Source organism: Haemophilus parainfluenzae (assembly GCF_003252755.1).
Lineage (GTDB): Bacteria > Pseudomonadota > Gammaproteobacteria > Enterobacterales > Pasteurellaceae > Haemophilus_D > Haemophilus_D parainfluenzae_N.
In genome coordinates this window covers 1-57,671 of sequence record NZ_QEPT01000004.1, presented here as the reverse complement: position 1 = coordinate 57,671, position 57,671 = coordinate 1, and the positions used below count along the sequence as shown (strand labels likewise).

The window sequence follows — 57,671 nt, the reverse complement described above, 5'->3', positions numbered from 1 at the left end:
GATGAAACCATTAATTTATTAGATTTTGAGCAGTTGGAAGAAGCAGTGAAAGCCATTCAGCAGGCGAATCGTGTTTTCTTATTTGGTGTGGGAACATCCGGTATTACCGCGGAAGATGCCAAAAATAAACTGATGCGTATCGGTGTGCAAGTGGATGCGACAGGTAACAACCATTTTATGTATATGCAGGCATCTTTATTGACGAAAAAAGATGTGGCAATTGGTTTGAGTCATTCTGGTTATTCTCAAGAAACCACTCATACCATGAAAATCGCCAAAGAAAATGGCGCCAAAACCATTGCGATTACACACAGCTTGCGTTCACCCATCACAGAATATGCCGATCTGGTTTTAGTGAATGGCAATAAGCAAGGTAAGTTACAAGGCGACTCTATCGGCACGAAGATTGCTCAATTATTCGTATTAGATTTGATTTATGCTTTATTGGTACAGGCATCACAGGAAAGTGCGGTCAAAATAAAGCAAAAAACATTAAATGTCATTTTAGAACAACGTATTAAATAGGAGAGAAAAATGCGTAACTTAAAAGGTATTTTTAGTGCGTTATTAGTATCATTCAATGAGGATGGATCTATCAATGAAAAAGGCTTGCGTGAAATCATTCGCTATAACATTGATAAGATGAAAATTGATGGTTTATATGTAGGCGGTTCAACAGGTGAAAACTTCATGCTTTCTACGGAAGAGAAAAAACAAATTTTCCGTATCGCGAAAGATGAAGCAAAAGACCAAGTTGCGCTAATCGCACAAGTGGGTAGTGTGAACTTACATGAAGCAGTGGAATTAGGTAAATATGCAACGGAATTAGGCTATGACAGTCTTTCTGCAGTAACCCCGTTCTATTATAAATTCAGCTTCCCTGAAATCAAACATTACTATGACACTATCATTGCTGAAACAGGCAATAACATGATTGTGTACTCAATTCCGTTCTTAACAGGCGTGAATATGGGCATTGAGCAATTCGGCGAACTTTATAAAAACCCGAAAGTGCTAGGTGTGAAATTTACCGCAGGGGATTTCTATCTATTAGAACGCTTGAAAAAAGCTTATCCAAATCACCTCATTTGGGCTGGTTTTGATGAAATGATGGTACCTGCAGTATCTCTCGGTGTAGATGGTGCGATCGGTAGTACATTCAACGTAAACGGTGTGCGTGCAAGACAAATCTTTGAATTAACCAAACAAGGTAAATTGGCTGATGCACTTCAAGTTCAACACGTGACCAATGACCTTATCGAAGGCATTTTAGCGAATGGCTTATATCTCACTATCAAAGAGTTATTGAAACTAGAGGGTGTGGATGCAGGTTATTGCCGTGAGCCAATGACAGCGAAAGCAACACCAGAGCAATTAGCAAAAGCGAAAGAGTTAAAAGCAAAATATTTATAAATTAATGGAAAAGTGACCGCACTTACTTCTTTCCTCCCTCTATAGCGGGGAGGAAAGGGTGTCAGTGAGGTACGGATAAGGAAGGTTATTATGCGTCTCATTCCTCTGAATAATGAACAACAAGTCAGCCGTTGGGCGGCGCGTCATATTGCTGATCGAATTAATCATTTTAAACCTACAGCAGAACGTCCTTTTGTATTAGGTTTACCAACAGGTGGTACGCCACTTAAGACCTATCAAGAATTGATTAAATTAAATCAAGCGGGAGAAGTGAGTTTTAAACATGTGGTGACCTTCAATATGGATGAATATGTGGGCTTACCAAAAGAACATCCAGAAAGCTATCACAGTTTTATGCATAATAATTTCTTCAACCATATTGATATTCAACCGCAAAATATCAATATTTTAAATGGTAATACCAATGACCATGATGAAGAATGCCGTCGTTATGAAGAAAAAATTAAATCTTATGGCAAAATTCATTTATTTATGGGCGGAGTAGGTGTTGACGGACATATTGCCTTTAATGAACCTGCGTCTTCTTTAAGTTCGCGTACCCGTATTAAAACTTTAACGCCAGATACTATTATCGCGAATTCTCGTTTCTTTAATAATGACGTAAATCAAGTACCAAAATATGCCTTAACAATCGGTGTAGGGACATTACTTGATGCAGAAGAAGTGATGATTTTAGCAACGGGTCATAATAAAGCCTTAGCCGTACAAGCAGCCGTAGAGGGCAGTATTAATCACCTTTGGACAGTGAGTGCTTTACAGCTTCATCGTCATTTCGTTTTGGTATGTGATGAGCCTGCATTGCAAGAATTGAAAGTCAAAACAGTGAAATATTTTACTGAATTGGAAGGACGCGCGATTCATAGTGTATTATAAGTGCGGTTAATTTTAATTGGATTTTAGGAAGGTATGATGAAGTATGCATTAATTAACAGCGTAATCTACACGAAAAATGAAGTGTTAAGAGATTATGCAGTGGTTATTGAAGGGGAATATATTCAATCCGTTATTCCACAAAGCGAATTAGAAAGCGGGATTAAAACCATTGATTTAAAAGGTCATAATCTCACTGCAGGTTTTATTGATTTACAATTAAATGGCTGTGGCGGCGTGATGTTTAACGATCAAACAAGCGTGGAAACATTAGAAATTATGCAAGCCACGAACTTAAAATCAGGCTGTACCAGTTTCTTGCCAACATTTATTACTGCACCAGATGAAGATATCAAACGCGCAGTAAATATTATGCGTGAGTATTTGAATAAGCATAAAAATCAAGCGCTTGGCTTACATATCGAAGGGCCTTATTTGAGCTTAGAGAAAAAAGGGGTGCACCGCCCGGAATATATCCGTGAAGCGACGCCGGAGATGAAAGATTTCTTATGTGATAATGCGGATGTCATCACCAAACTTACCATTGCCGCTGAAAACCCAACGGTGCAATATATTCCTGATTTTGTGAAAGCAGGCATTATTGTGTCTATTGGCCATTCTAATGCGACTTATGAAGTGGCGAAAGCAGCCTTTCATAAAGGGGCAACCTTTGCAACTCACTTACACAATGCGATGTCGCCGATCAGCTCAGGACGTGCGATGGGTGTAGTTGGCGCAGTGTTAGACTCCGATGTTTACACGGGCATTATTGTAGATGGCGTGCATGTGAATTTTGGTAACGTTCGTTTAGATAAAAAAGCGAAAGGTGACAAACTTTGCATTGTGACCGATTCTCTTGCAGCTGCAGGTGCACCGCCAGAATTGGAAACCTTCACTTTTGTAGGAAAACCGATTTATGTGAAAGAAGGTCGTTGCTACGATGCGAATGGTACGATTGCAGGTGCATCAATTACCATGATGGAGTCCATCAAAAATGCTGTGGAATATGTAGAAATTCCATTAGCAGAAGCGATTCGCATGAGTAACCTTTACCCTGCGAGAGCGATTGGCGTAGATGATCGTTTAGGCTCAGTTGAAGCGGGTAAAGTGGCTAACTTGGCGGTATTTACAAAAGATTATGATGTGATTGGTACCGTATTAAACGGCGAATGGAAACCAAACTAAAGTGCGGTCAAAAATAGTATTGTTTTAAACGTAATCCGATCCTTAAACAGATCGGATTATTTTTTATGGTTGCAATTCGGTGATCTTACCGGTATCCACTTGGAATAATTTCCCTTTACCAACCTGCATTTCTTTGAGTTGGCCTTGAGTGATGGCAGTAACAAAGACTTGAGAACCGCTTTGTTGCAAGCGTTCCGCAAGCAGGGCGCGTTTATGTTGATCCAACTCTGAGGCAAAGTCATCAATCAGAAAGATGCAATGACGTTGTTTTTGAATCATTAAATGTTCACCTTGCGCTAAACGTAGCGCACACATCAATAATTTCAATTGACCACGAGAGAGTACATCTTCAACCGGTAATCCATTGGCTTTAAAACGGAAGTCCGCTTTTTGTGGGCCAGAAACCGTATAACCAATGGCTTTATCTCGCTCAAAGTTTTGCACCAGTAATTCACCATATTCTGTCTCTTTCTCCCAGCCTTGATGAAAGCTAACAGTAATCTCTAATTCGGGTAAAAATAACTGGCAGGTTTTTTCGATCTCAGGACGTAAAGCCTCTGCGTATTCAGCTCGCCAATCACTCACTTGGTGGGCTAATTTAGCTAATTCAATATCCCATATTTTTATTGCAGAATAAGGCTGATTTTGACTTAATGCGGCATTTCGTTGTTTTAATAAGCGGTTTAATGCGACCCAAGAGGAATGAAAACTGTTATGGTGGTGGAATAAGCCCCAATCTAAAAATGCGCGTCGAAAACTTGGCCCACCATTTAGTAGGGTCAGCCCTTCAGGCGTAATTAATTGCATCGGTAAAAGGTGAGCGAGATCGGCAATTTTATTGCCGTCTTCACCGTTTATTTTTGCAATGGTATTACCTTGACGAAGTTTTTGTAAGCCAACAGACCATTGATGCTGACTTTCTTGAATTTGGCCAAAAAGCGTGAAATGAGGTTCGTCGTAAGAAATAATGCGATTTGCGACCGCACTTTTGAACGAGCGTCCATGCCCGAGATAAAAAATGGCTTCTAATAAGCTCGTTTTTCCGCTACCGTTATTGCCAACTAAAAAGTTAAAGCCGTGATCAAATTCAAGATCCACGGCATTTAGATTTCTAAATTTTTCAACAATTAAGCGGGAAATGGCCATTATTCTTAGAGGCGCATTGGCATAATGACGTATTCTGCGCTTGCATCTTCACTGTTTTCAATTAAGCAGCTTGATGATGCATCTGTGAGGCGAATGCGTACTTGTTGGCATTTTAAGGCATTCAATACATCTAAAATGTAAGTCACATTAAAGCCCACTTCCATTTCTTCACCTTGATAATTCACATCCACGATTTCTTCTGCCACTTCGTGTTCTGGGTTCGATGCGGTAATTTTAAGTTGGTTTTCACTTAAGTTTAAACGCACGCTACGTACACGTTCATTTGAAAGGATAGAAGCACGTACAAAGGCTTGTTTTAAGGTTTCCCAGTTACCTTCTACGATACGAGTTGCATTACGTGGTAATACACGACGGTAATCCGGGAAGCGACCATCAATGAGTTTTGAGGTAAACACAATGTGGTTTAAGTGAATGCGAAGATTATTCGTGCCGATTTGCAAACGAGCAAGTTCGTCACTGCTTTCTAATAAGCGATTCAGTTCTAATACACCTTTGCGAGGGAGAATAACTGAATGGGTTTGCAGATCTTGATCTAATTCGATCGTACAAACAGCAAGACGGTGACCGTCAGTTGCAACAGTACGTAATAAATTACCTTCCGTTTCAAATTTCATGCCGTTTAAGAAATAGCGGGCATCCTGGTTTGCCATTGAAAATTGGGTTGCTTCAATTAAGCGACGTAAGGTGCTTTGCGGTAAGGCAAAATCCACTTCAGATTGCCAATCTGTTAGATTTGGATATTCTTCAGCGGGCAGAGTAGTGAGATTAAACTTACTGCGACCAGACTCCACAATGGCGCGATCTTCTTCAAAGGTAACTGTAATTTCAAATTCATCTGATAATGTACGGCAAATATCTAAGAATTTTTTAGCCGGAATAGTGAACGCGCCATCAGCCGTTGAAGAAGAAAGTTGAGTATAGCTAGAAAGCTCAACTTCAAGGTCTGTACCTGTAATAGTCAAACGGTTATCTTCAATTTGTAATAACACGTTATTTAATACGGGAATATTCGGACGATTGCTTAATACGCCACAAACTTGCTGTAAGGGTTTTAATAGATTTTCTCTTGAAATGCTAAATTGCATCATTGGCTCCTTATGCAGATAATGTGCGAATTAAATTCGCCCAATCTTCTTGAATACTGCTGTCTTTTTCACGGAATTTTGGCACTTCACGACAAGCATTTAAGACTGTCGTATGGTCGCGTTCGAAGGCTCGGCCAATTTCCGGTAAGCTTTTATTGGTTAATTCTTTTGCTAACGCCATCGCAACTTGGCGTGGACGAGTGACGGATCTTGCTCTGCTTTTTGATTTTAAATCAGCCACTTTAATTCGATAGTATTCTGCCACGACTTTTTGAATGTTTTCAATGGTTACCAAACGTTCTTGTAAGGCAAGAATATCTTTTAATGTGTCACGCACAAAATCAATATCAATGTGACCACCTTTGAAGTCTTGCATCGCTTTTACACGGTTTAATGCACCTTCTAATTCACGAACATTGGTGCGTAAGCGTTGGGCAATAAAGAATGCCACTTCTTCTGGCAGCTCCATATTATGTTCTTCTGCTTTTTTCAGCAAAATTGCAACACGGGTTTCTAAATCAGGTGGTTCAATCGCAGTGGTTAAACCCCAGCCGAAACGAGATTTTAGGCGTTCTTCAATTTTCTCAATTTCTTTTGGATAGCGGTCAGAGGTCAAAATAATTTGACGGCCAGTTTCAAATAAACTATTGAAAATATGGAAAAATTCTTCTTGTGTTTTTTCTTTCTCTGCGAAGAATTGAATATCATCCACTAATAATGCATCTAGAGAACGATAGAATTTCTTGAATTGATCCATTTTATTATCACGCATTGCTTTTACCATGTGCTGCATAAAGTTATTAGCATGGATATAAAGCACGCGCGCATTCGGTTTATTCGCTAAAATGCCATTACCGATTGCGTGTAATAAGTGGGTTTTACCTAAACCTGTACCCCCATATAAAAAGAATGGGTTTGCTGTTGGTTCACCAGGTGCAAGGGCAAGTTTTTGACCCACAGCACGAGCAAGCTGGTTTGATTTACCTTCAACAAAGTTTTCAAATAAATGTTTACGATTTAGATGTGATTCAAATTTAGAGGATGCATCAGATTCTTGCTGAAAACTCACCGCACTTTCTTGATGATTATTCGTTTGAATTGGGGCTTCAACTGCTTTTGGCGCTGGTTTTACCCCTTCTTTTACGATAATTTGTAAATTTGGATTTTTAGCAAGTGCTTGGCAAATTTGATGAATTTGAGCTAGGTAATGATTTTCCACCCAGCTTTTTACAAACATATTGGACGCATATAACACCACTTGATCTTGCGAGATTACATCCGCTTGTAGTGGGCGTAACCACGTACTGAGATCCATCGGAGAAACCTGATCTTGTAGTTGTGATAAGCAATCTTGCCATAGGTTGGAAAGGCTCACGATAAATTATCCTTATGTTATATGCGTATAAAATAAAAGCCGCAAAGTGCGGTTAAAAATCGAAGAGAATTTTACAATAATTTAGGCAAAAGATCTTCTGTTGCTCATCAAAAAAAGACAAAAAGGTTGCTTGAGATTTTGCCCAAAATCCGTATAATCCCCACGATTTTAGAAGAAACGGAAGATTATTTCGGAATTTTCTCTTTTCTTATTTGACGAAAGCCCAATTTATGATTAAAATTGCGGTCTATTTTTTATAACCCTTGTTGTGTTTTGAATATCAAAACAGTAAACCATTTTGATTTAGGTAGATTACAATGAAACGTACATTTCAACCTTCTGTATTAAAACGTAGCCGTACTCACGGTTTCCGTGCTCGTATGGCAACTAAAAACGGCCGTCAAGTTTTAGCTCGTCGTCGTGCTAAAGGTCGTAAGAGTTTATCTGCATAATCACCTCTTTTAGTGATTAAGCTAAACTTCTCTCGGGAGTTACGATTGTTAACTCCCGCTCAATTCAAAAATGTCTTCGAACAACCGTTTCGAGCAAGCACCCCTGAAATTACCATTCTCGCACGCAAAAATAATCTTGAGCACCCGCGCTTAGGTTTAACTGTGGCTAAAAAACATCTTAAACGAGCGCATGATCGTAATCGTATCAAACGTTTAGTTCGTGAAAGTTTTCGTTTATCCCAACATAATTTGCCTTCTTGTGACTTTGTCTTTGTGGCGAAACGTGGCATTGGTCAGCTTGATAATCAAACGTTTTTACAAACTTTGGATAAATTATGGGCACGCCACATTCGTTTGGCACAAAAATCCTCATCGCTTTAATTAAGTTTTATCAAGTAGCGATTAGCCCTTTAATTGGGCCGCGTTGTCGTTTTGTGCCAACCTGTTCTTGCTATGGTATTGAGGCGTTAAAAACACATGGATTGTTAAAAGGTAGTTGGCTTACGCTAAAACGTGTATTAAAATGTCACCCCTTAAGCGCCGGTGGATTCGATCCTGTTCCGCCGAAAAAGATTAATAATAACGATGAGAAAAAATAATGGACTCAAGACGTAGCCTATTAGTGCTTGCACTACTCTTTATTTCTTTCCTTGTTTATCAGCAATGGCAACTTGATAAAAATCCACCGGTTCAACAACAGACCACGGAACAAACAACAACCGCCTCTTCTGATGTACCGGCAAGTTCTTCTTCATCTGCCGAAGTAGTGGCAGACTCACAAACCAAAGGTCACATTATTACATTAGAAAATGATGTATTCCGTTTGAAAGTGGATACATTAGGTGGTGATGTAATTAGTTCTGAATTATTAAAATATGATGCAGAATTAAATTCAAAAGAACCTTTCGTTTTATTAAAAGATACAAACGAGCATGTTTACATTGCACAAAGCGGCTTAATCGGTAAAAACGGGATCGATACAAAAGCAGGTCGCGCACAATATCAAGTTACGGGTGATAATTTCAAATTAGCAGAAGGTCAAAATGAACTTTCTGTACCATTAACATTTGAAAAAGATGGTGTCACTTATCGTAAAATCTTTGTATTAAAACGCGATAGCTACGATGTTGGTGTTAACTTTGAAATTGTGAACCAAAGTGGTAGCGCAATTGAAGTTGAACCTTATGGCCAATTAAAACATACATTAGTTGAAAGCAGTGGTAACGTGGCAATGCCTACTTATACTGGTGGTGCATATTCTTCTTCTGAAACAAATTACAAAAAATACAGCTTCAGCGATATGAAAGACAAAAATCTTTCTATCGATACCAAAGCAGGTTGGGTTGCTGTTTTACAACACTATTTCGTATCAGCTTGGATCCCAAATCAAGATGTAAATAACCAACTTTATAGTATTACAGACAGCAAAAATAACGTTGCGTCTATTGGTTATCGTGGTCCAGTAGTGTCTGTACCAGCAGGTGCAACAGAAACAATTACCAGCTCATTATGGACAGGTCCAAAATTACAAAACAAAATGGCTGAAGTGGCTAACCACTTAGACTTGACTGTAGATTACGGTTGGGCATGGTTTATCGCGAAACCATTATTCTGGTTATTAACTTTTATTCAAAGTATTGTATCTAACTGGGGTGTGGCAATTATTTGCGTAACCTTAGTGGTGAAAGCGATTTTATATCCGCTCACAAAAGCACAATACACTTCTATGGCGAAAATGCGTATGTTGCAACCGAAAATGCAAGAAATGCGCGAACGTTTTGGTGATGATCGCCAACGTATGAGCCAAGAAATGATGAAACTTTACAAAGAAGAAAAAGTAAATCCACTTGGCGGTTGCTTACCATTAATCCTTCAAATGCCAATCTTCATCGCATTATACTGGACGTTTATGGAAGCGGTTGAACTTCGTCATGCGCCATTCTTTGGTTGGATTCAAGATTTATCGGCACAAGACCCTTACTACATTCTCCCAATCTTAATGGGCGGGTCGATGTTCTTGTTACAAAAAATGTCACCGACACCAGTTGCAGATCCAATGCAACAAAAAGTGATGAACTTTATGCCGTTGATCTTCATGTTCTTCTTCCTCTGGTTCCCGGCAGGTCTAGTACTTTACTGGTTAGTGTCTAACTTAATCACTATCGTACAACAACAAATGATCTACCGTGGTTTAGAGAAAAAAGGGTTACATACCCGTAAAAAATAACAGATAGAAGGCATCGAAAGATGCCTTTTTTCTATCATTGATTGATATATAATCACATGGGCGTATTAATGCGCCCTCTCATTTTTTTATCGCAGATAAAAGTGCGGTCAATTTTTAGTGAGTTTTTATGAAAGAAACAATCGTTGCACAAGCGACAGCGCCAGGGCGTGGCGGTATTGGTATTTTGCGTGTATCCGGCCCGAAAGCGGTTGAAGTGGCACAAGCGGTACTGGGTAAATGTCCTAAACCAAGAATGGCAGATTATTTACCTTTTAAAGATGCCGATGGCACAGTATTAGATCAAGGCATTGCGCTTTATTTTAAATCACCAAATTCCTTTACCGGTGAAGATGTATTGGAATTACAAGGTCATGGCGGACAAGTGGTATTAGATTTGTTACTAAAACGAATTTTACAACTTGATGGTGTTCGTCTTGCGCGTCCAGGTGAATTTTCAGAACAGGCTTTTTTAAACGATAAATTAGATTTAGCTCAAGCAGAAGCTATTGCAGATTTGATTGATGCCACTTCGGAGCAAGCCGCTCGTTCGGCATTAAAATCATTACAAGGTGAATTTTCTAATAAAGTGAATCAGTTGGTGGATTCCGTCATTTATCTTCGTACTTATGTGGAAGCGTCGATTGATTTCCCCGATGAAGAAATTGACTTCTTGGCAGACGGTAAAATTGAAGCAAAATTACGAGAAATTATTAATCAACTTGATTTAGTCCGTAGCGAAGCGAAACAAGGCTCGATTTTACGTGAAGGGATGAAAGTGGTGATTGCGGGTCGTCCAAATGCGGGTAAATCCAGCTTACTGAATGCTTTAGCGGGCAGAGAAGCGGCTATTGTGACAGATATTGCGGGAACGACGCGCGATGTATTGCGTGAGCATATTCATATTGATGGCATGCCTTTACATATTATTGATACTGCAGGACTTCGTGAAGCGACAGACGAAGTTGAACGTATCGGCATCTCGCGTGCGTGGACTGAAATTGAGCAAGCCGATCGTATAATTTTGATGTTGGACAGCAGCGATCCTGATAGCCAACATATTGAAAAAGTGCGGTCAGAATTTTTATCAAAATTGCCAAATAATATGCCGGTGACCATTGTCCGCAATAAAGTAGATTTAAGCGGCGAGACAGTTGGACTAAAAGAAGAAAATGGAACAACGACCGTTTGTTTATCGGCTCAAACGCATCAAGGCGTAGATTTATTACGTGAGCATTTAAAACAGGCGATGGGTTTCCAAACAGGGATGGAAGGTGGCTTCTTAGCACGTCGTCGTCATCTTGATGCTTTAGAAAAAGCGGCCGAACATTTACAAATTGGATTAGTTCAATTAACCGAGTTTCATGCTGGTGAATTGTTAGCGGAAGAACTTCGTTTAGTACAAGCTAACCTCAGTGAAATTACGGGGCAATTTACCTCGGATGATTTACTCGGGAATATTTTCAGTTCTTTCTGTATTGGAAAATAGGTTTTAGGTTATGACTTTTCATATGTTGTGGGTCATTGCGCTTGGTCTTTCGATGGATGCGTTTGCAGTATCCATTTCCAAAGGTTTGGCAATGCGCGCTTTTCGGTGGAAACAAGCGCTTGCCATTGCATGCTGTTTTGGACTATTTCAAGGCATTATGCCGGCAATCGGCTATGTTGTCGGGCTACAATTTAGTCAGATGATTCAAAATTGGGACCATTGGATTGCCTTTGCTTTACTTGTGCTTATTGGTGTGAATATGATTCGTGAAGGGGTGAGTTCAGATGATGAACCTGCGCTCTCATTGATTAGTTTAAAACACTTACTAACACTTGGTGTGGCAACGAGCATTGATGTGTTAGCCGTTGGTGTCTCTTTTGCTTTTCTTTCCGTAGACATTGTGTTGGCTGTATTTATCATTGGTTTAATCACCTTTGTCATCTCTTTTATTGGTGTAAAGAGCGGTCATTTTTTAGGGAAAAAATTCAAAAGCAAAGCAGAGATTTTTGGCGGTTTAGTGTTATTAGTCATGGCTGTGAAAATCCTACACGAACATGGTGTTTTTTAAGTGCGAATTTTCGCCTTTTAGATTATAATCCTATGAACTTTGTCTTTTTTAAAAGGGTAATAATTGAATGTTAATTGAAAAAATGCATGGCATCGCCCATAGTTTTATCGGAAAAGCGATCTTTGCTTTAATTCCAGTTTCATTTTTGATTGGTGGGATGTCAGGTTATCTGTATAGCAGCAATGATAGTTTTGCGGCAAAAGTAAATGGCGAGACTATCTCTCAACAAGATTTCTTAAATCGTTATAACCAAGAGTTTGAAGCGCGAGCTCAACAAGAAGGCGAGAGCTTCCTAGCGAAAACTGACTCTGTGGAATTTGTGACTACACTTCGTCAAAATTTAATTCAACGTTTGGTGGATCAAGAATTAATCCGTCAATATGCGAAAGAATTAAAATTAGGAGTAAGTGATGAGATGATCAAACGTGCGATAGTAAGCGATCCTAACTTACAATCTAACGGTAAATTTGATAACGCGCGTTATCAACAATTATTGACTCAAAATGGTTTAACATCCGATACTTATGCGGCAATTTTACGTAATGCATTAACACTTGAACAAATGCAAAACGGTTTGGCTGACAGTGAGTTTGTCGTGCCGGCTCAAGTGAAAGATAACGCACAAGTCTTTTTCCAAAAACGTATCGCTCGTCTTGCAACTCTTCCATTAGCCGATGAAATTGCAAAACAAAAAGTAACGGACGAAGAAATTAAAGCGTATTACGATGCGAATGCGAAATCACTTGTTCAACCTGAACAAGCGAAAGTGCAATATATTCACGTCTCAGCAAATGAATTAGGTAAGTTACAACCTGTCACTGAAACACAAATTGCACAATATTATCAAGAAAATAAAGCGCAATTCATTAGCCAAAAATTAGCACATATTCAATTATCAACTGAGAAAGAAGCGGATTCCGTTTATCAAGAACTGAAAAAAGGCGCTGATTTTGCTGAGTTAGCAAAAACAAAATCCATTGATAAACTTTCTGGTGCTCAAGGCGGTGAATTAGGTTGGGTAAAAGACAACGAATTACCGAAAAACTTTGAAGATGCAGCATTATTGTTAAATGTTGGTCAATACAGCACACCGGTTAATGTGGATGGGGCTTACCATATTATTTTAGTGCAAGATCGTAAAGAACGTACTTTAGAAGAAGTGAAAGAACAAATCGCGGATACTGTGCGTAAAAACTTAGCAGAAAGCCGTTTCCAAGCAGTAGAAAAAGCCGTTCGTGAAAAAGCAGCCGAAAGCAGTGATTCATTAGCTGCGGTAGCGGATGCTGCAGGTGTGAAAGTGGAAGAAACGGATTACTTTGGTAAAAACAATGTCCCTGCGGCATTAAATTTCCCAAATGTGACTTCTGCTATTTTTGAATCTGATATTGCAAACGGTGGTGCAAATTCTGAGCCATTAACTGTAGGTGAAAATGAATTTGTAGTGGTACGTGTCGTGGATCATAAAGCTGAAGGTTTACAAAGCCTTGATGAAGCAAAATCAACGATTGAGCAATTCTTAAAACGTGAAAAAGCCGATAAAGTATTAGCTGAAAAAGCAGAGCAAGCGGTTAAAGCACTATCTACTGATTCTACAAAATTACCAGCAGGCATTAGTTTTAGTGAACCACAAACCTTTACGTTAATGGATAATAAAGATCCAATGCTTTATGAAGGTGTGTTTGCTATTGCTAAACCACAAGATGATAAAGCGGCGTATCAAGTTGCTCGGAACAGCAAAGGTGATGTGGTTGTGGTTGCCCTTGAACGTGTAGAAGAACCTACTTTAAGTGAGCAAGAATTAGCGAAATTTAGCACGCAACTTGTTCGTGCACGTCAAGGTGAATTGCAAGGACAGTTAATGCAAGCATTACGTGAAAAAGCACAAATTGAGATTAATAATACCTTTATTAATCAAGATGATTCAGAAGAAGGTGCAGCTCACTAAGCCGATTGAAATATCATTCATCATCAATTTCTGATGGAAAATAAAAGCAAAGTGCGGTAAATTTTGACCGCACTTTTTTATATAAAATAAGGAGAAGACTATGGCTCAAGAAACCATTTTCAGCAAAATTATTCGCAAAGAAATTCCTGCCAATATTGTTTATCAAGATGAATTAGTGACCGCATTCCGTGATATTTCACCACAAGCGAAAACCCATATTTTGATTATCCCAAATAAAGTGATTCCAACGGTTAATGATGTGACAGAACAAGATGAAGTCACCTTAGGTCGCTTATTTACGGTCGCGGCTAAAATCGCTAAAGAAGAAGGTATTGCCGAAGACGGTTATCGTTTAATCGTGAACTGTAATAAACACGGTGGACAAGAAGTATTCCATATCCATATGCATCTTGTTGGTGGTGAACCTTTAGGTAGAATGTTGGCGAAATAATGAAAAAGATCCTCATTACAGCAACGGTATTATTTTTAACTGCTTGTTCATCTACACCAAATATTGTGGGAACCAATAAGCCAATTTTAAATATGGCGGCAAATTTAGCACCGGCTTTAGATGTCGATTTGTCGGATAATACCGCGGCTTTAAAAAATAAAACTACGCAACAGCTCAATGTGCTTTACCATCTTTATTGGTATAACACACAAGGTGTAACGCAAGTTTGGCCAAATCAGCAAGAAAGCCAATCAGGCAATATTTTATTGCAACCGCAAGAAAAGAAAGTGTTTGAACTACCAAAACCAAGCACAGAAAGCACCAATTATCGTCTTTATTTACAATAGTTTATGTCCACATTATTAATTGACCTTGAAGGTTATGAACTCAAACAAGAAGAAGTTGAATTACTGGAACATCCTTTAGTTGCCGGTTTGATTTTATTTACCCGCAATTTTTATGATCGTCAGCAAGTTCAAGCGCTAATCAAATCCATTCGTCAACGAGTGAAAAAGCCTTTATTGATCACGGTCGATCAGGAAGGTGGTCGCGTGCAACGTTTCCGTGAAGGTTTCACTCAGCTCCCTGCGATGCAGGCTTTTGCGGCATTAGTTGAGGATTCAACTCAGCAACAGCAAATAGCAAAAGAAGCGGGCTGGCAAATGGCGGCTGAAATGGTGGCACTAGATATTGATTTGAGTTTTGCTCCGGTGTTGGATTTGGGGCATGAATGTCGTGCGATTGGCGATCGTAGTTTTGGCTGCGATGTAAAAAGTGCGGTCAATTTGGCAGCTGCTTTTATTGATGGTATGCACCAAGCAGGCATGGCAACAACAGGAAAACATTTCCCAGGACATGGTCATGTTTTAGCTGATTCTCATCTTGAAACGCCTTATGATGAGCGAGCAAAAGACGTGATTTTTAATCATGATATTTTGCCATTCCAGCAATTAATTCAACAGAGTAAGCTCGATGCGATTATGCCGGCTCATGTGATTTATGCACAATGTGATAGTCAACCAGCAAGTGGTTCGAGTTATTGGTTAAAAGAAATTTTGCGTAAACAGCTGGGCTTCCAGGGGGCAATTTTCTCTGATGATTTAGGCATGAAAGGCGCAGGCTTTATGGGTGATTTTGTGGCTCGCAGTGAAAAAGCCTTGAATGCTGGTTGTGACTTATTATTGCTTTGTAATGAGCGTGAAGGTGTCATTCAAGTGCTTGATAATCTCAAGTTAGAGGAAACAACGGAGCATTTTGCAGCACGCCAAACTCGCTTGAAATCGCTCTTTAAACAAAAATCCTTTGATTGGTCAGAACTCACAAAAACTTCGCGTTGGATTGAAAATCATCAAAAACTGACCGCACTTCAACAAGAGTGGCTTGCTTCTAAATGATTGATTGCCATCATTATCAAAAAGGCAATTGCCGTTCTTGTCAATGGCTTGAAATGCCTTATGAACAGCAACTCGCCAAGAAAGAAGAGCATCTTAAACAACAACTTGCCAAATTAGATTGTGATAATTTAATTTGGCATCCGCCTTTTTATTCCTCCGAGTCGGCCTTTCGTAATAAAGCGAAAATGGTTGTAAGTGGCGCGGTGGAACGCCCCATTCTAGGTATTTTACAAGACCCGAATGATCCACAAAGTGCGGTGGATTTATGTGATTGTCCGCTTTATCCACAACGCTTTGCTGAACTCTTTCCGATTTTAAAAGATTTCATTGGACGCGCTGGTTTAGTCCCTTATAACGTGGCTAAGCAAAAAGGTGAGCTCAAATATATTCTGCTCACAGAAAGCCAACATACAAAAAAATTGATGTTGCGTTTTGTATTGCGTTCAGAAACTAAATTGCCGTTAATTCAACGTGAATTTGCAGGTTTATTGGAAAAATTGCCACAGCTTGAAGTGGTGAGTGTGAATATCCAACCTAATCATGCTGCGATCTTAGAAGGCGAGAAAGAAATCTTTTTGACGGACCAGCACACCTTATCAGAGAGCTTTAACGGTATTCCGCTATTTATTCGCCCTCAAGGTTTCTTCCAAACGAATCCACTGGTAGCACAAGGGCTATATGCAACAGCGCAAGATTGGGTGCAAGATTTATCAATTACTAAACTCTGGGATCTCTTTTGTGGCGTTGGAGGTTTTGGACTTCATTGCGCTAAAGCTTTACAGGATAAACATCAACAAGAAGTGGAATTGACCGGGATTGAAATTTCCCCATCTGCTATTCAAGCGGCGACTCAATCCGCTCAGGTGTTAGGGCTAAACAACGTTAAATTCCAATCTTTGGATGCGGCTAATTTTGCTTTAACACAAGATGCAAATAAACCCGATTTGGTGATCGTCAACCCACCGCGTCGAGGCATCGGAAAGGAACTCGCAGAATTTCTCAATGAAATGCAACCGCACTTTATTCTTTATTCTAGTTGCAACGCGATTTCCATGGGAAAAGATTTGCAGCATCTAACCAATTATAAACTTACTCAAATTCAATTATTTGATATGTTCCCGCATACAGCGCATTATGAAGCACTGATATTGTTGAAACTCAATTCCTAATAAAAAAGCTAACATCTCTGTTAGCTTTTTTATTTAGAAATTTAACCGCATTTTTATCTTGCTATAAACTAGGGCAATTAAGAAAAATACGGCCTGTAACAAAATAATGCATGCACCAGTGGACGCATCAAAATGATAGCTAAGTAGCACGCCTAGTAGGCTTGCAGTTACAGCACTGATGATCGCGATAACAAGCATCTTATCGAAGCGATTCGTCAGGGTTAGCGCGGTGATGCCAGGCGCAATTAGCATCGCTACAACCAAAATAACCCCAACCACTTGCATCGTACTCACAATGGTAAGCGCGAGTAATGTGAGCAAGCCATAATGCAATAATTTAGGCGAGAGACCCGCAACGCGAGCATGGCTCGGATCAAAGCAATAAAGTAGAAAATCGCGACGTTTTAAGCCAAGTAAAATAAAAATGATCAAGGCGATAATAGCCGTTTGAATCAGCTCTTGTTGGCTTACACCCAATACGTTACCGAATAAGATATGTGTAAGATGTTGTGAGGTTTGGATTTTAGTGAACAGCACCAACCCAATGGCAAACATCCCCGAAAATACAATCCCCATCGCGGTATCTTCTTTGATACGGCTGTTCTCTTTTAAATAACCAACACCTAATGCACAGGCAATACCTGAGACAAACGCACCAATTACTAATGGAATACCGGCTAAAAAAGCTAAGACAATGCCAGGTAGGACAGCATGAGAAATGGCATCCCCCATCAATGACCATCCTTTCAACACCAAATAGCAAGAGAGTAGTGCACAGATCACGGCAACCACTAATGCGGTGAGTAGCGCATTTTGCATAAAGTCAAACTGAAATGGCTCAACGAAAATGGCGAACATCTCAGTCATAATCCACCACCTTACGTCGTTTTTGACTGATTAATCCGTATTTAGGCGAGAATAGAAAAGCCAATAAAAATAACAAGGTTTGCAATGTTACGATGACACCACCTGTTGCACCATCTAAATAATAGCTTAAATAGACACCGACGAAACCAGTGATTGCGCCTAATGCTACGGCAATTTTGATGAGTGTTTTGAACTTATCTGTAAGTAAATAGGCGGTTGCGCCTGGTGTGATTACCATCGCAATCACTAAAATCGCCCCGACAGTTTGCAATGCGGCAACAACACAAGCACTCAAGAGTGTAAAAAAGAGAACTTTGTAAAACAGTGGTGAAAGTCCAACTGTAATTGCTTGCGTTTCATCAAAAAAAATCAGTAACAGATCCTTCCAAAAAATAAGCAATAAGACCAAGCAAATCAACATAATAATGGCTACTTGATAAATATCTTCATCAGCAATACCAAGGATATTACCGAGAATAATATTTTGCACATTTATTGAAGTTGGATTCAAGGAAATAATCAGTAAACCTAAGGCAAAAAAGGTGCTGAAAATAAAGCCGATAACGGCATCTTCTTTGAGTTTAGAAATGGACTTGATCCATAAAATGGAAAGTGCGGCTAAAATTCCGGCAAAAAAAGCACCTAAAGCATAGGGGAGTGAAAAGGCATAAGCTATCGCCACACCCGGTACCACCGAATGAGAGAGTGCGTCGCCAATTAATGACCAGCCTTTCAACATTAAATAGGCAGAAAGAAAGGCACAAATGCCACCAACTGCGGCACTTATCCACATGGCTTTTTGCATATATTCATAGGAGAAAGGTTCCAGTAAATATTCAAGCATGACTTATTCCTTGTCAGACGGAGGCAGACGACAGGATTTAACAGCCGTTGCAGGCGGATCATTTTTGGTTTCGCCATAGAAGACAACTGGGCGTTCATCATCTGTGAGAACGGTCACCGCACGTTTATCTTCATCATTATGCAGATCTTCACCTAATAATTTGATGTGTCGTAATACACCACCAAAGACTTTTTCCAAATTATGCTGATTAAATGTATCTTCCGTTTTACCGGCTGCAATCACAGTACGGTTAATCATCACCACTTGGTCACAGAAGTCTGGTACAGAGCCTAAATTGTGGGTAGAGACTAAAATTAAATGGCCTTCAGCACGTAATTGGCGAAGGAGTTCCACAATCGCATTTTCAGTTTTAACATCCACACCCGTAAAAGGCTCATCGAGTAAGATAATCTTACTTTGCTGTGCTAATGCTCGAGCCAAAAATACGCGTTTTTTCTGTCCACCAGAAAGCTCGCCGATTTGTCGTTCAGCTAAATGCTCGATGTTTACCCGTTGCATCGCTTCGAGCACTTTTTGTTTGTCTTCAGCCTTTGGAATACGTAGAAAATTCATGTAGCCGTAGCGTCCCATCATGACAACATCATAAACGGAGACTGGAAATTGCCAATCGACTTCTTCCGCTTGCGGCACATAGGCAACCAAATTTTGTTTCAAAGCTCGATTAATTGGCAAACCACAAAGCGAAATATTGCCTTGTTGTGGTTTAATTAAGCCCATGATGCTTTTGAATAGCGTTGATTTTCCGCTCCCATTTACGCCGACAAGAGCACAGATGGTTCCCCCTTGTAATGCAAAGGTAACATCATAAATTGCAGTGTGCCCGTTGTTGTAACGCACGGTTACGTCATTAACGGAAATAGAAGCGGACAGTTCAGTCATTATTTTTCAAATCCTTTGACTATGGTGGATACAGTGACATTCAGTAAGTCAATATAAGTTGGTACAGGGCCATCAGCAGCAGAAAGGGAATCGACATAAAGTACGCCGCCGTACTTAGCACCGCTTTCTTTCGCTACCTGTTGAGCAGGTTTGGCTGACACGGTACTTTCACTAAATACCACTGGAATGTGATTTTTTTTCACTAAATCGATAAGTTTACGCACTTGTTGAGGCGTACCTTGTTGTTCAGCGTTAATTGGCCATAAATAGCCTTCTTTGAGATCGTAATCTTTCGCTAAATAACTAAAGGCGCCTTCACTAGTCACTAACCAACGTTGGTCGGCAGGAATCTGTGAGAGTTTTTCACGTAAAGGTTTATCGAGCTGTTTGATTTTTTCTGCATACGCCGCTGCATTTTTTTGATAAGTATCAGCATTTTGCGGATCGTATTTAACTAATGCATTTTTGATATTTTCGACATAAATCAACGCATTAGATGGCGACATCCAAGCGTGTGGGTTAGGGGCATCTTTATAAGGGCCTTCATAAATAGAAAGTGGCGTGACGCCTTCGGTTACCACAACGGCTGGTTTATCTTTGATATTTTGGAAGAAACGCTCAAACCAACGCTCTAAATTTAATCCGTTCCATAAAATTAAATCAGCAGATTGAGCTTTTACAATATCTTTAGGGGTCGGTTCATACTCGTGAATTTCTGCACCAGGTTTGGTGATAGATTCCACCGTCGCGGCATCGCCCGCAACATTTTGTGCGATATCCTGAATAACCGTAAATGTGGTCACCACTTTAAATTTCGCTTCGGCTTGTAAAGCTGCTAAACCTAGAGCGATAACAGATAGGCTTTTAAATAAATGCTTCATGAGATCTCCTTAAAAATAATGATGAATTAGCATTCTGCATAATAATATCATTTTTTACAAGCTTTTTAAATGAAAATAATTATCAAATCGATAGGTGATTAAAATTAAAAAGCGGAAAATTTTGTGCAAAATTGACCGCTCTTTTTGAAATGATTAACCACCAACTTGTTGAATTAGGCGATCCATACCCGCTTCATCATAGCCTTCTTCATATTGGGCTTCATCAACAGTAAAGTTGTGCATGCTACGCCCTGCGATACAACCGTATTGTTCCAATTTTCCTTTAGTAAAGTTAGTACGAAACGCAGATGAATGGTTATTTAAACTGATCACCCCAATGGTCGCGCGATTACATGGATTTTTATTCACAAAGACTAAATTATAGCCAGATTCGCGAATGTAACCGGTTTTATTAATTGCCGCATCAAACACTTCTTCACGCACTAATTTATTGGTGTTTTTAACAAAAACGCTGCGTCCGCCAGCTTGAATGAAGGCACTTGGCATATTAGAAAGATTTTTGATTTGTGCTTTATTGAGCGAGTATTTGGCTAGCTTAACTAAATCCATTGCACTTGAAATGTTGCTATCAGATAAACCTGAACTGTCTGAAAAGCGAGTAGAGCGCATGCCTAATTCTCGTGCTTTCTCATTCATTTTTTGGATAAATTGCAAACGACTCATGCCCGCAGAGCGAGAAAGTGCATGGGCAGCATAGTTATCAGAATGAACAAGCATTGCTTTTAATAATTCATTACAAGAAATTGGCGTGTATTTTGGTAATTTTGTATGTGTGCCTTTAATGTAATCATAATCATCGTCAGTAATCGATGCAGTACAATTTGCGTTTCGATTATTTTCAAGAAACACATTCGCTGTCATTAACTTGGTGACGGATGCGATAGGTTGCACATGATTAGGTGAGCTACTTTCGAGCACTCTATCATGGGTGAAATCATATACGATATAAGATTGTGCCGTTGCGACTGCGGGTACTAAACACAATACAGAAAGAACTTTTTTTAACATATCTTCAATATAGCTAACTCAGAGAATAAAACGAAGTGCACATTCTATCAGTTTTTGTAGGGGGGTGGGATGTATGAAAGAGAAAAAATTCGAAGTTTTTTTAACCGCACTTTTCCCTTTCATTTTTTTGATTTTTGCGATGCGGATCGCAAATAAGTGCGGTCAAAATTTTCGTTGTTTTTTAAATCTGCTAGCTTATCTGTCGGTAAATCTGTAAAATCTCGGCTCATTTTTAATATGCGAATTTTTTGTTGCTCAATTATGAGTAACATCATCGCCGTAATGTGTAATAACGAGGCTTTATGTTAGAACAACCCCTTTCATCCGAAACGAATACAAAAAAGATTAACTTAATGGATTTAACGCGTCAGCAGATGCGTGAGTTTTTTGCTGAATTAGGCGAGAAACCATTTCGTGCGGATCAATTAGTGAAATGGATTTATCATTTTGGCGAAGATAACTTCGACAATATGACCAATATTAATAAAAAATTACGAGAAAAATTAAAAGCGGTCTCGGAAATTAAAGCGCCAGAAGTGGCGGTTGAGCAACGCTCTGCGGATGGTACCATTAAATGGGCGATGCAGGTAGGTGAACAGCAAGTTGAAACGGTCTATATTCCTGAAGCAGATCGCGCAACACTTTGTGTCTCTTCTCAAGTAGGCTGTGCCTTAGCTTGTACTTTCTGTTCGACAGCACAGCAAGGCTTTAACCGTAATTTAACGGTGTCAGAAATTATCGGTCAGGTTTGGCGTGCATCAAAAATTATTGGTAATTTTGGTGTGACGGGTGTTCGTCCGATTACCAATGTGGTGATGATGGGCATGGGCGAGCCATTACTGAATGTGGCAAATGTTGTCCCTGCAATGGAAATTATGCTGGATGATTTCGCGTATGGGTTATCTAAACGACGCGTGACGTTATCCACTTCTGGTGTTGTGCCTGCACTCGATATGTTGCGCGATAAGATTGATGTGGCATTAGCGATTTCACTTCACGCACCTAATGATGAATTGCGTGATGAAATTATGCCAATCAATAAAAAATACAACATCAAAATGCTGATGGATTCGGTGCATAGATATTTAGAAGTATCGAATGCGAATCATGGTAAAGTGACAATTGAATATGTGTTATTAGATCACGTGAATGATGGCACAGAGCATGCGCATCAATTAGCCAAAGTATTAAAAAATACCCCGTGTAAAATCAACTTGATCCCATGGAATCCATTCCCTGAAGCGCCTTATGGTAAAAGCTCAAATAGCCGTGTCGATCGTTTCCAAAAAACCTTAATGGAATACGGTTTTACGGTAATTGTGCGCAAAACTCGTGGTGATGATATTGATGCCGCTTGTGGTCAGTTGGCGGGTGATGTCATCGACCGAACTAAACGTACAGCAATGAAGCGTAAGTTTGGTGAAGGTATTGACGTGAAAGCTGTTAACTAAGCTAAATATAGCAATACTTGTAAAGGGAAAACTGCCCGGATAAGAGTGATAAGAGAGAGGAGTGATAAGATGAAATTAATCCCAATTAACATTCTAAGTGCGGTCATTTTTCCTTTTGTTTTTTCTGCTTGTGTCTCTCAGTCTTCCGTTGATTTTAATAAACAACAAGCCGCAAAAGCTCGCGTTGAATTGGCATTAGGCTATCTTCAACAAAATGATTTTGTTCAAGCCAAACTGAATTTAGATAAAGCCCTTGAACATGATGAACGCTATTACCTTGTGCATTCTGCATTTGCACATTTTTATCAATTACAAGGCGATACAGAAAAAGCGCAGCAAGCTTATTTGCAAGCGATTAAATTAGACGATAAGCAAGGCGATGTGTATAACAACTTTGGTGCATTTCTCTGTGGGCAAGGTGAGTTTGAACAAGCTTATTCACAATTTAATGCTGCACTTGCTGCACCAAATTATTATCATCAAGCCGATACTTACGAAAACATAGCACTTTGTGCTTTTGCTGGAAAACAAACCGATGTTTATCAACAGGCATTGGATAAATTGCGTCAAGTTGATCCTTCTAGAGCGGAAAAACTCTGCTCACTCAAATAATCATTGCCAAAAGCCCCTTTCGACTTTAGAATTTAGCATTTAGTTTTTTATTGCTATTTTTTTATTTTATACCTATGAATACAACTGTTGAACAATCCGAAACAACTGAAATCTCCTTTGGGGATAAACTTCGCCAAACTCGAGAAGCATTGAATCTTTCTCTAGAAGATGCTGCAAAGGCGATTTCTTTGCGCCCAAGTATTTTGGAAAAATTAGAAAATAATGAATTTGTCCAAAAAAATGTGCCATCAACTTTTATGAAAGGGTATGTACGTAGTTATACAAAATTTTTACGTATTCCTGAGAGCGAATGGGCGCATTTGACCTTTGGTGAAGCATACAAAAATGATTTAGGTAAAAATGCACGTGCGACGCGTTCAGTTAACCAATACTCTTCTCATAGTCGCTGGGTCGGTACACTCACAACCATTATTTTACTTGCGGCTGTTGGGATGACAGGGTTATGGTGGTGGCAGAATTATCAAAAATCCAACGAAGAACGTGATAATTTAGTACAAACCTATGTTGAAAAAGAAAAGATAGCAGAGGTGCCAGTTACTCATTCAAATGAAATTCCAGTCGCGATAAATAGTCAGCCTGCGACGTCAAATAATGGAACAGCGCCTGTAGCGGAAGCAAAAAATAATGCTGTTGAACCTGTTGTTTTAAATACTCAAGAAAATCAAGCTCAATCAGTAAAAGCAGAAGTTTCAACTGTAGTAACTTCAGCACCTACCGTTGAACAAGCTAAAACACCGGTTGTGGAACAAACGTTACCTAGCACAGAACCAACAATAGAGCCAACCGTGCCCGATGCGCAAAGTGCGGTTGAAAACCCAGCTATTTCTGAAACACCAACAACAGCGAAAGGCGATCTCGTTATTGAGATTACCAAAAATTCAAGCTGGATTAGTGTGAAAGATCAGAACCGTAAAGTATTAGCGCAAAAAGAATATAAACAAGGCGAAGTCTTAACCTTTAATGGTAGCGACTATGCATTGATTATCGGTGCGCCGGGTAACGTTCGTATTACTTATAAAGGCGAAGCGTATCCACTTACCGTTGATGGCCGTGTGGCTAAATTTAAATTACCAAAACCTTAACGAAAATTTACGAAAGAATGTCAGCAGTAAAACCTACTATCAAGCGTCGTGAATCGACAAAAATTTATGTGGGCAATGTACCAATCGGTGGCGATGCACCGATTGCTGTACAATCCATGACAAATACTCGCACAACGGATGTTGAAGCGACCGTTGCACAGATTAAATCCTTGGAACGTGTTGGTGCAGATATCGTGCGTGTTTCTGTACCCACCATGGATGCAGCCGAAGCGTTTAAAATCATTAAACAGCAAGTGGATGTGCCATTAGTAGCAGATATTCATTTTGACTATCGTATTGCGTTAAAAGTGGCTGAATATGGGGTGGATTGCTTGCGTATTAATCCAGGCAATATTGGTCGTGAAGATCGTATTCGAGCTGTGGTGGATTGCGCACGTGATAAAAATATCCCGATCCGTATAGGTGTTAATGCAGGCTCATTAGAAAAAGATATCCAAGAGAAATTTGGCGAGCCAACACCAGAAGCGTTATTGGAATCAGCATTACGCCATGTTGAAATTTTAGATCGTTTAAACTTCGATCAATTCAAAGTGAGCGTAAAAGCATCTGATGTCTTCCTTGCGGTGGAAGCTTACCGTTTGCTGGCAAAAGCGATTAAACAACCATTGCATTTAGGTATTACGGAAGCGGGCGGCGCACGTGCAGGTGCGGTGAAATCTGCAATTGGTTTAGGTATGCTGTTGGCGGAAGGTATTGGTGATACCTTACGTGTCTCTTTAGCCGCCGATCCTGTGGAAGAAATCAAAGTTGGTTTTGATATTTTGAAATCATTACGTATTCGTTCTCGGGGGATTAACTTTATTGCTTGCCCAACTTGTTCTCGTCAAGAGTTTGATGTGATCGGCACGGTGAATGCACTGGAACAACGTTTAGAGGATATTATCACCCCAATGGATGTGTCTATTATTGGTTGTGTGGTAAATGGTCCAGGTGAAGCATTAGTGTCTGATCTTGGTGTGACCGGTGGTAATAAGAAAAGCGGTTATTATTTAGACGGCGAGCGTCAAAAAGAACGTTTTGATAATGATGCGATTATTGACCAATTAGAAGCTAAAATTCGTGCGAAAGTTGCACAACAAGATCCCAAAAATCGAATTATTTAAGGAAAACTCGTGACAAAAAATATTCAAGCAATTCGTGGGATGAACGACTGTTCTCCAACTGAATCTCCACTTTGGCAATGGATTGAAGGACAGGTTCGTCAAATTTTAAGCAGCTACGGCTATTCAGAAGTGCGTATGCCAATCGTGGAAAGCACACCATTATTTGCTCGTGCAATCGGTGAAGTGACCGATGTTGTCTCAAAAGAAATGTACACATTCTGGGATAATGATGAGCAATTAACACTTCGTCCTGAAGGTACAGCTGGATGTGTGCGTGCTGCGATTGAGCACGGTTGGATTTATAATAATGAGCAACGTTTATGGTATATGGGACCAATGTTCCGCCACGAGCGTCCACAAAAAGGTCGTTACCGTCAATTCCATCAAGCAGGTGTAGAAGTCTTTGGTATCGCAACCCCTGAAATTGATGCTGAGTTAATTATTTTAACGGCGCGTTTGTGGAAAGCGTTAGGGATTGATCAACATGTTTCTCTTCAATTAAATTCGATTGGTTCATTAGAAGCACGTGCAAACTATCGTTCTGCATTAGTAGCTTTCTTAGAAAATTACCAAGATTTAATGAGTGAAGAAGAGAAAGAACGTCTTGTAAAAAATCCATTACGTATTTTGGATACTAAAAATCAAGCATTACAAGATGTATTGGACGGCGCGCCAAAATTATTGGATTATTTAGATGATGAAAGTCGCGAGCATTTTGCACAGTTATGTGGTTTATTAGATGCGGTTGGCATTCAATATGAAATTAATCCAAAATTGGTTCGTGGCTTAGACTATTATAATAAAACCGTATTTGAATGGGTGACATCTGCATTAGGTGCACAAGGCACCGTATGTGGTGGTGGACGTTATGACGGCTTAGTCGAACAACTTGGTGGTCACGCAACCAGTGGTATCGGTTTCGCAATGGGCTTAGAGCGTTTAGTGCTACTTGTTCAAGAAGTGAATAAATCGATTCCGGTAAAAAGTGCGGTAGATATTTACGTTGTTTATCAAGGTGAAGGCACAACATTAGCCGCATTCCAACTCGCTGAAAAACTTCGCTCAGAATTACCGCACTTAAGCACTATGTTGCATTGCAGCGGCGGTAACTTTAAAAAACAATTTAAACGCGCAGATAAGTCTGGTGCGACTCTCGCTCTTGTACTTGGCGAAAGTGAAGTGCAAAATAATCAAGTTGTGGTAAAACACTTACTTGGCGCAGCAGAGCAGCAAACCATTGATGTGGCTAATTTAATTGAACACGTGAAAGCCCAATTTTAATTTTAGAAGGATAGGAAAATGGCATATACCATTGAAGAAGAACAAGAACTGAATCAGTTAAAAGAGTGGTGGAAAGACAATGGCAAAGCCATTATTGCCGCTTTTATTCTTGGCGTAGGCGGGATGTTGGGGTGGCGTTATTGGCAGTCTTATCAAGCTAATCAAATTATGCAAGCGTCTGCTGAATATGATGCGTTAGTTTATACCACAAATAAAGATGCCGCAGCACAACAAGCTAAAGTGGCTGAATTTGTGAAAGCGCATGATAAAACCAGCTATGCGGTATTTAGTTTATTAGATGAAGCAAAAGGTTTCGTTGCAAAACAAGATTACGCATCTGCTGAAAACAGCTTGAAACAAGCGATTGCTCAATCACAAGATGATATCTTAACATCTCTTGCGGCACTTCGTTTGTCAGCTGTGCAATTCCAACAAGGTCAATTTGATGCCGCATTAGCAAGTCTAAATCAAGTGAAAAGCCAAGGCTTTAGTGCGCGTAAAGATCTTTTAGCGGGTGATATTCAAGTCGCAAAAGGTGATGTGAATGGTGCTAAATCAAGCTTTGAGAATGCACAAAAAAGCGGTAACCCGTTAGAGAAACAAATGGCGCAGATGAAATTAAATAATCTGTAATATTTTAATTAGCCCGAATTTTTCGGGCTTTTTTGTTGGATTTTTGATCTGATGATTCAGAAACCTCTTGTGCCGCCTCCCGTCATTTTTATTGGTTGTGCACTTGTCATGGCATATTTACCCAATCCTTATCCGTTCAAAATCAATGCATTAGCAGTTTATTCGATTGTATTGGTTTCTTCTGCCATCGCTTTTTTCAGCCTTTGGCAATTCTATAAAAGTAAAGCGAATATCAACCCAATTCACTTAGAAAAAAGTGATGTGTTTGTGGCAAATGGTATTTATCGTTTTAGCCGTAACCCAATGTATTTAAGTTTAGCTAGCTTGCTAGTTGCATGGGCGGTTTATTTGCAAAGTGCGGTCAGTTTTCTAGGTGTTTTTCTGTTTATTTATTTCATCACTCAATGGCAAATTAAACCTGAAGAATACTGGTTAGAGAAGAAGTTTGGTAAGTCTTATTTAGCTTATAAGAAAAAAGTCAGACGTTGGATTTAACCAATAAAAAAATCGCCTAAAAAAAGGCGATTTTTTACATTTTAAAAAGCGATTATTTAGCTGAACATCCGCAGTTTGCTAATTTTTTAGCTAAACGCTCTGCCACGAAATCCCAGTTCACTACGTTCCAGAACTCTTTGATGTAGTCTGGACGACGGTTTTGGAATTTCAAGTAGTAAGCGTGTTCCCAAACGTCTAAACCTAAAAGTGGGAAACCTTCACAACCTGCTATTTCTTTGCCCATTAATGGAGAATCTTGGTTTGCGGTAGAAACAACAGATAATTTACCTTGGTTAATTACTAACCATGCCCAACCAGAACCGAAACGAGTCGCTGCAGCTTTTTCAAATTCAGCTTTGAAGTTTTCTACAGAACCGAAATCACGTTCGATAGCGGCTTTTAAATCACCTTGTAAAGTAGTGCCTTTTTTCAATGATTTCCAGAATAAGCTGTGGTTTGCGTGACCGCCTGCGTTGTTACGTAATGCCGTACGTTTTTCAGCAGGGATTTTATCTAATTGGCTGATTAATTGACCTGCACACATTTCAGAAAATTCAGCAGGTAAAGTTTCTAACACGGCATTTGCATTATTTACATAGGCTTGGTGGTGTTTAGAGTGGTGAATTTCCATTGTTTGTGCATCAAAATGTGGTTCTAACGCATCATAAGCGTAGCCTAATTCAGGTAGAGTATAAGACATAATATGTTCCTTTTTTAAATGAAGTTAAGGTAATGTTTTTTGATAAAACAACATCAAAAAATAACTAAATAGTAGCAGAAAATTTGATTTAGATCATCAAATCTTTTAATTATTTGATTATCCGATGAAAAAGCTAGGAAAATTTAGTTTGTTTTAAATCAATAAACATGCCGATCTACTTCTAAATGGTTATATTCTGAGGGGTTTAAAATCTCGTCAAAATTTCCCCTTGTGGTAGAATACCCGCTGATTTTTCAGAAGATTTTATTTTTAAGGCTGAGACTATGTTTCCTGCTCATCAACTTCAATTAGAACAATTAGCGTGCCAACGTGGCGATCGCGTGTTGTTCACTGATCTTTCACTGCAATTTCAAAGTGGTGATTTCGTGCAAATTGAAGGGCACAATGGTATCGGTAAAACAAGTTTATTGCGGATTTTAGCAGGCCTTGCACAACCAGTAGAAGGTAAAGTGCGGTGGAATTCAGACGAGATCACAAAACAACGCGAAGAATACCATCATCAGCTGCTTTATCTCGGTCATCATTCTGGCGTGAAACCTGAATTAACCGCATGGGAAAATTTAAAATTTTATCAGCAGATTAGTCAAAGCCAACAAGGCACCGATATTTTATGGGATGTCTTGGAAACAGTAGGTTTACTTGGACGTGAAGATTTGCCGGCAGCTCAACTTTCAGCTGGTCAGCAAAAGCGCATTGCCTTGGCGAGATTATGGATCTCAGAAGCACCACTTTGGATTTTGGATGAACCTTTTACAGCAATAGACAAAAAAGGGGTTGAAGTTTTGACCGCACTTTTTGAAAATCATGCTAAAAAAGGTGGAATGGTGATTTTAACGAGCCATCAAGAAGTACCAAGTAGCCTATTAAAGAAAATCAATCTTGCTGATTATAAATATAACCCTTAGATTTTTATGATATTTTTACAGATTATAAAGCGAGAGCTGAAGATTGCGACACGTAAGCAAGCGGAAATTTTAAACCCACTTTGGTTTTTTTTAATCGTCATCACGTTATTTCCATTAGTCATTGGGCCGGATCCTAAGTTACTTTCTCGCATCGCACCAGGAATCGCTTGGGTGGCGGCATTGCTTTCTGCGTTGCTGTCTTTTGAGCGCTTATTCCGAGATGACTTTATTGATGGCTCTTTAGAACAATTGATGCTCACGGTTCAACCTTTAGCTTTAACGGCACTTGCAAAAGTCGTTGCGCACTGGTTGTTAACAGGTTTGCCGTTGATTCTACTTTCTCCGATTGCTGCTTTATTACTCTCATTAGAAGTGAATATTTGGTGGGCATTGGTGCTTACACTCTTAGTAGGCACACCGATTTTAAGCTGCATTGGTGCAATTGGCGTGGCATTGACGGTGGGCTTGCGTAAAGGTGGCGTATTGCTGAGTTTGCTTGTGGTACCATTATTCATTCCGGTTTTAATTTTTGCCTCAGCAATTTTAGACGCCGCTGCGTTAAATCTCCCTTATGGTGGGCAGCTTGCTATTTTAGGTGCAATTTTGGCTGGTGCGATAACGTTGTCGCCTTTTGCTATTGCCGCTGCACTACGAATTAGTTTAGATAATTAATCATCATTACGGTGAAAGTGCGGTCAGATTTTTAACTGTTTTTTATTTTTTGAATTAAGGATCTTTTATGTGGAAGTGGTTACATCCTTACGCAAAACATGAAACCCAATATCATTTATGTGGCAAATTAAGTCCATTTTTTGGTGTGATTGCGGTTTTATTATTGGCTGTTGGAATCGTTTGGGGTTTAGCTTATGCGCCGGCAGATTATCAGCAAGGCAATAGTTTCCGAATTATGTATGTCCATGTGCCGGCAGCGATTTGGTCAATGGGTGTGTATGGTTCTATGGCTGTGGCTGCCATTATTGCCTTAGTTTGGCAAATTAAAGCCGCTCATCTTTCAATGATAGCCATGGCACCGATTGGTGCAATGTTTACCTTTATTGCCTTGGTAACAGGTGCAATTTGGGGCAAACCAATGTGGGGAACTTGGTGGGTATGGGATGCGCGTTTAACTGCAGAACTCATTCTTTTCTTCTTATATATCGGTGTATTAGCGCTTTATTCTGCATTTTCTGATCGTGCTGTGGGTGCAAAATCAGCGGGTATCTTGTGTATTGTTGGTGTGGTGAATTTACCAATTATTCACTTTTCCGTAGAGTGGTGGAATACCTTACATCAAGGGGCAAGTATCACGAAGTTTGAAAAACCGTCGATTGCAACACCGATGTTAATTCCACTGATTTTATGTATTTTTGGATTTTTATTTTTATCCATTTGGTTTACGCTTGTGCGTTACCGCGTTGAATTGCTAAAAGAAGACAGCAAACGCCCATGGGTAAAAGAGTTAGCAAGTAAGCTGAAATAGTTTTTTATTTTTATTTTAGGGAGCGGAAAATGTTTTTCCAAAGTTGGAGTGATTTTATCAATATGGGAGGCTACGGTTTTTATGTGTGGCTTTCCTATGGCATTAGCCTTGTGGCAATGATTATTTTGGCGATACAAAGCGTCAAGGGGCGTAAAGCCGTATTAAAAGAAGTGTTACGCGAGCAACAACGTGAGGCACGTTTAAACCAAGCAAATAAAGGAAATACCCTATGAATCCAAGACGTAAATCAAGACTTTCGATCATCATCTTTGTGATTTTAGGTATTTCGATTGCGACAGGTTTGGTGCTTTATGCGCTTCGCCAAAATATTGATTTATTTTATACCCCTTCGGAAGTCGTAGAAGGGAAAGATGGAAATCCTGACCAAAAACCTGAAGTTGGGCAACGTATTCGTGTTGGTGGTATGGTGGTCGAAGGCTCCGTTAGTCGAGACCCGAAAAGTCTCAAAGTTCGCTTTGATGTAAATGATATTGGTCCATCAATTACAGTAGAGTACGAAGGTATTCTGCCGGATCTTTTCCGTGAGGGACAAGGTATTGTTGCGCAAGGTGTGTTAAAAGAGCCAACCTTATTGGAAGCAACAGAAGTGCTTGCTAAGCATGATGAAAATTATGTGCCACCAGAGTTGGGTGAGAAAATGCAGAAAGTGCATAAACCAATGGGGGCAGAATTAAAAGGCGAGAGTGAAGCCGATCGTCGTTATAAAGAAACCCAGCAAAAATCGCAAGAAGGTCGCTAATGATTGCTGAATTAGGAAATTATGCGCTTGCTTTAAGTCTTGCCGTCTCATTCTTTTTAGCGATTTTCCCATTATGGGGCGCAGAAAAAGATCACCCTCAATTAATGTCATTGGCTCGTCCAATGACTTATGGTTTATTTTTCAGTTTAACCATTGCTTTTGCAGCATTGTTCTACCTTTTTGCCGTCAATGATTTTAGTGTGCAATATGTGGTGAATAACTCTAACAGTAGCTTACCGATTTATTATCGTTTATCTGCCGTTTGGGGTTCACATGAGGGCTCATTATTACTTTGGATTTGGTTATTAACCCTTTGGGGGGCTGCAGTAGCCTTATTTAGCAAACACTTGCCACAAGAAGCTGTGGCTCGTGTATTAGGTATTATGGGGATTATTAGCATCGGCTTTTTACTCTTCGTATTATTTACCTCGAATCCATTTACCCGTACATTCCCTGACTTCCCAGTAGATGGCAGAGAACTCAATCCAATGTTGCAAGATGTGGGCTTAATTTTCCATCCACCATTACTTTATATGGGATATGTTGGTTTTTCTGTGGCTTTTGCCTTTGCGATCGCCTCATTAATGACGGGAAAATTAGACTCAGCTTGGGCTAGATGGTCACGCCCTTGGACGATGGCAGCTTGGGTGTTTTTAACACTCGGGATCGTGCTTGGTTCTTGGTGGGCATATTATGAGCTCGGCTGGGGCGGCTGGTGGTTCTGGGACCCAGTAGAAAACTCTTCTTTAATGCCTTGGCTTGCGGGAACCGCATTAATCCACTCTTTAGCGGTGACTGAAAAACGTGGCTCTTTTAAAGCTTGGACTGTACTTTTAGCTATCCTTGCTTTCTCACTTTGCTTACTGGGTACATTCTTAGTTCGTTCCGGTATCTTGGTGTCAGTACACGCCTTTGCTTCAGATCCAACACGTGGTTTATATATTCTTGCTTATTTGGTTGTGGTAATTGGGGGTTCTTTAACCTTGTATGCTTACAAAGGAAACCAAATTCGCTCACGTGATAATGCAGAACGTTATTCTCGTGAAACCTTATTATTATTAAATAACATCCTATTAATGACCGCACTTTGTGTGGTGTTCTTAGGAACGTTATTACCGTTAGTTCACAAACAATTAGGTTTGGGATCTATTTCGATCGGTGCACCATTCTTTGATCAAATGTTCTTGATTATTATGACTCCGTTTGCCTTATTATTGGGTATTGGACCGTTAGTAAAATGGCGTCGCGATCAGTTCTCTGAAATTCGTACACCGGTTGTTGTGAGTGTCATTGTGATGGCGATTGCAGGTTTTGCTTTACCGTATTTCCTACAAAATAAACTCACCGTCAGTGCTGTGCTTGGTACCATGATGTCCGTCATTATTGTGTTACTGAGTCTCTACGAAATGAAACAACGTGCAACACACCGCGAATCTTTCTTTAAAGGTATTACCAAACTTTCTCGTTCCCATTGGGGGATGATTTTGGCTCACCTTGGTGTGGCGATGACCGTTTGGGGAATTGCCTTTAGCCAAAACTTCAGTGTAGAACGTGATGTGCGAATGGCTGTGGGTGATACGGTACAGATTGCTAACTATGACTTCAAATTTGCAGGCGTGAGTGATGCAAATGGTCCTAACTATATGGGCGGTAAAGCACAAATCGACATTTCAAAAGCGGGTAAACTGGAAGCAACATTATTTGCCGAAAAACGTTTTTATACCGTCAGTAAAATGCCAATGACGGAAGCAGCAATTAATTGGGGCTTTACTCGCGATCTTTATGTCGCCTTGGGTGAAAAGATAGATGATAACTCATGGGCGCTGCGCCTTTACTATAAACCATTTATCCGTTGGATTTGGATTGGCGGATTGTTTATGGCATTAGGTGGCTTGCTCTGTATGTTTGACCGTCGTTACCGTTTTAGTCGTTTGGTAAAACAGTCTTAATCGTGATGAGGGGCTAAATTAAGCCCCTAAAAATAGATGTAAATTGATCGTGTTATGAATAAAAAACTACTTATCCCACTTATTATTTTTCTTGCCGTGGCGGCAGCTTTTTTAGTTCAATTAGGACGTAACGCACAAGGTGATGATCCAAAAGCGTTAGAATCTGCGCTTGTGGGAAAACCTGTGCCACAGAAAACATTAACGGATTTATTGGAAAATAAAACCTACGGTAATGAAATTTTCCAACAAGGCAAACCGATTCTATTAAATGTGTGGGCAACTTGGTGTCCAACTTGTTATGCAGAGCATCAATACTTGAATCAATTGGCTAAACAAGGTGTAACAATCATTGGTATCGACTATAAAGATGAATCACCAAAAGCTGTAAAATGGCTAAAAGATTTAGGCAATCCTTATAGTCTTGTGCTTAAAGATGAAAAAGGTTCTTTTGCATTAGATTTGGGTGTTTATGGCGCACCGGAAACATTTATCGTGGATGGTAAAGGTGTGATTCATTATCGCTTAGCGGGTGATGTAAATGAACGCGTTTGGAATGAGACCTTAAAACCGATTTATGACAAACTCGCGGAGAAACCATAATGAAAAAATCATGGCTTTTTTTAACCGCACTTTTGGTGAGTATCTCGGCGGCTGCTTCTATTGATGCATTGAATTTTGCTTCACCAGAGCAAGAAAAGGACTATCATCAATTAACACAAGAATTGCGTTGTCCTCAATGTCAAAATAACAATATTGCCGATTCGAATGCAACCATTGCAGTAGATATGCGTGGTAAAGTGTTTGAGCTGTTACAAGAAGGTAAAAATCGAAATGAAGTGGTGGATTATATGATCCAACGCTATGGCAATTTCGTGACTTATGATCCACCAATGACGACGTCAACAATCGTATTATGGATTGCCCCAATTTTGTTAGTGTTGATTGGCATTTTATTTGTATTTAAACGTAAATCCAAAAGCCCAAGTGCGGTCAATTCTGACGTAATTTTAGATGATGAAGAGAATGCACGTTTATCGGCTTTACTCAAAGAAAAGGATAAATAATGAATTTTGCATTAAGTATTATTGCGCTTACTTTAGTCGTGGCATTGATTTGTTTTTATCCGTTGTTGCGTTCAGTTAAAGCGAAAGAAGACAAAAAGCGTGATGAATTAAATAAAGCATTGTATTTTTCTCGCTTAAAAGAGATTGAGCAAGATAATCAGCAAGGTTTAGTAGAGAACGTTGAACAACTTAAACAAGAGCTACAAAAAACATTATTGGAAGATATTCCTCAACAAGAGACCCAAACCATCGATAAAAATGCCAAAAATTACGGTAAGTTGTGGTTTGTTTCTGGTTTATTAGGTTTGACCATTATTGCCGGTGGGGCTTATTTCCCTTTGGGATCTTGGAAAGCCGAAGATATGATGGAAAAAACATTGGCAAAATTACCTTATTTCTTTGAACGAATCAAAGAAGAAGACACAAACCCAATGACGGATGCAGAAATGCAACAATTTTCGACCGCACTTCGTTTGGATTTACAAAAAACACCAAAGGATGCTAAAAAATGGTGGTTGCTTGGTCAGGTAGGAATGAATTTAGGTAATGGAAAATTAGCCTTTGATAGTTACCAACAAGCGAATAAACTTGAGCCGGATAATTTAGATTATAAGCTTTCTTATGCGCGTATGTTAATGTCTTCTGAAGATCAAACGGATAAACTGAAAGGTAATCAGCTTTTACGTGAGATTATTCGTCAAGATCATTCTAATCCTGAAGCATTAAGTTTACTTGCTTTCAGTTATTTTGAAGGTGAGGATTATAAAATGGCAGCTGTCACTTGGGCAATGATGCTACGTTTATTGGAACCAGATGATCCTCGCGTGCCAATGCTTGAAAAGAGTATTCGTGCTGCACGTGATGCCCTTGCTTTACAGGAAGAAGAAAAAGCAAAAAGTGTCACACCGGAGAAATAATGAAACCTCAATTATTAGGTTTTCACCATATTGCAATTATTGCTTCGAACTATGCACGTTCGAAGCATTTTTATATGGAGATTTTAGGGGCGAAACAGTTAAACGAAACTTATCGTGCAGAACGAGATAGTTATAAATTAGATTTAAGTTTTCCTGATGGGAGCCAAATCGAGTTGTTTTCATTTCCGAATCCGCCTCAAAGAGTCACAAACCCTGAAGCCCGTGGTTTACGACATTTGGCATTTAAAGTCGATAATATTGATGAGTATGTTGCTTATATTCTAAAGAAAGGCATCTCTTGTGAGCCAATTCGGGTTGATGAATCAACTGGAATGAAGTACACTTTCTTCCGAGACCCGGATTATTTACCGATTGAATTATACGAGAACAATTATTAGCTTAGGGAATCACATTAGTATTATGAGTCATATTAAGAAAAAAAATTGGTATTCATTTATTTTGTTTGTTTGCATCATCAGTTGCTTTATCAGAAAGCAACAGTGTTGTATATGCAACAAAGATGAAAACATCTGAAAATCATGTTTCAGTGAATGTTTCCGAGAGTAATGTTACTGAAACTGTGAAATATATTGGTGGAAGAGGTAAGAGAAGTTTAGATCCTAAATCAGAAAGAGATATGGAAGAACTTGCTAATAGTATTGAATTTGAAGTATATAAATTTAATGAAATAGCTGCTTCAAAAACAACTTTCGTTTCACCAGCTGGAATTTGTAGTGGGTTTAAAAGTGATGACGGTGTAGACGTAACCAATTCTAGTAGTTATTATATGAAGCCGAATGATGCTAGTGAATATTATGGTAGTATTTTAGGCGCAACGATTTATAAAAAAGGTGAAACCAAAAATTCACAATATGTACCTGTTTATGCAGTAAAGAATGCAAAGGTAGCAAAATATATTGAGAAACATGAAGATTCTAATGTAAGAAGAAAAGCCAATGAGCGGATAAAAGAGGGTAGAGATACACTCAATAAAGTGGTTTGTAATAAGAGGTAAAATATGAAGAAATTAATTTCTATCGCAGTGTTAACTATTTTAACGGCTTGTACCGCACCTCAGGAGGCTTCAACAATAGGGAATGGCGTCGCTGCGTATGATATGAATACGGTGCAAGATTATAATGCTCGAGTAATAAGTGGCAATACGGTAAGTGCTCGAGAAAAAGCGGAAGTTGCACAAAGAGACAGTATTCCAAATGAAATGAATGCTAGCGATTATCGCCCAAAAATGACTGGGTATTCCCGCTATCCTCGATATCCTGTGGCCATTATGCCTGCATTTGGTTATTGCCATTATTGTTGGTAATTAAATTGATAACAAATAACCGTACTAGAAAAAAGTGCGGTTATTTTTTATCTTTCTATAAGTTTAAAATGGATTTCACAAATGGAATGGTCAGATTTCGTTTAGCTTGTAGTGAAGCTTTATCGAGTTTCACTAATGCCTCTTTTAATGTTGCCATATCACGATCTAAACGAGTAAATATAAAATTGGCAGTATCATCTGAAAGTGTAATGCCTCTTTGATGAGCATTCTGTTTCAATAAAGCAAACTTTTGTTCATCACTGAGTGGAATCAATTGATAAATTTCTCCCCATTTTAAGCGAGAAGAAAGATCTGGTAATTTAACAGGGAGAGCCGTTGGAGATTGATCTGCACTGACAACTAATAAGGTTTTGCCATTAGCCTTAATACAATTAAAGAGATCAAATAAGGCAATTTCCCATTCTGAATTTCCAATAATTGTTTGCAAATCATCTAAACAAACTAATTCTTGCTGTTCTAAATTCTCAAAAACTGCCGTGGAAAAATATTGTGATTTGCTCAATGGAACATAAATGGCGCCCCGTTGTTGCTGGATATATTCATTACAGAGTGCGCGTAGAAGATGAGTTTTTCCGACGCTTTGGTTTCCCCAAAGGTAGAAGAATTGTTGTTGTAAATCAGCCATGTTTTGGCGTAAAGAATTGAGCAATAATGCATTATTATCGCTATAAAAATTCTCAAGCGTTTCATCATCAATTTGATGAATAGGTAAAGAAAGTTGCTGATTCACGGATTAATGAGTTGATTTAAAATAAAAAAGAAAGGGCTAAATGTTCATTTAACCCTTTTGTTTGGGAAGTTTTATTCTACTTCATTTTTTGCTTTTGGCAAAATCAAGTTCAGTACAATGGCAACGATGGCACAAAGGCTAATCCCTTTTAGGGAAACAACATCGCCGACGTTGACAAACATATTACCAATCCCGAACGTCATAACTACAGAAATAATGCAAAGGTTACGAGGTTCGGTTACATCTACTTTGCCTTTAATTAAGGTACTCATCCCAACAACGGCAATCGAACCGAATACCAACATCATAATGCCCCCCATTACGATAGTTGGAATAGTCGAGAGGAATGCACCTACTTTACCACAGAAGGAAATTGCAATTGCCCATACCGCTGCCCAAGTCATAATATTAGGGTTGAAGTTACGAGTGAGCATGACTGCACCGGTTACTTCGGCATAAGTGGTATTTGGTGGACCACCTACTAATGAAGCTGCAGCCGTTGCGACACCATCGCCTAATAAGGTGCGATGTAAGCCTGGTTTTTTAAGGAAATCTTTACCTGTTACAGAACTGATTGCCATAATACCACCAACGTGTTCAACGGCTGGTGCGATAGCAATGGGTAGCATATAAAGAATGGCTTCTAAATTAAATTCTGGTTTGGTTAATTGAGGTAATTCAAACCATTTTGCGTCTAGAACAGGTTGGAAATTAATTAACCCTAGGAATAAACAAACCACATAGCCAGCAACAATACCAAACATAATTGGAATCAGTTTCATCATGCCTTTGGCAAATACCGCAACAGAAAGGGTGGTGACCAAGGTAATCATCGAAACCAATACCGAATGCTCATAGCTATATGCACTGTTTTTACCTAATGCCATATCAACAGCAACTGGTGCAAGTCCCATACCAATAATGATAATTACGGGCCCCACAACAACAGGCGGGAAGATTCGTTCGAGTGCAGCACTGCCGCGTAATTTCACTAAGGTTGACAGTGCGAAATAGACGAAACCTGCGCAAGCAAGTCCACCCATTGTGGTTGGAATACCCCAAGTTTGTACGCCATATTGAATAGGCGCAATAAAGGCAAAAGAGGAGGCTAAGAAAATAGGAACCTGTTTACCGGTACAAAGTTGGAAAAGTAGCGTACCAATACCCGCGGTTAGAAGGGCTGTATTAGAATTTAATCCGGTGATTAAGGGAACTAATACTAAGGCGCCAAAGGCCACAAATAACATCTGTAAACCGACAAACGCTTGTTTGCCCATGCTTTGCACCTCAACAGGTGCGGTTGTCGTTTGATTACTCATTTAGTTTCAACTCTCGGTTTGAATTAACTGAAAGTGCGGTCGGTTTTTATGCTTTTTTAGCTTTTGTGTTTTCACGCACGGAAAAAAGACGGCTATAAATGCCGTCTTATTAAAAGGGAATTATTTCGTCCCAAAAATCTTATCGCCAGCATCCCCCAAGCCTGGAATGATGTAGCCTTGTTCATTTAAGTGATCATCAATAGATGCACAATAAAGCTCGATATCCGGATGTGCTTTTTCTAATGCTTTAATACCTTCTGGCGCTGCCACTAACACTAATACTTTGATATGTTGGCAACCTTTTGCTTTTAACAGATCAATTGTAGAGATCATTGAACCACCTGTTGCGAGCATTGGATCCACAACGATAGCTAAACGTTCTTCTAAGTCACTGGCTAGTTTTTGGAAATAAGGGACGGGTTCAAGGGTTTCTTCATTACGATAAATCCCTACTACACTGATACGAGCGCTTGGAACATGCTCTAACACCCCATCCATCATACCAAGCCCCGCACGTAAAATTGGCACAACAGTGACTTTTTTACCTTTGATACGTTCAATTTCAACTGGGCCATTCCAACCTTCAATAATCACTTTTTCTGTTTCAAGGTCGGCAGTGGCTTCATAGGTGAGTAAGCTACCTACTTCAGTGGCGAGTTCACGGAATTTTTTGGTATCAATATCAGCTTCGCGCATCACGCCTAATTTATGTTTAACAAGCGGATGTTTAACTTCAACAAGTTTCATTCTTTTCTCCCTTTTAAAAAACAAATCGGAGAATTCTATATCAGAAATATTGAATTTCCTAGTATTTTTATTATGACAGTTCGGTATAAAAACAAGGATAAAATTGACCGCACTTTGCTATTAAATACATCCACCACAGCTCCCACAGCGCCAATCTTCCTTATTCACTGCTTGATAAAATGCTCTCATGGTTTCTTCTTCTAAGGGAATATTATGCTCAATAAAGACATCGGAAAGCCAATCGATATTTTCCACAATCCAATCATCTTCCATTAAGCCTTCTCGATAAAGTTCATCTTCGGGATCCATGAAATTATAAATATTATTTGTTCCCATATCTTTATCTCGACGTTCAATTGGCAGTACCACAGGTAAACCGAGATAACTAATATCCCAATGACCTAGACATAGCGTATTGCCCTTTGATGACCAATTCGCGTTGAATGGATTGTCACTCATGTTGAAATGTTATAAGAAAAGTTGAAAAGTAGAGAAAGTATAGATCTAAAGACGAATTTAATCATACTTAAAAGAAGGTAAATGATTTGATGAAGATCAAAGTGCGGTTAGAAATTTAACTAATTTTTCACAAATAAAAAAGCGGCTAATTGCTTAGCCGCTTTTGCATAATAATAAATTAAATTATGCTGCTTTTTTCGGTTTAAAGAAAATCATCGTAAAGATTTGCCAGAAGAAAGCGAGAGCACCGAAGATGAAGACAACGTCGCCACCGAAACGAACCCAACGTAGGGTATCGAATAGAGGTTGTTGCATAAATTCTTCACTACGTGCATACCATAAGCCTTCAGAGATACTAGCATACCCTTGAATAATACCGATTGGTAGTAAGCTTGATACGATCATTAATACTAAACCGCCATTTAATAGCCAGAAGCCCCATTTCATTAACTTATCGTTAAATGGTGTATCTGGACGTAAATAACGAGCGATTAAGAATACGAAACCTAACGCTAAGAAACCATACACACCGAATAATGCAGCGTGAGCATGAACAGCAGTCGTGTTCAAGCCTTGGATATAGTAAAGTGAAATTGGTGGATTGATTAAGAAACCAAATACGCCAGCACCTAACATATTCCAGAACGCTACGGCTACGAAGCAGTAAAGAGGCCATTTTAAGCGTTCCATCCAAGGTGTTTTTTGTTGCATCGCCCAGTGTTCCCAAGCTTCATGACCTAGTAACACTAAAGGTACCACTTCAAGTGCAGAGAATGATGCACCTACAGCAATAATTGGAGTGGTTGCACCTGCGAAGTATAAGTGGTGGAAAGTACCAGGGATACCACCGATTAAGAATAACGCCGCTTCAGTAATGGTTGCCACAGTTGCAGTACGACGTGAAACTAAACCTAAACTTACGAAGATGAATGACAGTGCCGCTACAGAGAATACTTCAAAGAAGCCTTCTACCCATAGGTGAACTACCCACCAACGCCAGTATTCCATCACAGAAATGTGAGTGTGCTCACCATAGAATAATGCTGGGCCATAGAATAAACCGATCGCAATTACTGAGGCGAAGAATAATGCCAATAAGTTTTTATCACCAGGTTGTTTGAATGCATTCACTGTACCGCGAAGCATTAAAACTAACCAGAATAAGATGCCTGCGAATTTCACTGCTTGCCAGAAACGACCTAAGTCAATGAATTCATAGCCTTGGTGGCCGAACATGAAGCTCCATTCTTCAGGGAGAATATGCGCAATTGCTAAGTAGCTACCAGTGAATGAACCAACGACTAATACCACTAATGCCCAGTAGAGAACATCCACACCCAATTTTTGGAATTTCGGATCTTTACCGCCATTAATGATTGGTGCAAGGAATAAACCACCAGCTAAGAATGCCATTGCAATCCAGAATAAGGCAGCTTGAATATGCCATGTACGCACTAATGAATATGGGAAGTATTGAGAAATATCAATACCATAGAATTCCTGACCTTCAACCGTATAGTGTGCTACAACCGCACCTAATGTGACTTGCAATACGAAAAGAGCAAGCACAGTAAAGAGGTATTTACCTAACGCACGTTGAGAAGGAGTAAGTTGTAATTTTGTGAGTGGATCGAACTCAGGCATTGGTGGTTCTTTTTCATCTTCACGTTTTTTGAATGACCAAATCCATACCACAAAACCAATACCAGCAATGAGGAATACCACACTAGCGATAGACCAAATCACGTTTTCTGGAGTTGGCACGTTATTAATTAATGGCTCATGTGGCCAGTTGTTGGTGTAACTTGCGTGAGTATTTGGACGTTCAGCTGATGCAGTCCATGCTGTCCAGAAGAAGAATTTAGCTAAGTCTTTACGAGCTTGTAAATCAGGAAGGGTGTTATCCTTCATCGCAAAGTGTTCACGAGTCACTTTAGTTGCAGGATCATCACCGTATAAAGAGATATAGTATTGTGCTGTTTTTTCCATTGCCGCTAAACGGGTATTAGAAAGCACAACAGTGCCGTTTTCAACTTTACTACCTCGATATTCTTTGGTTAAACGTGCTTTTAATAACGTTTGTTGTTCATCATTTAAATCAGCAAAGTTTTTACCGAACTCTTGATTAGCAGTAATGTCCAACCAATTAGTTAATTCACGGTGAAGCCAATCTGCAGTCCAGTCAGGCGCTTGGTACGCACCATGACCCCAAACAGAGCCCACTTGCATACCGCCAGTGGTTTGCCAAGCTGTTTGACCATGTAAAATATCATCGTGAGTAATCACTTTTTCGCCAGATTCAGAAACATATTGTTGCGGAATAGGTGGTGCTTCACGATAAACTTCGAACCCATAGTAACCGAGGATGGAGAAGGCTCCAATCAATACGGCGACTAATAGGTACCAGAACTTTTTATACTGTCCCATTTTATCACTCCTAGATTATTAGAAAATACGATGCCCTGATGGTTAGTTATTCCGAAAATAACCATCAAGGTTAGATTTTACGCTAAGTAAAATACTTGAGCAATTATATCGACTATCAATTGATGAAAATATTACCCAAAACTGAGTAATTTAATAAGGAGATAGGAAATGCTGACTGAAAAGATAAGAAATAAGGTCAAAAACCTATCGATTTTTGACCGCACTTAATTTGACGAGGGGATTAACGTTTAAACATGCCGCCTAAACCGCCAAGGCCACCTAAGCCGCCTCCGCCCATTAAGCCTTGCATACCGCGCATCATCTTCGCCATTCCGCCTTTGCGCATTTTCTTCATCATACGTTGCATTTCGTCAAATTGTTTTAGCAACTTATTTACATCTTGAACTTGTGTACCAGAACCTAATGCAATACGACGACGACGAGAGCCTTTGATAATGTCTGGATTTGCACGTTCTTTTAAGGTCATGGAATTAATGATGGCTTCCATCTTGATAAACATTTTGTCATCTACTTGATTTTTGATATGATCCGGTAAGTTTTTCGCACCCGGTAATTTTTCAAGCATTGACATCATGCCGCCCATTTTTTTCATCTCACGGAGTTGTTCACGGAAATCGTCTAGGGTGAAATCATCACCTTTCTTGAATTTCTGTGCCATTTTTTCCGCTTTTTCGCGATCCACTGAACGTTCCAGATCTTCGATAAGAGAAAGTACATCGCCCATGCCTAAAATACGCGATGCTACGCGATCAGGATGGAATGGCTCGAGGGCTTCTGTTTTTTCGCCCACACCAAGGAATTTAATCGGTTTGCCCGTGATTTGACGAATAGATAAAGCCGCACCGCCACGTGCATCACCATCTACTTTGGTTAAGACAACCCCGGTAAGTGGCAAGGCTTCATTGAAAGCTTTAGCTGTATTTGCCGCATCTTGACCGGTCATTGCATCAACGGTGAAAAGCGTTTCAATTGGATTTAATGTCGCATGAACTTGCTTGATTTCATCCATCATCTCGCTATCAACGTGTAAGCGACCCGCGGTATCCACGATTAATACATCGTAGAATTTGAGTTTCGCGTCAGCAAGTGCCGCTTTTGCAATCTCTACCGGTTTTTGTTTGACATCAGACGGGAAAAAGTCCACGCCAACAGATTGTGCTAAGGTTTCAAGCTGTTTGATCGCAGCAGGACGATATACGTCGGCAGAGACTACAAGCACTTTCTTTTTATGACGCTCGCGTAAGAATTTTGCTAATTTACCCACGCTAGTGGTTTTACCCGCACCTTGTAAACCCGCCATTAAAATAACTGCGGGTGGCTGTGTAGCAAGGTTTAAGCTTTCATTAGCTTCACCCATGGCTTTTTCGAGTTCACGCTGAACGATTTTTAAGAACTCTTGGCCAGGTGTTAAGCTTTTATTAACTTCTTCGCCTAATGCGCTTTCTTTTACTTTGGCGATAAATTCACGTACGACAGGCAAAGCAACGTCGGCTTCTAATAACGCCATGCGCACTTCGCGTAGGGTTTCTTTAATATTATCTTCAGTTAAGCGACCTTTACCGCTAATGTTGCGTAGCGTTTTGGAAAGGCGATCTGATAAATTCTCAAACATTTTAAATCCTGTTTTTTCTTAAAAAATTGCCGTGATTATACCGAAATTTGGGCGTTTTTCATCATTTCAAATAAAATTATGGCGATCTAGAGAAAAGATCCGTTAAAATAAGAATAATTCCTAGTCAAGAGAACGCATTATGTGGTTTGCCCTTTTTTCGATTATTTTTTACATTCTTAGTTTATTGTTGATCGCCCCATTTTTGATGAACTCATCAGAAGGGAAGTTGAGTCAAAGTAAAATCCCATTTTTTCTGACCGCACTTGCAGCGATTGTTCTGCACGCAGTCAGCACGTTCCCTCTGTTAGAAGATCTTGCTTCTGGGCAAACTTTTAGGCTGATGGAAATCGCTTCTTTAATGAGCGTAATTATTGCCGCATTGGCGACACTTTCAATGTTCCTCGTTTCCACAATGTGGTTTGTTTTACCGATCGTGTATGCGTTTTCGATCATTAGCTTGATCTTTGCGACATTCTTATCAAGCCACATCATCCAAATGCTTAATCAAAATACATTGATGTTGTTCCATATCGGCTTGTCGCTTTTTACCTATGCGGTTTGTTTTATTGCAACGCTTTATGTGATTCAGTTAGTCTGGTTAGATCGCAATTTAAAAAAGCGTAAAATTCAATTCTCACCCGCAACTCCACCATTAATGGCGGTAGAACGTCATTTCTTCTGTTTATTTGCGATGGGAGAAGGTTTACTCACGCTGACTTTAATTTCGGGTACTTATCATGTATTACAAGCGGTGACTCCAGAAAATCTACACAAAGCGATTTTCTCTTTCCTCGCTTGGATTAGTTTTGGTATTGCTTGTTTTGGTCATTGGCGATTGGGCTGGCGAGGAAAAAGGATGATTATTTACGCAATTTCAGGTATCATCCTGCTCACTATTGGCTATTTTGGTAGTCGTTTGATTTAATCAAAATCAAAGAACAGGTAAAAAGTGCGGTGAAAAATGACCGCACTTTTTGTTGATTAACGAACAAAAGGATTTACCCTTGGACAATATCCCCCTTAGTACTTTATTTATTACACTTATTATTTGTTTAGTTTTATCAGCCTATTTTTCCGGCTCAGAAACCGGATTACTCTCTCTTAATAAATATCGCCTTCGTTTTATGGCGGAACAAGGCAATAAAGGCGCGCAAAAAGCAGAAAAACTGCTTGAAAAGCCGGATACCTTGTTAAGTTTTATTCTGATCTTTAATAACCTTGTTAACATCAGTGCCTCAGCTATTGCAACCATGATTGGTATGCGTTTATATGGCGATGCGGGTGTGGCTATTGCAACAGGTTTATTAACCTTTGTGATGCTTGTTTTTTCTGAAATTTTCCCTAAAACCGTCGCGGCAATGCACCCTGAAAAGGTGGGATTATTTTCAAGTCATATCTTGGTCTTGCTATTAAAAATATTTTATCCGTTAGTTTGGTTAATGAATATTTTCACGAAGACATTAATGCGAATGGTGGGTTTAAAACCCGATATGCAAAAACAAGTGATTAGCCGTGAAGAACTTCGTAGTATTGTATCGGAAGCAGGTGAGGCTACACCGGATGAACAGCATCCACAAATGTTGCTCTCTATTTTAGATATGGAAACGGTGACTGTTGACGATATCATGGTGCCACGTAATGAAATAGCAGGGATTGATATTGATGATGATTGGAAAGCGATTATGCGCCAGCTTAATCATGCACCACACAACCGGATTGTGTTGTATAAAGGCAGCCTTGATGAGCAAGTATTAGGGATTTTGCGTGTGCGTGAGGCGTTTCGTTTGTTATTAGAAAAAAATGAATTCACCAAAGAAACCTTATTACGTGCAGTTGATGAAGTGTACTTCATTCCAGAAGGGACACCGCTGAAAACACAATTAGCGAATTTCCGTACGAAAAAAGAACGTATCGGTTTAGTGGTGGACGAATATGGCGATATTAAAGGATTAGTCACGCTTGAAGATATTTTAGAAGAAATTGTGGGTGATTTTACAACCACTACTGCACCGACTATTGAACAAGAAGTCGTTCAGCAATCTGATGGTTCGATGATTATTGAAGGCTCGGCAAATCTTCGTGATTTGAATAAAATGTTTAGTTGGGAATTAGATACAGAAGATGCACGCACCTTTAATGGTTTGATTCTCGAGCATCTTGAAGATATTCCTGATGAAGGAACCGTTTGTGAAATTGATGGCTTGAAAATTACGATTTTGGAAGTCAGCGATAATATGATTAAACAAGCGAAAGTGGAGAAGTTGGCGTCATAAACGCCAGATTTTCTGACTGCACTTTTAGCTGAAAAGGTATGTGATTTTAGTAAGGATTTAGCATGACGGATGAGATTCGTTTAACACAATATAGCCACGGCGCAGGTTGAGGCTGTAAAATTTCGCCTAAGGTGTTAGGGACAATTTTACAGACAGAAATCGAAAAATTTACCGACCCTAATTTATTGGTTGGGAACGAAACAGCGGATGACGCAGCGGTTTATGATCTTGGTAATGGTACTGCAATTATCAGTACTACGGATTTCTTCATGCCTATTGTGGACGATCCTTTTGATTTTGGTCGCATTGCGGCGACCAATGCCATTAGCGATATTTTCGCAATGGGTGGTAAACCAATTATGGCGATTGCTATTTTAGGTTTCCCGATTAATAAATTACCGGCAGAAGTGGCACAGAAGATTGTTGATGGTGGCCGTTTTGCTTGTCATCAAGCGGGAATTTCCCTTGCTGGAGGACACTCGATTGATGCGCCAGAACCCATTTTTGGTTTAGCTGTAACGGGCGTTATTGCAACCGAATGTGTAAAACGTAATGCCTCAGCAGAAGCAAATTGTAAGCTTTATTTAACCAAACCATTAGGTATCGGTGTGCTGACTACTGCTGAGAAAAAAGGTAAGTTAAAACCAGAACATCAAGGCTTAGCAACGGCAGCCATGTGTCAAATGAACCTGATTGGTAGCCAATTTGCGGAAGTTGCAGGTGTAACTGCTATGACAGATGTCACTGGCTTTGGTTTATTAGGACACTTAGCTGAAATCTGTGAAGGCTCAAATCTTAATGCGGTTGTGCATTTTGATAAAATCAAATTATTAGATGGCGTAGCAGATTATATTGCTGAAGGTTGTGTACCAGGTGGAACCAACCGTAACTTTGAAAGCTATGGGCATAAAATCGGCCCTCTTACGGATTATCAAAAGGCAGTACTGTGCGATCCTCAAACCTCAGGTGGCTTGTTGATTGCGGTTAAACCTGAAAGTGAAGCGGAAATCTTAGAGATTGCGAAAAAAGCCGGTATCGAGCTTAGCGAGGTTGGCGTATTGAAACCTCACCAAGAAGGTGTGCTGGTAGAAGTCGAATAAATCATTTTCGTTAAAATAAAAAGTGTGATGAAATTCACCGCACTTTTTTTATTCTTTATTTTCCTTGTTCTCTTTATTGTTGGAATACATCGAATCAATAATATGATGATAACGTTCCATAATCACTTTTCGGCGTAATTTGAGCGTAGGGGTGATTTCACCAAGTTTTACGCTAAATGCCTGAGAGAGTAGCGTAAATTTCTTCACTTGCTCAAAGTGTGCCAGTTCTTTTTGAAGACTTTCGATACGCTGCTCAAACATTTTGATAATGTCAGAGTGTTTGAGTAATTCTATGCGATCTTGATACTTAATATTCAGTTTTTTCGCATATTCTTCTACGCTATCAAAACAAGGTACGATCAACGCTGATACATATTTTTTTGCATCAGCAATAATCGCAATTTGTTCGATAAATTTATCTTTGCCAATTTTACCTTCGATATATTGTGGTGCAATGTATTTTCCGTTAGAGGTTTTCATCAATTCTTTAATGCGATCGGTAATAAATAAATTACCTTCAGCATCAAATTCACCGGCATCTCCCGTTTTCAAGAAACCATCTTCAGTGAAGGCTTGAGCCGTTTCTTCAGGTTTTTTATAGTAGCCTTTCATTACCATGCCACCACGCACTAGAATCTCGTTATTTTCACCAATTTTAACTTCGGCATTTGGCATTAATTTACCAATAGAATTCGGATTAAAATGGTGATCATCCCAGCACGAAACAGTAGCTGTAGTTTCAGTCATGCCATAACCGAGTTTGATATTAATCCCAATGCTATGGAAGAAAAGCCCAATGCTTGGTTCTAATTTTGCGCCACCGCAAGGCATCATTTTAATTCGTCCACCTAACAATGAACGCAGTTTAGAAAGTACTAGTTTATCGGCAAGCGCATAGCGTTTTTGCAAGAAGAATGGGACTTTTTTATTTTGAGAGAGAAGATCAAAACGTTTTTGTCCCACTGCAATTGCCCAGTGGAAAATCATCTGACGAATAAAAGGGGCTTTTTGGACTTTATCAAGCACAGCAGAATAAATTTTTTCATAGAAACGCGGTACGGCACACATAAAGGTTGGGCGCACTTCTGTTAATGCTTCACGTACTTGATTGGTGTCTTCGAGATAACAAAGAATTGCTCCGCGATGTAACACATAGGCAACCCAAGCACGCTCAAAAATGTGGCTAAATGGTAAAAAAGAAAGTGAAACCTCATCTTGATTAACATCTAATGCAATATCATGGGCTTCAAGTTGATGTGCTAAGTTACTGTAATCGAGCATTACGCCTTTCGGTTCACCTGTTGTACCTGAGGTGTAGATGATCGTGAATAAATCATCCATCGTTTTATTTGCTAAGCGAGTTTCAAATTCAGCCTGAAATTCTGCTGTACCTAATTGAATTAAATCGTCCCAATGGTAGGAAAGGGTAGTTTCTGTCAGTTGAATTTTTTCTTTCATGGCCACAATTTTTTGTAATTGTGGACACTGATGTGCAATTTCTAACGCTTGATCATATTGTTCTTGATCGCCAACAAACAGAATTTTGACATCGGCATGATTTAAAATAAATTCTGCCTGTTGTGCCGTATTGGTTGCATAAATGGGAACGGTGATAGCTCGGACTTGAAGTGCCGCAATATCTGCGATTGTCCAACGTGACATATTGTGCGCAAAAATTGCAATTTTATCTTGTACTTGAATATTGCAAGCAAGAAAAGCTAATGAAAGCTGATCAAGCTGTTGTTGGAATGCGTTCCACGAAATATCTTTCCACAAGCCATTAATTTTATGGCGAAGTGCGGTTGCATTTTGACGAGTTTTTGCCTGCTGGCGAATTCGATTGACGAAATGACGTTCTAAATTCATATAAGCCTTATTTGAGCGAACAACTGTACGCTAATATAAACTAAATAAATTTAAAATCTAGTAAAATGTTATTATTTTGTGAATATAGAATAAATAATAGACATATTTATTTTTCTATTATTATATTCAAATGAGCAATAAAGAATATATAAAATATTGAGAAAATCTAAATTGATTAGAAATAAAAAAACCGCTCTAAAAAGAGCGGTTAATTTTTTAGCTATTTTGATTAGCCTTTGTAGTTGTATACGTGTGCAACTAAGTCTAATACTTTGTTTGAGTAACCAGTTTCGTTATCGTACCAAGATACTAATTTAACGAAAGAGTCAGTTAATGCGATACCCGCATCAGCATCAAATACAGAAGTTAAAGCACAACCGTTGAAGTCTGTAGAAACTACTGCATCTTCAGTGTAACCTAAAACGCCTTTTAATTCGCCGTTGAAAGTTTTACCTTCAGCTGCATCTTTGATTGCTTGTTTGATTTGTTCGTAAGTTGCTGGTTTTTCTAAGTTTACAGTTAAGTCAACTACAGATACGTTTGGAGTAGGAACACGGAACGCCATACCAGTTAATTTACCGTTTAATGCTGGTAATACTTTACCAACAGCTTTCGCAGCACCGGTAGATGAAGGGATGATGTTTTGTGATGCACCACGACCACCACGCCAGTCTTTAGCTGATGGACCATCAACAGTTTTTTGAGTCGCTGTTGTTGCGTGAACAGTAGTCATTAAACCATCTTTGATACCGAAAGTTTCGTGAACAACACGTGCTAAAGGTGCTAAACAGTTTGTAGTACAAGAAGCGTTAGACACAATATCTTGACCTGCGTATGCACCAAAGTTTACACCACGTACGAACATTGGTGTGCTATCTTTAGAAGGACCAGTTAATACGACTTTTTTCGCACCAGCAGTGATGTGTTTGCGTGCTGTTTCATCAGTTAAGAACAAACCTGTTGCTTCAACTGCAACATCAACGCCGATCGCACCCCAGTTAAGGTTTGCAGGATCACGTTCAGAAGTAACACGGATAGTTTTACCGTTTACGACTAAGTTACCGTCTTTAACTTCAACAGTACCGTCAAAACGACCGTGAGTTGAATCGTATTTCAACATGTAAGCCATGTATTCAACGTCGATTAAGTCGTTGATACCTACAACTTCGATGTCATCGCGATGTTGTGCTGCACGGAATACGATACGACCGATACGGCCGAAACCGTTGATACCAATTTTAATAGCCATAAGATTTTCACCTTCTATTTTTTAAGTTAAACAAAATCGTTGCTCTAACGAGTTCTCGTGGATTATAGCATGGGCATTTTGATAAAAAAAAGGGTATATACCACTTTTTTGTGATCTCGATCACTTTTTAACAATTTGGTAAAACAAATGAAAATTTGACCGCACTTTTCATTTTCTTTTTGTATAATAAAAACAAACAACAATAAGAGGTTTCAATTATGTCTCAAGGTAATTTATATATTCTTTCTGCACCGAGTGGGGCGGGCAAGTCATCATTAATTTCCGCGTTATTAGAAAAAAATCAAGGCACGAAAAAAATGGTGTCCATTTCACACACAACGCGTTCACCTCGACCAGGCGAAAGTCATGGTGTGCATTATTATTTTGTTTCAGTAGAAGAATTTGAAACCTTAATTGAAAAAGGCCACTTCTTAGAATATGCAAAAGTGTTTGGCGGTAATTATTACGGCACTTCATTGCCAGCAATTGAAGAAAACTTGGCTAAAGGTATTGATGTGTTTTTAGATATTGATTGGCAAGGTGCACAGCAAATTCGTCAAAAAGTACCTTCTGTAAAAAGCATTTTTATTTTGCCTCCATCATTGCCAGAATTGGAGCGTCGCTTGGTTGGACGCGGACAGGATAGCAAAGAGGTCATTGCTGAGCGAATGTCAAAAGCAATCAGCGAAATTTCGCATTATGATGAATATGATTACGTGATTGTGAATGATAATTTTGAACAGGCATTGGCAGATTTACAAAGCATTTTGCAGGCAGAACGCTTGACCAAAGCTTATCAACAAACAGAAAATGCGGACTTAATTCATCAGCTACTAGCAAAATAAGCTTGAATTGAGTACAATATTTTCCCTTTATAGACATTATTTTTAACATCGGAGTAAAACATGGCTCGAGTGACTGTGCAAGATGCAGTAGAAAAAATTGGTAACCGTTTTGATTTAATTTTAACCGCCGCTCGTCGTGCGAGACAATTAGAGTTACATCAAAGTGAGCCGTTAGTGCCGGAAGATAACGATAAACCAACTGTAATCGCATTACGTGAAATCGAAAAAGGGTTAATCAACCAAGAAATCATGGATGCAAAAGAGTATTTAGATGCGGCAGCTTCTCAACGTAGCGAAGAAGTGGCTGTAGCGTTAATCGCAGAATAATCTCATTAAAGTGCGGTCAAAATTAAAGCTATTTTGATCGCCTAGTCTTTCTCTCTACAAAAAGTCAGGTGTCCTTTGGAATTGTTTGCAGATTTAGATCGAATTATTCAGGGGTATTTGCCCGCCGATAAAATTGAATTAATCAAACGTGCATTCGTCATTGCGCGAGATGCTCACGAAGGACAATTTCGCTCAAGCGGCGAACCTTACATTACTCACCCTGTTGCAGTAGCTTCAATTATTGCGGAAATGCATTTAGACCATGAAGCAATCATGGCTGCATTATTGCATGATGTTATCGAAGATACCCCTTATACCGAATCCCAATTAAAAGATGAATTTGGTGCTAGCGTAGCCGAAATTGTTGACGGCGTATCGAAACTAGATAAATTGAAATTCCGTACCCGCCAAGAAGCACAGGTTGAAAACTTCCGCAAAATGATTTTAGCGATGACTCGAGATATTCGCGTCGTCTTAATCAAACTGGCTGACCGTACCCATAATATGCGAACGTTGGGTTCATTGCGTCCGGATAAACGCCGTCGTATCGCAAAAGAAACTCTAGAGATTTACTGTCCCTTAGCCCACCGTTTAGGCATCGAACATATCAAGAATGAATTAGAAGATTTATCTTTTGAAGCTATGCACCCCCGCCGTTATGAAGTACTTAAAAAGTTCGTCGAACAAGCGCGTGGTTCTCGTCAAGAATTGATTCAACGCATATCTAATGATATTTCACAACGTCTTGATAATGTAGGCATTACAAATCGTATTTGGGGACGTGAAAAACATCTCTATAAAATTTACCAAAAAATGCGCACGAAAGATCAGAAATTCCATTCTATTATGGATATTTATGCTTTCCGCGTTATTGTGAATTCGGTTGATGATTGCTATCGCGGGTTGGGGCAAATGCATAGTTTGTATAAACCTCGCCCTGGTAAAGTGAAAGATTATATTGCTGTGCCTCGTGCAAATGGCTACCAAGCACTGCAAACGTCAATGATTGGCCCTCATGGGGTGCCCGTAGAAGTTCATCTTCAGACTGAAGAAATGGAACAGGTTGCTGAAATGGGAGTTACCGCCCATTGGGTGTATAAAGAAGGTGGTAAAAACGATAGCACCACCGCTCAAGTACGTGCGCAACGTTGGTTGCAAAGCTTAGTGGATATTCAACAAAACGTGGGTAACTCCTTTGAGTTTATTGAGAACGTAAAATCTGAGTTTTTCCCGAAAGAAATCTATGTCTTTACGCCGAAAGGTCGTATCGTTGAATTACCAATGGGCGCAATAGCTGTCGATTTTGCTTATGCAGTGCATTCTGATGTGGGAAATCATTGTGTTGCGGCAGTAGTAGAGCATAAACCTTATCCGTTATCACAAGCTTTAGAGTCTGGTCAAACCGTTGAGATTGTGACCAGTGAAAATACTCATCCAAACGTTAGCTGGTTAAACTTTGTAGTAACTGCTCGTGCAAGAACTCGTATTCGTCATTTCTTAAAATTATTGCGTGCAGATGATGCCGTTCAAACTGGTAAAAAACAGCTAGAAATGGCCCTAAAACCACATTATCTCTCTGAGGTTTCTGAAGAGAAAATCCAAGCGTTACTAAATGAATTGAATCTCTCAAGCCTCAATGAGCTTTTTGAGGAAATCGGCGTAGGTAACCAAATGTCGAGTGTCATTGCTCATCAATTAATGGATGAAGCTATTGAAATTGATGTGGATGGTGTGTCTGAAAATACACAAAGTACACTAACATTGAGCCGAGATGGCGAAATGAAAGCGTCTTTCGCTCAATGTTGTCATCCAATTCCGGGTGATCCGATCGTGGCATTAAGTACGGCGAAGAAAGGTGTGGTTGTACATCATCAAGCTTGTTCTAATTTAACGTCAGGTAATGCCAAAGATTTCACCGCGGCAAAATGGGAAGAGGCTGAAAGTGCGGTCAATTTTGATGCCGAATTACACATTGAAATGCTTAATGAACAAAATGTATTAGGTAGCCTCATGACAGCGGTCGCGACTTGTGAAAGTAATATTCAAAGTATTTGGACGGAAGAATTAGAGAATAATCTGCTATTAGTCATTATCCAAGTTGGCGCGAGAGATATCTATCATTTAGAAAACATTATGCGAAAAATCAAACAAATTACCAGTGTGATTCGTTTGAAGCGCAATATTAATGAAGCATAATGAGCACGCAACTTCTCGATGCCGTTCCCCTAACCACTTTATCTGGTGTAGGCGCGGCAATCTCCGATAAATTAAGCCGTCTTGGAATTCATAATCTCCAAGACTTGCTTTTTCATTTACCTATCCGTTATGAAGATCGCACGAGAATAACACCCATTGCTGATCTTCGTCCTGAACAATATGCCACCATTGAAGGGGTTGTCCAAACCTGTGAAGTTGCCTTTGGGCGCCGTCCTATTTTAACCGTAAGTCTTTCTGATGGAACGAGCAAGATTATGCTCCGTTTTTTCAATTTTAATGCGGGGATGAAAAACAGTTTTCAGATTGGTACGCGCGTCAAAGCGTTTGGTGAAATTAAACGCGGGCGTTTTATGGCAGAAATTCATCATCCTGAATATCAAATCATACGGGATAATGCGCCATTGGTTTTAGAGGAAACGCTCACGCCTATTTATTCCACAACGGAAGGTTTAAAACAAAATTCATTACGTAAGCTAACCGATCAAGCATTGGCTTTACTCGATAAAATCCAATTAACGGAAATTTTACCTAATGAATTTAATCCACATCCTTTTAGCTTAAAGGAGGCTATTCGATTTCTGCATCGTCCGCCGCCAGATATCTCATTAGATATTTTGGAGAAAGGACAACATCCCGCACAGCAACGACTTATCTTTGAAGAGCTTCTTGCTCATAATCTTGCGATGCAAAAAGTGCGGTTGGGTACGCAGCAGTTTTTAGCGTTGCCATTGCATTATCAAACTGATTTGAAGCAACGTTTTCTAGCTTCTTTACCTTTTCAACCAACGAATGCTCAAAATAGAGTAGTAGCAGATATTGATCAGGATTTAGCAAAAAATTATCCGATGATGCGACTTGTTCAGGGCGATGTGGGTTCGGGAAAAACATTGGTAGCAGCCTTAGCCGCGTTATTAGCGATTGATAATGGCAAACAAGTGGCTTTAATGGCGCCAACAGAGATTTTAGCGGAACAGCATGCAAATAATTTCCGCCGTTGGTTAGAACCTTTTGGTATTGAAGTAGGCTGGTTAGCAGGTAAGGTAAAAGGAAAAGCTCGCCAAGCGGAATTGGAAAAAATTAAGTCCGGTGCGGTACAAATGGTGGTGGGCACACATGCTTTGTTCCAAGAAGAAGTGGAATTTGCGGATTTAGCCTTGGTGATTATAGATGAACAGCATCGTTTTGGTGTGCATCAACGTTTGATGTTGCGAGAAAAAGGCGAAAAAGCAGGATTTTATCCGCACCAACTGATCATGACTGCAACACCAATCCCAAGAACATTAGCGATGACGGTTTATGCTGATCTTGATACGTCGATTATTGATGAATTACCTCCAGGTAGAACACCGATTACGACAGTGGTTATTTCTGAAGAGCGTCGAGATGAAATCGTTGCTCGAGTCAAAAATGCCTGTATTAATGAAAAACGTCAGGCTTATTGGGTTTGTACGTTAATTGATGAGTCTGAAGTGCTAGAAGCGCAAGCAGCCGAGGCAATTTGGGAAGATTTAACGAAAGCCTTGCCGATGCTTAAAATTGGCCTTGTACATGGGCGAATGAAACCGCAAGAAAAACAAGATATTATGGCTGCCTTTAAAAATGCAGAGCTCGATTTGCTTGTGGCTACAACTGTGATCGAAGTGGGCGTAGATGTGCCGAATGCCAGTCTAATGATCATTGAAAATGCTGAGCGTTTGGGGTTATCACAACTTCATCAGTTACGTGGTCGAGTAGGGCGTGGCAGTACGGCGTCTTTTTGTGTCTTAATGTATAAACCGCCGTTGGGTAAAGTGTCGCAAAAACGTTTACAGGTATTACGTGATAGCCAAGATGGCTTTGTGATTTCGGAAAAAGATTTAGAAATTCGTGGACCTGGTGAAGTGTTGGGCACCAAGCAGACGGGTATCGCTGAATTTAAGGTGGCGAATTTAATGCGTGATCGTAAAATGATTCCAACAGTTCAACATTATGCTAAAGCATTAATTATGAAATATCCGGATGTGGCAGAAAGTTTAATCCGCCGTTGGCTAAATAATCGAGAAATTTATTCGAATGCCTAAAGTGCGGTTATTTTTGAAAGAGTTTTATAAATGAATAAATCAACGGTACTTTTCTTTGATTCAGGAATGGGTGGCTTAAGCGTTTATCGGGAAGCGAAAAAGCTGATGCCAGATAACCATTATTTGTATTGCTTTGACAATGCAGGCTTTCCTTATTCAGAAAAATCGGAAGAAACAATCATTCATCGCACATTGGATATTTGTAAAAAAATTAACCAAGATTATCCACTTGATGCCATTGTTATTGCTTGCAATACCGCGAGTACGGTGGTGCTACCGCCTTTGCGTGAGCAATTTTCTATTCCGATAGTAGGAACTGTACCAGCTATCAAGCCAGCAGCAGAAATCTCACAAACGAAACATATTGGGCTGTTGGCAACAAAAGGCACGGTTAAACGCCCTTATGTTAATGATCTTATTCATCAGTTTGCCGTCCATTGTGTCGTTGAACGATTAGGCTCAACTAAACTGGTTGAAATCGCAGAGCATAAAATCCAAGGGAAGTCGGTTGATTTGATTGCATTGAAAAATGAATTAAGTCCCTGGGCCTCAATAGAGAATTTAGATACGATTTGTTTAGGCTGTACGCATTTCCCTTTAATTAAAGATGAAATTCAAATTTGCTTACCTCAAGTGAAGAATTTTATGGATCCAGGATTCGCGATTGCCAAGCGGTTGCAGTTCTTACTTAATAAATTAGAAGTGCGGTCAAAATCTGAGGTGAAAAATCAGGTCTTTTGTACGCAAGATGTAGAGAATAAACATCAATTAGAACAAGCGTTGGCTCTTTGGGGATTTGATGGAATTACCGTGTTAAAATGATTTTTTCTCGTCATGTTGGTGCGTTTGTAAGCAAACAGCAAAAAAATTTACATTTTTTTACAAAAAGAGCTTGCAAAGGCATCTGAAATGCCTATAATACGCCCCACACAACGACGCGCTGTTGTGAATCTTAAGAAAAACCGGTGCGTCGTTCTTTTTTGCTCTTTAACAATATATCAGACAATCTGTGTGGGCACTTGTTGATTGACTTGTTTTAAAAATATTTTTTAATTTTGAAGTCTTAATAGGTGCTAACTAGAAATTCATAATACTTTTTTAAGTAGTGACATTTTATGTCAGTAGTATTGAGCGATTGAACTTGAATTGAAGAGTTTGATCATGGCTCAGATTGAACGCTGGCGGCAGGCTTAACACATGCAAGTCGAACGGTAACATAAAGAAGCTTGCTTCTTTGATGACGAGTGGCG

59 protein-coding genes and 1 rRNA gene (1 of these 60 running past the window's edge) are annotated in these 57,671 nt (G+C 39.5%); 43 read left to right on the top strand and 17 right to left on the bottom strand.

Annotated elements, in window-relative coordinates; translation table 11 throughout:
* From DPV95_RS06215 to nagA, 4 genes are all read left to right on the top strand, one after another.
* Positions 1–525, top strand: the 3' portion of a protein-coding gene (locus DPV95_RS06215; RefSeq protein WP_049367081.1) for a MurR/RpiR family transcriptional regulator. 342 nt of this gene lie to the left of the window's left edge; the window shows 525 of its 867 coding nt (coding positions 343–867); the start codon falls outside the window, past its left edge; it ends in the stop codon at positions 523–525.
* A gap of 9 nt (positions 526–534) precedes the next feature.
* Positions 535–1,413: an N-acetylneuraminate lyase gene (gene nanA / locus DPV95_RS06210; RefSeq protein WP_049367080.1), complete on the top strand. Its 879-nt coding sequence runs from the start codon at positions 535–537 to the stop codon at positions 1,411–1,413.
* Positions 1,414–1,503: 90 nt separating this feature from the next.
* Complete coding sequence (nagB, locus tag DPV95_RS06205) at positions 1,504–2,307, top strand: glucosamine-6-phosphate deaminase (RefSeq protein ID WP_014064021.1); 804 nt, start codon at positions 1,504–1,506, stop codon at positions 2,305–2,307.
* A 36-nt stretch (positions 2,308–2,343) separates the two neighbouring features.
* Positions 2,344–3,489 carry an N-acetylglucosamine-6-phosphate deacetylase gene (gene nagA, locus DPV95_RS06200; RefSeq protein ID WP_049363071.1) on the top strand — a complete coding sequence of 382 codons (1,146 nt, stop codon included), beginning with the start codon at positions 2,344–2,346 and terminating at the stop codon, positions 3,487–3,489.
* A 63-nt stretch (positions 3,490–3,552) separates the two neighbouring features.
* Here the strand turns inward: nagA and recF are convergent, their stop codons facing one another.
* From recF to dnaA, 3 genes are read right to left on the bottom strand one after another with little or no spacing between them, the layout of a single operon-like run.
* Positions 3,553–4,635, bottom strand: coding sequence for a DNA replication/repair protein RecF (gene recF / locus DPV95_RS06195; protein WP_111406819.1), 1,083 nt, complete (start codon positions 4,633–4,635; stop codon positions 3,553–3,555).
* A 5-nt stretch (positions 4,636–4,640) separates the two neighbouring features.
* Positions 4,641–5,741 carry a DNA polymerase III subunit beta gene (dnaN, locus tag DPV95_RS06190; protein WP_014064018.1) on the bottom strand — a complete coding sequence of 367 codons (1,101 nt, stop codon included), beginning with the start codon at positions 5,739–5,741 and terminating at the stop codon, positions 4,641–4,643.
* A gap of 10 nt (positions 5,742–5,751) precedes the next feature.
* Positions 5,752–7,116, bottom strand: coding sequence for a chromosomal replication initiator protein DnaA (gene dnaA, locus DPV95_RS06185; protein WP_111406818.1), 1,365 nt, complete (start codon positions 7,114–7,116; stop codon positions 5,752–5,754).
* A 317-nt stretch (positions 7,117–7,433) separates the two neighbouring features.
* Between dnaA and rpmH the strand changes: the two genes are divergently transcribed.
* The 11 genes from rpmH (at position 7,434) to rlmC (ending at position 16,808) form a co-directional block, all read left to right on the top strand.
* Entirely contained in the window at positions 7,434–7,568 is a 135-nt protein-coding gene (gene rpmH / locus DPV95_RS06180) for a 50S ribosomal protein L34 (protein ID WP_005539760.1), read from the top strand.
* Positions 7,569–7,580: 12 nt separating this feature from the next.
* Entirely contained in the window at positions 7,581–7,949 is a 369-nt protein-coding gene (gene rnpA / locus DPV95_RS06175) for a ribonuclease P protein component (protein ID WP_111406817.1), read from the top strand.
* On the top strand, positions 7,904–8,167 hold the full coding sequence (gene yidD / locus DPV95_RS06170) for a membrane protein insertion efficiency factor YidD (protein ID WP_111406816.1): 264 nt from the start codon (positions 7,904–7,906) through the stop codon (positions 8,165–8,167). Before rnpA ends, yidD begins: the two co-directional genes overlap by 46 nt.
* The gene (gene yidC / locus DPV95_RS06165; protein ID WP_111406815.1) at positions 8,167–9,795 is read left to right on the top strand and encodes a membrane protein insertase YidC; all 1,629 of its coding nucleotides are present in this window, start codon (positions 8,167–8,169) and stop codon (positions 9,793–9,795) included. The genes yidD and yidC overlap by 1 nt, the downstream gene beginning before the upstream one ends.
* Before the next feature lie 127 nt (positions 9,796–9,922).
* Positions 9,923–11,281: a tRNA uridine-5-carboxymethylaminomethyl(34) synthesis GTPase MnmE gene (gene mnmE, locus DPV95_RS06160; protein WP_111406814.1), complete on the top strand. Its 1,359-nt coding sequence runs from the start codon at positions 9,923–9,925 to the stop codon at positions 11,279–11,281.
* Positions 11,282–11,291: 10 nt separating this feature from the next.
* Positions 11,292–11,849, top strand: coding sequence for a manganese efflux pump MntP (locus DPV95_RS06155; RefSeq protein ID WP_111406813.1), 558 nt, complete (start codon positions 11,292–11,294; stop codon positions 11,847–11,849).
* 67 nt (positions 11,850–11,916) lie between these two features.
* Complete coding sequence (gene ppiD / locus DPV95_RS06150) at positions 11,917–13,794, top strand: peptidylprolyl isomerase (RefSeq protein ID WP_111406812.1); 1,878 nt, start codon at positions 11,917–11,919, stop codon at positions 13,792–13,794.
* Between the two features lie 100 nt (positions 13,795–13,894).
* A complete protein-coding gene (gene hinT / locus DPV95_RS06145) occupies positions 13,895–14,245 on the top strand; it encodes a purine nucleoside phosphoramidase (protein ID WP_005695575.1) in 351 nt (116 codons plus the stop codon).
* Entirely contained in the window at positions 14,245–14,592 is a 348-nt protein-coding gene (locus tag DPV95_RS06140) for a DUF1425 domain-containing protein (protein WP_005695576.1), read from the top strand. Before hinT ends, DPV95_RS06140 begins: the two co-directional genes overlap by 1 nt.
* Positions 14,593–14,595: 3 nt before the next feature.
* Positions 14,596–15,639: a beta-N-acetylhexosaminidase gene (gene nagZ / locus DPV95_RS06135; RefSeq protein ID WP_111406811.1), complete on the top strand. Its 1,044-nt coding sequence runs from the start codon at positions 14,596–14,598 to the stop codon at positions 15,637–15,639.
* A complete protein-coding gene (gene rlmC / locus DPV95_RS06130; protein WP_111406810.1) occupies positions 15,636–16,808 on the top strand; it encodes a 23S rRNA (uracil(747)-C(5))-methyltransferase RlmC in 1,173 nt (390 codons plus the stop codon). Before nagZ ends, rlmC begins: the two co-directional genes overlap by 4 nt.
* A 33-nt stretch (positions 16,809–16,841) precedes the next feature.
* Here rlmC and DPV95_RS06125 read toward each other — a convergent pair whose 3' ends face one another.
* From DPV95_RS06125 to DPV95_RS06105, 5 genes are all read right to left on the bottom strand, one after another.
* Complete coding sequence (locus tag DPV95_RS06125; RefSeq protein WP_243583161.1) at positions 16,842–17,675, bottom strand: metal ABC transporter permease; 834 nt, start codon at positions 17,673–17,675, stop codon at positions 16,842–16,844.
* Positions 17,668–18,519 (bottom strand): metal ABC transporter permease, encoded by an 852-nt coding sequence (locus tag DPV95_RS06120; protein WP_049369424.1) that lies wholly within the window; start codon positions 18,517–18,519, stop codon positions 17,668–17,670. The genes DPV95_RS06125 and DPV95_RS06120 overlap by 8 nt, the downstream gene beginning before the upstream one ends.
* Before the next feature lie 3 nt (positions 18,520–18,522).
* Positions 18,523–19,419 (bottom strand): manganese/iron ABC transporter ATP-binding protein, encoded by an 897-nt coding sequence (locus DPV95_RS06115; protein ID WP_049385015.1) that lies wholly within the window; start codon positions 19,417–19,419, stop codon positions 18,523–18,525.
* Positions 19,419–20,300 carry a metal ABC transporter substrate-binding protein gene (locus DPV95_RS06110; RefSeq protein WP_049364985.1) on the bottom strand — a complete coding sequence of 294 codons (882 nt, stop codon included), beginning with the start codon at positions 20,298–20,300 and terminating at the stop codon, positions 19,419–19,421. Before DPV95_RS06110 ends, DPV95_RS06115 begins: the two co-directional genes overlap by 1 nt.
* A 153-nt stretch (positions 20,301–20,453) precedes the next feature.
* Complete coding sequence (locus DPV95_RS06105) at positions 20,454–21,329, bottom strand: D-alanyl-D-alanine carboxypeptidase family protein (protein ID WP_049367069.1); 876 nt, start codon at positions 21,327–21,329, stop codon at positions 20,454–20,456.
* A 302-nt stretch (positions 21,330–21,631) separates the two neighbouring features.
* Between DPV95_RS06105 and rlmN the strand changes: the two genes are divergently transcribed.
* The 7 genes from rlmN (at position 21,632) to DPV95_RS06070 (ending at position 28,028) form a co-directional block, all read left to right on the top strand.
* Positions 21,632–22,780 carry a dual-specificity RNA methyltransferase RlmN gene (rlmN, locus tag DPV95_RS06100; RefSeq protein ID WP_111406809.1) on the top strand — a complete coding sequence of 383 codons (1,149 nt, stop codon included), beginning with the start codon at positions 21,632–21,634 and terminating at the stop codon, positions 22,778–22,780.
* 69 nt (positions 22,781–22,849) lie between these two features.
* The gene (pilW, locus tag DPV95_RS06095; RefSeq protein ID WP_111406808.1) at positions 22,850–23,392 is read left to right on the top strand and encodes a type IV pilus biogenesis/stability protein PilW; all 543 of its coding nucleotides are present in this window, start codon (positions 22,850–22,852) and stop codon (positions 23,390–23,392) included.
* A 74-nt stretch (positions 23,393–23,466) separates the two neighbouring features.
* Positions 23,467–24,495: a RodZ domain-containing protein gene (locus tag DPV95_RS06090; RefSeq protein ID WP_111406807.1), complete on the top strand. Its 1,029-nt coding sequence runs from the start codon at positions 23,467–23,469 to the stop codon at positions 24,493–24,495.
* Between the two features lie 17 nt (positions 24,496–24,512).
* Complete coding sequence (gene ispG, locus DPV95_RS06085) at positions 24,513–25,619, top strand: flavodoxin-dependent (E)-4-hydroxy-3-methylbut-2-enyl-diphosphate synthase (protein ID WP_111406806.1); 1,107 nt, start codon at positions 24,513–24,515, stop codon at positions 25,617–25,619.
* Positions 25,620–25,628: 9 nt separating this feature from the next.
* A complete protein-coding gene (hisS, locus tag DPV95_RS06080; protein WP_111406805.1) occupies positions 25,629–26,900 on the top strand; it encodes a histidine--tRNA ligase in 1,272 nt (423 codons plus the stop codon).
* An 18-nt stretch (positions 26,901–26,918) separates the two neighbouring features.
* The gene (locus tag DPV95_RS06075; RefSeq protein WP_049367064.1) at positions 26,919–27,533 is read left to right on the top strand and encodes a YfgM family protein; all 615 of its coding nucleotides are present in this window, start codon (positions 26,919–26,921) and stop codon (positions 27,531–27,533) included.
* A 51-nt stretch (positions 27,534–27,584) separates the two neighbouring features.
* Positions 27,585–28,028, top strand: coding sequence for a methyltransferase family protein (locus DPV95_RS06070; protein WP_049371903.1), 444 nt, complete (start codon positions 27,585–27,587; stop codon positions 28,026–28,028).
* A gap of 52 nt (positions 28,029–28,080) precedes the next feature.
* Here DPV95_RS06070 and sodA read toward each other — a convergent pair whose 3' ends face one another.
* Positions 28,081–28,728, bottom strand: a complete 648-nt coding sequence (gene sodA / locus DPV95_RS06065) for a superoxide dismutase [Mn] (protein WP_049364993.1) — start codon at positions 28,726–28,728, stop codon at positions 28,081–28,083.
* A gap of 284 nt (positions 28,729–29,012) precedes the next feature.
* On the opposite strand from sodA, the gene ccmA reads away from it, so the two are divergent.
* The 12 genes from ccmA to DPV95_RS06005 all read left to right on the top strand — a co-directional run bounded on the left by ccmA (position 29,013) and on the right by DPV95_RS06005 (position 37,148).
* Positions 29,013–29,654: a cytochrome c biogenesis heme-transporting ATPase CcmA gene (gene ccmA / locus DPV95_RS06060; protein WP_065242994.1), complete on the top strand. Its 642-nt coding sequence runs from the start codon at positions 29,013–29,015 to the stop codon at positions 29,652–29,654.
* Between the two features lie 6 nt (positions 29,655–29,660).
* A complete protein-coding gene (gene ccmB / locus DPV95_RS06055) occupies positions 29,661–30,326 on the top strand; it encodes a heme exporter protein CcmB (protein ID WP_111406804.1) in 666 nt (221 codons plus the stop codon).
* A 67-nt stretch (positions 30,327–30,393) separates the two neighbouring features.
* Positions 30,394–31,134, top strand: coding sequence for a heme ABC transporter permease (locus DPV95_RS06050; protein WP_005695597.1), 741 nt, complete (start codon positions 30,394–30,396; stop codon positions 31,132–31,134).
* 29 nt (positions 31,135–31,163) lie between these two features.
* A complete protein-coding gene (ccmD, locus tag DPV95_RS06045) occupies positions 31,164–31,367 on the top strand; it encodes a heme exporter protein CcmD (RefSeq protein WP_005699972.1) in 204 nt (67 codons plus the stop codon).
* Positions 31,364–31,894, top strand: a complete 531-nt coding sequence (gene ccmE, locus DPV95_RS06040) for a cytochrome c maturation protein CcmE (protein WP_005695599.1) — start codon at positions 31,364–31,366, stop codon at positions 31,892–31,894. The genes ccmD and ccmE overlap by 4 nt, the downstream gene beginning before the upstream one ends.
* The gene (locus tag DPV95_RS06035; protein WP_005699952.1) at positions 31,894–33,843 is read left to right on the top strand and encodes a heme lyase CcmF/NrfE family subunit; all 1,950 of its coding nucleotides are present in this window, start codon (positions 31,894–31,896) and stop codon (positions 33,841–33,843) included. Before ccmE ends, DPV95_RS06035 begins: the two co-directional genes overlap by 1 nt.
* Positions 33,844–33,897: 54 nt before the next feature.
* On the top strand, positions 33,898–34,443 hold the full coding sequence (locus DPV95_RS06030) for a DsbE family thiol:disulfide interchange protein (protein WP_005695602.1): 546 nt from the start codon (positions 33,898–33,900) through the stop codon (positions 34,441–34,443).
* A complete protein-coding gene (locus DPV95_RS06025; protein ID WP_005695603.1) occupies positions 34,443–34,907 on the top strand; it encodes a cytochrome c-type biogenesis protein in 465 nt (154 codons plus the stop codon). Before DPV95_RS06030 ends, DPV95_RS06025 begins: the two co-directional genes overlap by 1 nt.
* Positions 34,907–35,824 carry a c-type cytochrome biogenesis protein CcmI gene (gene ccmI, locus DPV95_RS06020; protein WP_111406803.1) on the top strand — a complete coding sequence of 306 codons (918 nt, stop codon included), beginning with the start codon at positions 34,907–34,909 and terminating at the stop codon, positions 35,822–35,824. Before DPV95_RS06025 ends, ccmI begins: the two co-directional genes overlap by 1 nt.
* Entirely contained in the window at positions 35,824–36,222 is a 399-nt protein-coding gene (gene gloA2, locus DPV95_RS06015; RefSeq protein WP_005699960.1) for an SMU1112c/YaeR family gloxylase I-like metalloprotein, read from the top strand. The genes ccmI and gloA2 overlap by 1 nt, the downstream gene beginning before the upstream one ends.
* A 122-nt stretch (positions 36,223–36,344) precedes the next feature.
* On the top strand, positions 36,345–36,839 hold the full coding sequence (locus tag DPV95_RS06010; RefSeq protein ID WP_243583159.1) for a DUF8095 domain-containing protein: 495 nt from the start codon (positions 36,345–36,347) through the stop codon (positions 36,837–36,839).
* A 3-nt stretch (positions 36,840–36,842) separates the two neighbouring features.
* Positions 36,843–37,148, top strand: coding sequence for a hypothetical protein (locus DPV95_RS06005; protein WP_005699964.1), 306 nt, complete (start codon positions 36,843–36,845; stop codon positions 37,146–37,148).
* Between the two features lie 55 nt (positions 37,149–37,203).
* Here the strand turns inward: DPV95_RS06005 and hda are convergent, their stop codons facing one another.
* The 6 genes from hda to ffh form a co-directional block, all read right to left on the bottom strand.
* Entirely contained in the window at positions 37,204–37,899 is a 696-nt protein-coding gene (gene hda, locus DPV95_RS06000; protein ID WP_005699948.1) for a DnaA regulatory inactivator Hda, read from the bottom strand.
* Between the two features lie 71 nt (positions 37,900–37,970).
* A complete protein-coding gene (locus tag DPV95_RS05995; RefSeq protein WP_005695609.1) occupies positions 37,971–39,218 on the bottom strand; it encodes a nucleobase:cation symporter-2 family protein in 1,248 nt (415 codons plus the stop codon).
* A gap of 120 nt (positions 39,219–39,338) precedes the next feature.
* Complete coding sequence (gene upp, locus DPV95_RS05990) at positions 39,339–39,965, bottom strand: uracil phosphoribosyltransferase (RefSeq protein WP_005695610.1); 627 nt, start codon at positions 39,963–39,965, stop codon at positions 39,339–39,341.
* A 120-nt stretch (positions 39,966–40,085) separates the two neighbouring features.
* Entirely contained in the window at positions 40,086–40,424 is a 339-nt protein-coding gene (locus DPV95_RS05985) for a PM0253 family protein (RefSeq protein ID WP_005699958.1), read from the bottom strand.
* Positions 40,425–40,607: 183 nt separating this feature from the next.
* Positions 40,608–42,851 carry a nitric-oxide reductase large subunit gene (locus tag DPV95_RS05980; RefSeq protein WP_049380001.1) on the bottom strand — a complete coding sequence of 748 codons (2,244 nt, stop codon included), beginning with the start codon at positions 42,849–42,851 and terminating at the stop codon, positions 40,608–40,610.
* A gap of 241 nt (positions 42,852–43,092) precedes the next feature.
* Positions 43,093–44,484: a signal recognition particle protein gene (ffh, locus tag DPV95_RS05975; protein WP_111406802.1), complete on the bottom strand. Its 1,392-nt coding sequence runs from the start codon at positions 44,482–44,484 to the stop codon at positions 43,093–43,095.
* A gap of 139 nt (positions 44,485–44,623) precedes the next feature.
* Between ffh and DPV95_RS05970 the strand changes: the two genes are divergently transcribed.
* The 3 genes from DPV95_RS05970 to selD all read left to right on the top strand — a co-directional run bounded on the left by DPV95_RS05970 (position 44,624) and on the right by selD (position 47,857).
* Entirely contained in the window at positions 44,624–45,409 is a 786-nt protein-coding gene (locus DPV95_RS05970) for a cytochrome C assembly family protein (RefSeq protein ID WP_049367049.1), read from the top strand.
* 79 nt (positions 45,410–45,488) lie between these two features.
* The gene (locus tag DPV95_RS05965) at positions 45,489–46,757 is read left to right on the top strand and encodes an HlyC/CorC family transporter (protein WP_111406801.1); all 1,269 of its coding nucleotides are present in this window, start codon (positions 45,489–45,491) and stop codon (positions 46,755–46,757) included.
* 62 nt (positions 46,758–46,819) lie between these two features.
* Positions 46,820–47,857 (top strand): selenide, water dikinase SelD, encoded by a 1,038-nt coding sequence (gene selD / locus DPV95_RS05960; protein WP_080351286.1) that lies wholly within the window; start codon positions 46,820–46,822, stop codon positions 47,855–47,857.
* A gap of 48 nt (positions 47,858–47,905) precedes the next feature.
* Here the strand turns inward: selD and DPV95_RS05955 are convergent, their stop codons facing one another.
* Positions 47,906–49,723 carry an AMP-dependent synthetase/ligase gene (locus DPV95_RS05955; protein WP_049367046.1) on the bottom strand — a complete coding sequence of 606 codons (1,818 nt, stop codon included), beginning with the start codon at positions 49,721–49,723 and terminating at the stop codon, positions 47,906–47,908.
* A gap of 229 nt (positions 49,724–49,952) precedes the next feature.
* Positions 49,953–50,972, bottom strand: a complete 1,020-nt coding sequence (gap, locus tag DPV95_RS05950; protein WP_049363694.1) for a type I glyceraldehyde-3-phosphate dehydrogenase — start codon at positions 50,970–50,972, stop codon at positions 49,953–49,955.
* 218 nt (positions 50,973–51,190) lie between these two features.
* On the opposite strand from gap, the gene gmk reads away from it, so the two are divergent.
* The 6 genes from gmk to DPV95_RS05920 all read left to right on the top strand — a co-directional run.
* Positions 51,191–51,817, top strand: coding sequence for a guanylate kinase (gene gmk / locus DPV95_RS05945; RefSeq protein ID WP_041918290.1), 627 nt, complete (start codon positions 51,191–51,193; stop codon positions 51,815–51,817).
* 60 nt (positions 51,818–51,877) lie between these two features.
* Positions 51,878–52,144, top strand: a complete 267-nt coding sequence (rpoZ, locus tag DPV95_RS05940; protein ID WP_049367045.1) for a DNA-directed RNA polymerase subunit omega — start codon at positions 51,878–51,880, stop codon at positions 52,142–52,144.
* 75 nt (positions 52,145–52,219) lie between these two features.
* The gene (gene spoT / locus DPV95_RS05935) at positions 52,220–54,340 is read left to right on the top strand and encodes a bifunctional GTP diphosphokinase/guanosine-3',5'-bis pyrophosphate 3'-pyrophosphohydrolase (protein ID WP_111406800.1); all 2,121 of its coding nucleotides are present in this window, start codon (positions 52,220–52,222) and stop codon (positions 54,338–54,340) included.
* Complete coding sequence (gene recG / locus DPV95_RS05930) at positions 54,340–56,421, top strand: ATP-dependent DNA helicase RecG (protein WP_049367043.1); 2,082 nt, start codon at positions 54,340–54,342, stop codon at positions 56,419–56,421. The genes spoT and recG overlap by 1 nt, the downstream gene beginning before the upstream one ends.
* Before the next feature lie 30 nt (positions 56,422–56,451).
* The gene (gene murI, locus DPV95_RS05925) at positions 56,452–57,243 is read left to right on the top strand and encodes a glutamate racemase (RefSeq protein WP_049367042.1); all 792 of its coding nucleotides are present in this window, start codon (positions 56,452–56,454) and stop codon (positions 57,241–57,243) included.
* A gap of 321 nt (positions 57,244–57,564) precedes the next feature.
* Positions 57,565–57,671: ribosomal RNA gene (locus tag DPV95_RS05920) — 16S ribosomal RNA — on the top strand; the annotation flags it as partial.

Excerpts from the sequence above, each read along its gene's own strand:
- DPV95_RS05985 (WP_005699958.1), bottom strand. The coding sequence starts at position 40,424 with ATGAGTGACAATCCATTCAACGCGAATTGGTCATCAAAGGGCAATACG.
- DPV95_RS06155 (WP_111406813.1), top strand. The coding sequence starts at position 11,292 with ATGACTTTTCATATGTTGTGGGTCATTGCGCTTGGTCTTTCGATGGAT.
- DPV95_RS05980 (WP_049380001.1), bottom strand. The coding sequence starts at position 42,851 with ATGGGACAGTATAAAAAGTTCTGGTACCTATTAGTCGCCGTATTGATT.
- DPV95_RS06120 (WP_049369424.1), bottom strand. The coding sequence starts at position 18,519 with ATGCTTGAATATTTACTGGAACCTTTCTCCTATGAATATATGCAAAAA.
- sodA (WP_049364993.1), bottom strand. The coding sequence starts at position 28,728 with ATGTCTTATACTCTACCTGAATTAGGCTACGCTTATGATGCGTTAGAA.
- DPV95_RS06010 (WP_243583159.1), top strand. The coding sequence starts at position 36,345 with ATGAAAACATCTGAAAATCATGTTTCAGTGAATGTTTCCGAGAGTAAT.
- ccmA (WP_065242994.1), top strand. The coding sequence starts at position 29,013 with ATGTTTCCTGCTCATCAACTTCAATTAGAACAATTAGCGTGCCAACGT.
- rpmH (WP_005539760.1), top strand. The coding sequence starts at position 7,434 with ATGAAACGTACATTTCAACCTTCTGTATTAAAACGTAGCCGTACTCAC.
- recG (WP_049367043.1), top strand. The coding sequence starts at position 54,340 with ATGAGCACGCAACTTCTCGATGCCGTTCCCCTAACCACTTTATCTGGT.
- gap (WP_049363694.1), bottom strand. The coding sequence starts at position 50,972 with ATGGCTATTAAAATTGGTATCAACGGTTTCGGCCGTATCGGTCGTATC.
- murI (WP_049367042.1), top strand. The coding sequence starts at position 56,452 with ATGAATAAATCAACGGTACTTTTCTTTGATTCAGGAATGGGTGGCTTA.
- gmk (WP_041918290.1), top strand. The coding sequence starts at position 51,191 with ATGTCTCAAGGTAATTTATATATTCTTTCTGCACCGAGTGGGGCGGGC.
- DPV95_RS06005 (WP_005699964.1), top strand. The coding sequence starts at position 36,843 with ATGAAGAAATTAATTTCTATCGCAGTGTTAACTATTTTAACGGCTTGT.
- rpoZ (WP_049367045.1), top strand. The coding sequence starts at position 51,878 with ATGGCTCGAGTGACTGTGCAAGATGCAGTAGAAAAAATTGGTAACCGT.
- DPV95_RS06030 (WP_005695602.1), top strand. The coding sequence starts at position 33,898 with ATGAATAAAAAACTACTTATCCCACTTATTATTTTTCTTGCCGTGGCG.
- ccmB (WP_111406804.1), top strand. The coding sequence starts at position 29,661 with ATGATATTTTTACAGATTATAAAGCGAGAGCTGAAGATTGCGACACGT.
- pilW (WP_111406808.1), top strand. The coding sequence starts at position 22,850 with ATGAAATTAATCCCAATTAACATTCTAAGTGCGGTCATTTTTCCTTTT.
- DPV95_RS06115 (WP_049385015.1), bottom strand. The coding sequence starts at position 19,419 with ATGACTGAACTGTCCGCTTCTATTTCCGTTAATGACGTAACCGTGCGT.
- nagB (WP_014064021.1), top strand. The coding sequence starts at position 1,504 with ATGCGTCTCATTCCTCTGAATAATGAACAACAAGTCAGCCGTTGGGCG.
- dnaN (WP_014064018.1), bottom strand. The coding sequence starts at position 5,741 with ATGCAATTTAGCATTTCAAGAGAAAATCTATTAAAACCCTTACAGCAA.
- hinT (WP_005695575.1), top strand. The coding sequence starts at position 13,895 with ATGGCTCAAGAAACCATTTTCAGCAAAATTATTCGCAAAGAAATTCCT.
- gloA2 (WP_005699960.1), top strand. The coding sequence starts at position 35,824 with ATGAAACCTCAATTATTAGGTTTTCACCATATTGCAATTATTGCTTCG.
- recF (WP_111406819.1), bottom strand. The coding sequence starts at position 4,635 with ATGGCCATTTCCCGCTTAATTGTTGAAAAATTTAGAAATCTAAATGCC.
- rlmC (WP_111406810.1), top strand. The coding sequence starts at position 15,636 with ATGATTGATTGCCATCATTATCAAAAAGGCAATTGCCGTTCTTGTCAA.
- ppiD (WP_111406812.1), top strand. The coding sequence starts at position 11,917 with ATGTTAATTGAAAAAATGCATGGCATCGCCCATAGTTTTATCGGAAAA.
- ccmE (WP_005695599.1), top strand. The coding sequence starts at position 31,364 with ATGAATCCAAGACGTAAATCAAGACTTTCGATCATCATCTTTGTGATT.
- DPV95_RS05955 (WP_049367046.1), bottom strand. The coding sequence starts at position 49,723 with ATGAATTTAGAACGTCATTTCGTCAATCGAATTCGCCAGCAGGCAAAA.
- upp (WP_005695610.1), bottom strand. The coding sequence starts at position 39,965 with ATGAAACTTGTTGAAGTTAAACATCCGCTTGTTAAACATAAATTAGGC.
- DPV95_RS06035 (WP_005699952.1), top strand. The coding sequence starts at position 31,894 with ATGATTGCTGAATTAGGAAATTATGCGCTTGCTTTAAGTCTTGCCGTC.
- nagA (WP_049363071.1), top strand. The coding sequence starts at position 2,344 with ATGAAGTATGCATTAATTAACAGCGTAATCTACACGAAAAATGAAGTG.
- rlmN (WP_111406809.1), top strand. The coding sequence starts at position 21,632 with ATGTTAGAACAACCCCTTTCATCCGAAACGAATACAAAAAAGATTAAC.
- DPV95_RS06110 (WP_049364985.1), bottom strand. The coding sequence starts at position 20,300 with ATGAAGCATTTATTTAAAAGCCTATCTGTTATCGCTCTAGGTTTAGCA.
- DPV95_RS05995 (WP_005695609.1), bottom strand. The coding sequence starts at position 39,218 with ATGAGTAATCAAACGACAACCGCACCTGTTGAGGTGCAAAGCATGGGC.
- yidC (WP_111406815.1), top strand. The coding sequence starts at position 8,167 with ATGGACTCAAGACGTAGCCTATTAGTGCTTGCACTACTCTTTATTTCT.
- mnmE (WP_111406814.1), top strand. The coding sequence starts at position 9,923 with ATGAAAGAAACAATCGTTGCACAAGCGACAGCGCCAGGGCGTGGCGGT.
- ffh (WP_111406802.1), bottom strand. The coding sequence starts at position 44,484 with ATGTTTGAGAATTTATCAGATCGCCTTTCCAAAACGCTACGCAACATT.
- DPV95_RS06025 (WP_005695603.1), top strand. The coding sequence starts at position 34,443 with ATGAAAAAATCATGGCTTTTTTTAACCGCACTTTTGGTGAGTATCTCG.
- DPV95_RS06125 (WP_243583161.1), bottom strand. The coding sequence starts at position 17,675 with ATGACTGAGATGTTCGCCATTTTCGTTGAGCCATTTCAGTTTGACTTT.
- nanA (WP_049367080.1), top strand. The coding sequence starts at position 535 with ATGCGTAACTTAAAAGGTATTTTTAGTGCGTTATTAGTATCATTCAAT.
- DPV95_RS06070 (WP_049371903.1), top strand. The coding sequence starts at position 27,585 with ATGATTCAGAAACCTCTTGTGCCGCCTCCCGTCATTTTTATTGGTTGT.
- ispG (WP_111406806.1), top strand. The coding sequence starts at position 24,513 with ATGTCAGCAGTAAAACCTACTATCAAGCGTCGTGAATCGACAAAAATT.
- DPV95_RS06090 (WP_111406807.1), top strand. The coding sequence starts at position 23,467 with ATGAATACAACTGTTGAACAATCCGAAACAACTGAAATCTCCTTTGGG.
- ccmD (WP_005699972.1), top strand. The coding sequence starts at position 31,164 with ATGTTTTTCCAAAGTTGGAGTGATTTTATCAATATGGGAGGCTACGGT.
- DPV95_RS06105 (WP_049367069.1), bottom strand. The coding sequence starts at position 21,329 with ATGTTAAAAAAAGTTCTTTCTGTATTGTGTTTAGTACCCGCAGTCGCA.
- ccmI (WP_111406803.1), top strand. The coding sequence starts at position 34,907 with ATGAATTTTGCATTAAGTATTATTGCGCTTACTTTAGTCGTGGCATTG.
- DPV95_RS06050 (WP_005695597.1), top strand. The coding sequence starts at position 30,394 with ATGTGGAAGTGGTTACATCCTTACGCAAAACATGAAACCCAATATCAT.
- yidD (WP_111406816.1), top strand. The coding sequence starts at position 7,904 with ATGGGCACGCCACATTCGTTTGGCACAAAAATCCTCATCGCTTTAATT.
- nagZ (WP_111406811.1), top strand. The coding sequence starts at position 14,596 with ATGTCCACATTATTAATTGACCTTGAAGGTTATGAACTCAAACAAGAA.
- DPV95_RS05970 (WP_049367049.1), top strand. The coding sequence starts at position 44,624 with ATGTGGTTTGCCCTTTTTTCGATTATTTTTTACATTCTTAGTTTATTG.
- DPV95_RS06140 (WP_005695576.1), top strand. The coding sequence starts at position 14,245 with ATGAAAAAGATCCTCATTACAGCAACGGTATTATTTTTAACTGCTTGT.
- DPV95_RS06075 (WP_049367064.1), top strand. The coding sequence starts at position 26,919 with ATGGCATATACCATTGAAGAAGAACAAGAACTGAATCAGTTAAAAGAG.